Origin of the sequence: Dyadobacter fermentans DSM 18053 (assembly GCF_000023125.1) — a bacterium.
GTDB classification, from domain to species: Bacteria; Bacteroidota; Bacteroidia; order Cytophagales; family Spirosomataceae; genus Dyadobacter; species Dyadobacter fermentans.
The window spans coordinates 3,460,293-3,517,963 of sequence record NC_013037.1; the positions used below are offsets into that span (position 1 = coordinate 3,460,293).

A 57,671-nucleotide genomic window follows, 5' to 3' on the forward strand; every position below is an offset into this window, starting at 1 on the left:
ACCGGGATCTTGTACTGTCCTGCGATGATCTCGGCCGTTTTGAATGCTCGCGATGCCGGGCTCGACACCAGAAGATCCGGCTTCACCCCTTCCTCAACCAGCCATTTCCCCATCGCGAGCGACTCCGACAAACCTTTGCTGTTGAGATTTCTGTCGAAATCCTTGATTCTGAAACTCTGGTCTTCGGCTGTCGCGTGGCGCACGAGAATGAGGGTCTTTTTCATCTGCTGATTTTTTCTTCAAAAGTAAATAATCTGCTTTTCTAAATCCGCTGGTAGGCGGCGAAAAATTGGAACGGTTATTTCAACCACTTAATGGCGGCAAACAACCTTTTGACATTATTTCGTCCACAAAAGGCGACATTAAATACGTAATTTTGTTCCTTGATCAACTTATAGAGAAGAATCCATTAGCAATAGATTATGTTACAGTTCCTTAAATATGTCCTGGCGACTTTCGTCGGCATTATACTCTTCCTCTTCCTCTCCTTTTTCATCCTCGCGGGCATCGGCTCGCTTTTTTCGTCTGAGGAAAAAGTGGTACTCGACGACAAATCCGTCCTCAAACTCGACCTCAACCAGCCCATTCAGGAAGTGGGCGTCGAAAATCCGCTCTCCGAATTCGGGATTCCTTTTAGCGGCGAAGACAATGTGGTAGGGCTAAAAGACATTCTGGACGCATTGAAAAGCGCCAAAGCAGATGATAAAATCAAGGGAATTTATCTGAAAACGGAAGGTCCAGAAGCGGGCTGGGCCACATTGGAAGAAATCCGCACGGCGCTGCTTGAATTCAAAAAATCGAAGAAATTCGTGGTTACTTATGGAGAGAGCTATTCCGAAAAAGGTTACTACATCGCCTCCGTGGCCGACAAAATTTACCTGAACCCGGCCGGCGGCATCGAATGGAACGGACTTTCGGCGGAATACAGCTTCTTCAAAGGCACATTCGATAAGCTGGAAATCAAACCATTGGTATTCCGCGTGGGCGAGTTTAAGAGTGCCATCGAAATGTTCTCCCGCCAGGATATGAGCGAAGCGAGCAAGAAGCAATCCGTTGAGCTCATCGGCGCGATCAATGATAATTTCCTTAAAAACATTTCGGCATCCCGCAGCATCCCCGTGGATGAGCTCAAAAACCTGGCGGATTCGCTGGCCGTCGAAAATCCGAAAGCTGCATTGAAATACAAATTCATCACGCACATGGGTTACCAGGACGAGCTTGAAGCCGCCATGAAAAAAGACCTGAAAGTGGCCGCCGACAAATCCATTTCCTACGTGGGCGTGAACAAGTACATCCAGGGCGCCAGCCCGGTTGAGAAAGGCGACTTTAACAAGCGCGTAGGCGTGCTGGTGGCCGAAGGTGAGATCACCGGCGGCGATGGCGGCGACGGCAATATCGGCTCCGAGAAATTTGTGAAGGAATTGAAGGAAATCCGTGAAAACGACAAAATAAAGGCCGTGGTCATCCGTATTAACTCTCCCGGCGGCAGTGCCCTCGCTTCGGACGTGATGTGGCGCGAAATCCAGCTTACGGCCAAGAAAAAGCCGGTAATCGCCTCGATGTCCGATGTAGCGGCCTCAGGTGGCTACTATATGGCCATGGGCTGCGATACGATCGTCGCCCAGCCGAACACGATCACCGGCTCGATCGGTATTTTCGGGCTAATTTTCAATGTGACCGATTTTATGAACAATAAACTGGGCATTACATTCGACGGCGTGGGAACAAGTCCGCATGCCGACTGGCCTACCGCAACGCGCGAAATGACCGAATTCGAAAAAGGAATGATCCAGAAGAGCGTGAATGAAGGCTACGAGACATTCACCCGCAAAGCCGCAGAAGGTCGCAAAATGCCGGTTGAAAAACTAAAAAGCCTCGCGCAGGGGCGTGTATGGTCGGGTGTGGAAGCCAAGCAAAATGGCCTCGTGGATGTGCTCGGCGGCGTGGATGATGCGATCAAACTAGCGGCCAAGGCGGCCAAACTGAATGAAGGCGATTACCGCATCCGCTACTACCCCGAAAAGAAACGCCCGCTTGACGAAATGTTCGAAAAACTGATGGGCAACAAAGAGGAAAAGGTAACAAACAAGGCGCTCGGCGACCTGGCTCCCTACGTGAAGATGTATAAAAAGCTTATGAATATGGGTGGAATGCAAACCAGGATGCCGTTCGAGCTGGTAATCCGCTAATTAGTTTGATTTGAAAAAAAGGCCTGCATCTCAAACATGCAGGCCTTTTTTTACTCCGTGATTTTAGCACCAGTTTTCTTATCGAGCTCTTGCCGCACAATCAGCACGGCGTGCTTGTTCGGAGCAATCGCGACGCCATCGAGCCGAGCGTAGACCTTCGTGAATTCAGCCCCGAAATACAGGATAATGGACGAATAATAGATCCAGGTGAGCAATATCACGATCGACGCCGATGCGCCGTATGCCGCACCGAGATCGGACTTCCCGAGGTAAAAACTGATGACAAATTTCCCGATCAGGAACAAAGTCGCGGTAAATGCAGCGCCTACAATACATTCCTTCCAGCGCAGGTCGCCGTCGGGAAGCACTTTAAAAATGACGGTAAACAATGCCGTGATGATCGTGAGGACCAATGCGAGGTTCACAATGTAAAACACCACTACCGATGCCTCCGAGAATAGCGCTTCCAGTCGCGCACTCAGCAAATCCACCAGCGCGCTCGCTCCCAGCGATACCACCAGCAGAAAGCCCAAAGTGAGGATTAATGAAAAGGAAATCAGCCTGTTTTTCAAATATTGCAGCCAGCCTTTCTTCGGTTTCGATTTAATGGCCCATATGAAATTGATGGAATCCTGCATTTCGGCAAAAACCCCGGTCGCCCCGATCAGCAAAGTACCGATCCCGATCCCTGCCGCCAATCCCGATTTGTCCGACAGCTCGGCATTTTTAAGGATATCCTGCAACTGCGACGCCGCACTCGCACCCACAAGCCCGCTGATTTGCCCAAACAACTCGCCCTGAATGGCTTCCCTACCAAAAAAAATGCTGAAAACCGAAATGATCACGAGCAGCATCGGAGCGAGCGAAAATATGGTATAGTAGGAAAGTGCGGCACTCAGCTTCATGCCATTGTCGTTCAGAAATTCATTGAAACTGTCTTGCAATAAAGACCAGAAGAGTTTGATACGTTTCATAGTATGCAGTGTTGATGCAGTTTTTTCCGGATGTTCGTCATCGGTTACCTGTAAACATTTATGCCAATCGGGCGGGCCCGGCAGCAAAACGCAAGCCCTTAAACGACAAAGAGGGCAACGCGTGTGCCCTCTTCATTCATTACAAATAGCGGTTTCGCACTTGTTTACAGCAGCAAACCGGCAAGTGTGGCCGACATGTACGATGCCAGCGTACCCGAGATCAGCGCCTTGAACCCCAGCCGCGCAAGGTCGGCGCGTCGCGACGGTGCCAATTCGCCAATCCCGCCCACCTGAATGGCGATGGAGCTGAAATTAGCAAAGCCACACAACGCGAAGCTGGTAATGACGATCGTCTTATGATCGAGCGTATCCCGGAGCTTCACCATATCGAGATAGGCGACGAACTCGTTGATCACCATTTTGGTGCCCATCAGCGAACCGGCCGCCTCAATGTCCTTTGCGGGCACGCCCATGGCCCATGCGAAGACGGAGAACACTTTTCCTAGAATAAAATTGAAGCTCAGCTGCGGAAACGCGAAGATGCCCCCGATGTAACCGAGCAGGTAATCTAGCAATGCCACGAGCGCGATGAAGCCGATCAGCATCGCAATCACATTGAACCCCACTTTAAGGCCTTCGCCTGCACCGGCGGCGATGGCATCGAGCAAATTGGCGTGCGTCTTCTGGATTTCGAGCTTCACCATTCCCTTGGTATCCGACTTGTCGGTCTCCGGAAACACGATTTTGGAAATCACCAATGCGCCCGGCGCGGCCATCAGGCTCGCCGCGATCAGGTATGGTGCCGGCACGCCCAATGAGATATAAACGGCCATTACACCGCCCGCAATGCAGGCGAAACTACCGGTCATGGACGCCATCAGCTCCGAATTCGTCATGTTTTTCAGATAAGGCTTGATCATAATCTGCGCCTCTACCTGCCCCACAAACGTGCTCGCCACATTGGAAAGCGCTTCTGCACCGCTCACGCCCATCAGCCAGTACACACCGCGCGCGATGAGCGACACCACGCGCTGCATAATGCCCAAATGGTAGAGCATATTCACCAGCACGGCTACAAAAATGATGGTTGGAATGACCTTGAAGAAGAAAACGAAGTCGTTGCCCGGCCCGAATGCGCGTTGCATAAGCTCGGGCCTCACCAATGTGCCGAATACGAAATCGGCACCTTTGTCGGAAAATGAAAGTAGTTTTTGGACTTTTTCCCCCAGCCACTGAAAAACCCGCTGCCCAATGTCCGTTCGGAGGATAAACACTGCAAGACCGAATTGAAGTCCCAGGCCCACGACCACCGTTCGATAATTGATGGCCTTTCTATTATTCGACATCGCAAAGGCAATGCCCAGGATCAAGACGATACCCAGCAGTCCTGTAAATCTCTCCATGCTTAGTTTGTTGTCACTTTTTAACCAAAGGTGCAAAATAACAACAAATTAGTTGGATGGGCGCTACCGCCTTAAAATATCAGGAAGAGAGGCAATTATTTAGAAGTTTTGTCTGATTTTGCCTCCGTCGCGATCGGATTGGCGTGCCGGTGGGCGATTTTCCAGACGTTGTTTTCCTTCCGGTAAAGGATGGTAACATGCAAATCGGCCTTGCGGCCGTCGGCAAAGCGGTAGTGTTCTTTTTGAATGAGGTAACCTTGTGCTGCGCCTTCCTCGCTGGCTACTTTTTCATAGGTGTAGGTAACATCCCTGCCCGTTGCGAGTCCTTCGTTGTTCAGGCTGGCTTCCACGGCTTTCCACCCTTTAGAATCTGCATTTGCGGCCCCGCCGAAGATCGTCACATCATCCTGATGTGACCACAGCGATTTGAAAAGTGCCGGATTTCCCTTCGCCATTTCCAGATTGGCCTTTTGAAGATCTGCAATGGCTGCGTCCATGGAAGTTTTGGTAATCCCCTTAGCTGGACTTTTGGTGCTGAAACCCGCTGTGACGGGCGGTTGTGCTGTTTCTCTGGTCTTTGTCCTGTATTTAAAGGACGACGCCAGCAGGATCAAGAGGATAAAGACTGAGATATTTCTTTTCATGGCTAATAAACTATTAAGTTCTTCACTTAAGTAATGCAAATATCCGCCGTTAATCCATCAAATAATAGCGTATAAATACCCGATTAAGCTGCGGCATACCACCTAATTACGCCTTTTCGTAAAAAAAATTATGTTTTGGGCACAAAAAAAGGAGAATAGTAACAAACTACCCTCCTTTTGTATTTTTTAAATAATACAACCTTAATAAGCGAGCACTGGCGAGAGCCACTTCTCAATCTCCTCCACCGGCATGTTTTTCCGGCGTGCGTAGTCCTCCACCTGGTCCTTGTAAATTTTTCCAACCGGGAAATATCGGCTGTCCGGATGTGAAAAATACCAGCCTGAAACGCTGCTAGCCGGATACATCGCAAAGCTTTCCGTCAATGTAATGCCCAGCTCTTCTGCATTCAGTAGGTCGAACAAATGGCGCTTTTCGGTGTGGTCGGGGCAGGCCGGGTAGCCGGGTGCCGGACGAATGCCTTTGTATTCTTCTTTGATGAGCTCTTCGTTGGAGAAGCTCTCCTCTTTGGCATAACCCCAAAGCTCCTTCCGCACCTTTTCGTGCATTAATTCCGCCAATGCTTCCACCAAACGGTCGGCAAGGGCTTTGATCATAATGCTGTTGTAATCGTCGTGGTCCTTCTCGTATTTTTCGAGCAGCGCCTCTATTCCTACACCTGCCGTCACCGCAAAACCACCCACATAATCGGTATGGCCCGATTCGAGCGGTGCTACGAAGTCGGACAAGCAGTAATTGGGCAGGTTGGCAGCTTTCTGGCTTTGCTGGCGCAGATGGTGCAATACCGCAGCGGTATCGGCCACAAGCTCGCCTGCATTCAGGTTTTCGACGCCTTGCTGACTGATTTTATATTCAATATGCTGATGCGACCCGTGACGTTCGCAAAGCACCTCCCTCGTTTCTTCGTTGAAATGGTGCAGCACAATGTCGTCACCGATCGAGTTGGCGGGCCAGAAACCCACTACGGCGCGGGCTTTCAGTGTTTTATCGCGAATAATCTCACCGAGCAGCACGGCTGCATCTTCGAATAACCGCTGTGCTTCCTTCCCAACCACGGCATCATCGAAAATCTTAGGATATTTTCCGTGCAGCTGCCAGGTCTGGAAGAATGGCGTCCAGTCAATGTATTTCGAAATTTCGGCCAGATCGTAATCGTCGTACACCCGCGTACCCAGGAACTGCGGTTTCACTGCCTGGAAGTTTGTCCAATCGATTTTGGCCTTGTTGTCCCTCGCTTTGCCGATGGCCACATGCGCTTTTTCACCGCCGCGTTTTGAGTGGTCGTCGCGCAGCTTGGCGTATTCGGCTTTGATATCCGCCAGCACTTCGGCCTGGCTTTGCTCGCTCTGGATGAGCTTACCGGCCACCGGCACCGAACGGGAGGCATCGAGCACGTGGATCACCGGTCCCGAGTAATTCGGGTCGATTTTCACCGCCGTATGAATGCGGGATGTAGTAGCACCGCCGATGAGCAACGGCATTTTCATGCTGCGGCGCTCCATTTCTTTGGCCACACCCACCATTTCGTCCAGCGATGGCGTGATCAGCCCCGACAGACCGATGATATCCACATTATGTTCCTGCGCAGCGGCCAGGATCTTGTCGGTCGGCACCATTACGCCCAGGTCGATGATCTCGTAATTGTTACAGCCAAGCACCACGCCCACAATGTTTTTACCAATGTCGTGAACATCGCCTTTAACGGTAGCAAGCAGAATCTTACCGGCCGATGAACCGCCGTCCTGTTTCTCCGCCTCGATAAATGGCTGCAAATAAGCCACAGCCTTTTTCATCACACGCGCCGATTTCACAACCTGCGGCAGGAACATTTTCCCTTCGCCGAACAAGTCGCCGACGATGCTCATGCCATCCATCAATGGGCCTTCGATCACTTCCAGCGGACGATCGAACAGCAAGCGGCATTCCTCGGTGTCTTCATCCACATAATCAGCAATGCCTTTCACCAATGCGTGAGAAATTCGCTCTTTCACAGGAAGTTGTCTCCAAGAAAGATCCGGACCACTTTGCGATTTGCCCTTGTCTTTTACGGTTTCCGCATAAGTTACCAAACGTTCCGTGGCATCCGCGCGGCGGTTAAGCAGCACATCCTCCACCAGTTCCAGCACGTCTTTCGGAATTTCATCATAAATGCCGATCTGGCCTGCGTTCACGATGCCCATATCCATTCCCGCCTTGATCGCGTGGTACAGGAACGCCGTGTGGATTGCCTCACGCACCGGCTCGTTCCCGCGGAAACTGAACGACACGTTGGAAACACCACCCGATACTTTCGCATGCGGCAGGTTTTCCTTGATCCATCTCACACTGTTGATAAAGTCAACCGCGTAATTGTTATGTTCTTCCATTCCCGTCGCGACGGTCAGGATGTTGGGGTCAAAAATGATGTCCTCGGCCGGGAAACCTACTTCGTCCACCAAAATGCGGTAGGCACGTTCGCAGATTTCAATGCGGCGCTCGTAGTTGTCGGCCTGGCCTTTTTCGTCAAAAGCCATCACCACCGTAGCGGCGCCGTAGCGAAGCACGGTCCGGGCCGATTCCTTGAATTTCTCTTCTCCTTCTTTGAGAGAAATCGAGTTCACGATAGATTTCCCCTGCACGCATTTTAGCCCTGATTCGATCACCTCCCATTTCGAGGAGTCGATCATCAGCGGTACTTTGGAAATGTCGGGCTCGGATGCGATCAGGTTCACAAATGTCTTCATCGCCTCCACACCGTCGATCATCCCTTCGTCGAGGTTAACGTCTATCACCTGCGCGCCGCTTTCTACCTGCTCGCGCGCAATGCTCAGCGCTTCGTCGTATTTGCTCTCGCGGATCAGGCGGGCGAATTTCTTCGAACCCGTCACGTTACAGCGCTCACCGATGTTCACGAAGTTGGTCAATGCATTGATTTTGACCGGTTCGAGACCCGAAAGCTTCATCACCGTTTCGGAAGCCGGCAGCGGTCGCGGGCTGTGTTTTCCGGCGATTTCCGCAATCACACGAATGTGATCAGGCGTGGTACCGCAGCAGCCGCCGATGATATTGACCAGGTTATCCCTCAAAAACCCGTCGATCACCTCCCCCATTTGCTCCGGCGTCTCGTCGTATTCGCCCATTTCGTTCGGCAAGCCCGCATTCGGGTGCGCCGAGGTGTAAAAAGGCGATTCTTTGGCCATAATCTGCACGTAAGGACGCATCAAATCTGCTCCCAATGCACAGTTGAGGCCTACTGATAATAATGGCAAATGCGATACCGAGGTCAGGAATGCCTCGGTGGTTTGTCCTGAAAGCGTCCGCCCCGAAGCATCGGTAATCGTGCCCGAGATCATGATCGGCAACGCCTGCCCCGGCTCGATCCGCCAGGATTCCAGGTGTTCCACTTTCCCGGCTTTCGCATCGGCAAAGAACTGGTCGATCGCGAACAGCGCGGCTTTGGCATTGAGTGTATCAAATATGGTTTCCACCAAAAGCAGGTCGCAGCCGCCGTCGGTGAGGCCTTTTACCTGTTCGTAATAGGCTTCCACGAGCTGGTCGAAGCTGATGGCGCGGAAGCCGGGGTTGTTCACGTCCGGCGAAAGCGACGCGGTGCGGTTGGTTGGGCCGATCGAACCTGCTACGAAACGCGGCTTGTGCGGCTCGCGTTCGGTAAATTCGTCGGCGACTTCGCGTGCCAGCCGCGCGGATTCATAGTTGAGTTCGTACACGATTTCCTCCATGCCGTAATCGGCCATGGCGATGGTGGTGCCCGAAAATGTATTGGTTTCGGCAATATCTGCCCCTGCCGCGAAATAGGCGGCGTGAATTTCTTTGATAATGTCGGGACGTGTGAGTGAAAGCAAATCATTGTTCCCTTTCACATCATGCGGCCAGTCCGCGAACCGTTCTCCCCGGTAGTCGTGATCCTGCAATTTATACCGCTGGATCATCGTACCCATAGCGCCATCCAGTACCAGAATACGGTTTTTGAGAATTTCGCGGATATCTGCTTTTTGAGTTGCTACCATAAGTGTTTTAATGTATGATGATCATTTCGCCGGAAAAGCATATAGCTTCTGAACTGACAAATTTAAGTCAATAGATGTTTTGTTCAATAAAATCAAAAAATTCAGACTAAAAGTCTGGAAGTTTTACCTAACCTAAATTATTTATCTATATTCGAACCCATCTCGGAGTGAATAAAGATATTCTATCTATGCATAATCTGGACGATATTGACGCCAAAATCCTGCATTTGCTGCAACAGGACGCTACTTTGAAAACACGTGAACTGTCGGAAAAGTTGAACCTCTCCTACACGCCCGTGTACGAACGCGTGCGACGGTTGGAAAAGGAAGGGATTATCAAAAAATACGTTGCGCTGGTGGACCGCGAGAAGGTAGGCAAAAAGCTCATGGCCTTCTGCAACATTGCCTTGAAGGAGCATTCGAAGGTGATGGGCGAAAAGTTTGTGAAGGCGGTGTCGGCAATGAGTGAGGTGATGGAATGCTTTAATATCTCCGGCGATTACGATTTTTTGCTGAAAGTGGTGGTCGATGATATGTCGCAATACCAGCAGTTTTTAATGCAAAAGCTGGGTTCGCTGGAAAACATCGGTAGCACGCACAGCCTGTTTGTCATGGGCGAGATCAAAAACTCGTCGGCCCTGGAAATGCTGCCTTCAAAAAAATAAATACGGCCCCGGAAAATCCAGCACCGTATTCCAACTCACCCCTAACAAAATATCCTGACGATCGCTTCGATCGGTAAATTTCGCTTGCCGTTTGATAGTCCGCATTGATGGGATATCAAACCATTATCTGCCTTTACGCCCCCTCCAAGGCCTGCGTTGCATAGCCGACGCATTTTTTTGCTTTTTTTCGCCGCCAGCCTCATTCCGAAGCATCAAAACTTTTCGTATTTTTTTGCAACAGAATGCAAGTCCGGGACGTATTCGAAAATGAGTAATTCTATCCCTGACAATTTGATACCCTGACTTTGCTTTTTAAAAGAAAAATATCTTTTAACCAAAACGACTTTGAGTCGGTGGTAACGGCATGTATTGCCGGAGATAACCAGGCACAGAGGCATTTGTACAAACAATTCTTCGGCTATTCGAAAAGCATCTGCCTGCGGTACACATCATCGGCGGAAGAGGCGGAGGAAGTTTTGAATGAAGGATTTTTAAAAGTATTCAACAACCTGGGAAAGTACGACGTAAACCATCCCTTCAAGGCATGGTTGCGGACGATTATGGTGAACACGGCTATCAGCTATTACCGCAAGCACAAAAAGCACACGGAAGATGTGATCGCCCTGGAAGACGCACCTTATCCCAAATTTGATGAAGACGTAATAAGTCAGATCACTGCTGAGGAAATACTGGAACTGATCCAGCGGATCAAACCGGTTTACAAGAATGTATTTTTGTTATACGTGGTGGATGGCTACAATCATCGTGAGATAGCAGACCTGCTGCAAATTAACGAGGCGACGGTACGATCGCATTATGTGCGCGCCCGGGCTCGTTTGCAGCATTTGATCAAACAATATTACCCACATCTCTTCCCAAGTGATTGGGCTGTTAAGTCGTTCAGAGGCAATGAAAACTAGTAAATTTGAGAATACTTTACGCCGAAAATTAGAGAGTATTGAGCCAGACTTCCAAGAGCAGGACTGGGCCCGTATGCAAAATTATATGCAGACGCACACCCCGCCCTCGTTTCTGCAACAATATGGCTCCTGGATCGGGTACGCCGCCGCCGCGTCGGTAACGTCCGTGATGGCTTATATGTACGTCGGCCAGCTCTCACAAAACGATCACCTCGTGCGGGACGTAAAAAATCTCCAGAGCCAGATCGAGCTGATCAAAAACCAGCCCTCGCAGGCGGATACCGTTTACGTGCTGCAAACCGCGCCGGATGGGCAAAGCCTCCAAGCATCCTTGCAGCCGCGCGATTACAGGCGCATTGCTTCGCCAGGCACGTTGCAGCCGCATGTGAGCAGAAATGGGCAGGCCGCGCAGCAATCGTTCGCAACAGAACATGAATCGGAAAGCAACCGTGAGGCAAGTTCCAGTAATGCAAATGCGGATCAGCACAATGCATCCGAAGAAATGCTTGCAGCCGACCCGGCTTCGCGTGAAGCGGCTTCCGTGGACCAGGGAATGAGCAGCGGTGCAAATGCAATGGCTCAAAACCAGCAGCCGCAAGCTCCGGCTAATCCGGCAGATTCCAAAACATTCGGCAGCGGATTGCCTGTTGCCGAGATCAACGCCCCGGTTGAAATGCAAACCGGCATTTCTCTGCAACGCAAAATGCATTATGAACTGGCGAGCAAACTTTCAACCCGGCAGGTGCAGCGTGCTTTGCTTGCCCATAACTTTAAGCCTGCGGCCAAATCGCCGGTGAGCGGGAAAAAGGCCGAGCAACTGGCCCAAGCCGAAACCGTAATCCCGAAATTGCCTTTGAAAACGCCTTACCGCTTCGGCGCGGCCTATCAGGTGGAAGGAAACGGTCAGGGGAAAACGGTGATGGGTGAAGTCATTATCAAGAAAAAATTCTCCATTGCGGCCGGCATTACGTGGCTGAAAGTGAAACCGGCCGAGTTCTTTACCGAAACCATCTTCCGCGAGAAGGCCCGCAAGGATTTCAAGGAGACGCATCCCGGACAAGTGCCGCAGATTTTCCAGCTTTATAATATTAAAATCGACCAGAGTGTGGTCCAAATGCCGCTTACGCTGGCTTTCCGGAACACAGTCAAAGACGATTGGGCCTATTACGCAAGTATGGGCACGAACATCCGGCTTTCAACCCGGGAAACTGTTTCTTATGATTGCCGGGGGCCCAAAGATGAGTTTTTCAACCAAAGCTTTTCCAAAAAAGGAGATATCTCGCCGATCACGTCGATGAACTTCGCTGTGGGGATCGAAAAGAGCTGGCACCCGATCGTGGTGCAGGCCGAAGGGTATTGGGTCAACTACTTCAAACCGATTACGCCGTTCAGGCACAGCGCCGGTCCGGGCTTGAGAGTTAAGCTTTTGTACCAGATAGGCCGTCAATTGTAGCTTTTACATATGAAGTTTCGCGGGCAGGTTATTGAAACTTGTCCGCGAAATTTTATTTTTGGCCTTTATTTATCCCCTATTGACGAGCTTTTGAAATTCGCTGCCATAGATATCGGTTCCAATGGTGCCCGCATGCAGATCTCATCCGTGTTGCATGACGACGGCATTTCCCGCTTCAAGAAGGTCGAATATGTGCGGTTTCCGCTTCGCCTCGGACATGATGTTTTCACCCAGGGACGCATTACGCCCCAAAGCGAAGACCGCATGATGAAACTGATGCTGGCCTACCAGCTGCTGATGGAACTCCACGAAGTAGATGACTACATGGCCTGCTCCACGTCCGCCATGCGCGAAGCCGCTAACGGCCAGGAGGTGCGCGACCACATCGAGCAGCGCACCGGCATCCACATTCAAATCATCGACGGGCAAAAAGAAGCCGAACTGGTGAACAATGTGGTGGTGAAGTCGCTGAGCGACGGCCAGTACATCCACATCGACGTGGGTGGCGGCAGTACCGAGCTGAACCTTTATCAGGACCGGCAGAAAATCACGGCCAAATCTTTCAAACTGGGCTCCGTGCGGCTTCTGGAAGGGAAAGAGTCCAAAAATGCGTGGCTGAAAATAAAGGAATGGATTAACCAGAACGTGGATTACAGCCGGCCGATCCAGGCAGTTGGCACGGGCGGTAACATCAACAAGCTGTTCGATCTGTCTTCCAAACTCACCGAAAGCTCCACGAGCCTCGAAGAAATTCAGCGAATGCGCGATTACATTGATCAGTTTTCGCTAGCCGACCGGATTAATAAGCTGCAACTCAACCCCGATCGAGCGGACGTAATTGTGCCCGCCGGTGATATCTATACTTCCGCCATGCGCTGGGCCGGTGCGGACGTCATTCACGTGCCTGACGTGGGCTTGAAAGACGGAATGCTACAACTGCTCTACGAACGTGCATGCCGCAAAAAAAAGGCCTGAAACCAGGCCTTTTACATTAATCTTAATTTCCGGCGATTACCACACCTGTTCCAGGTCCTTGGCCGAATATTTATGGTTACGCTCCGTAAAAACGGTGTCTGTGTCTTCCTTTTTCAGGTGAAGCGGGTTCTTTTTAGTCAACCGGGCGATTGCCGCTACCGGGAACAAAACGATAAAGAACACTGCCGAAAGGAGAATCTTCCCGTTGATCGCACCCAGCACTTCTGCGAGCTTATACCAAAGCTTCACTATCAAATCGCCGAAAACCGGGATTGCGATGCTTAAAACGCCGATTACCGCCGCGGCGATCAGGAAATATTCGGATTTGAAGATAAAATACAGCACTACCAGCCCTGTGACGATCACAAGCTGCGCTTTGACTTTGTCGGATTCACTCATCTTGATATAGTAATATTTTACCGGCGGCAGGGGGTTCCCTGCCGCCGAGCGAAGGTTTCAGTATTGAATTGGATAGATCTGCGTTGTGCTGAAAAAAATCAGAACAATGTGTAAATGAAAGGCGCCACAGCCGAACCTCCACCGATCACAATCAACACACCAATCAGGAGCAGAACGATGATCACAGGAGCAAGCCACCACTTTTTGCGCTCCTTCATAAATGCAAATAAATCTGTTAAAAAATCCATTCGTGATAGTGTTTAGAAAACCAAATGTAAAAACTTAATTGCTTTTAATATACAATCGGTACATTAATAATGAGTTATCGTTGCTTCATCGCCTCGTAGAGCCTGTCGGCGATCAGCTGGTTGAGGGCGGCGCTTCCGTGGCCGTCATTTTTACCCACAATCCGCTCTTTTTCAGGAATTTTCACAACTCCGTCGTTGATCCCCACGACTGTTACGTTATTTGAACGCAAATATTGCTCGACGGGCTTGGTATATCCCGCACTTTTGTCCACCTGGAAAAGGAACGGGATGAATACCGCGTACATTTCGGCCTGGGTGCTGTCGCGGTAGGCGAGCATGCCGGAAAGGTCTCTCAGGTGCGCATTCAGGACCGTAGTATCGGTGTAGGCGGTTTGTACAAATTTCTCGAACGTGCTGAACCCGGTATGCGGCAACTGCCAGTAGATGAAGTTGGGCAGGTAAAAACGCTTTACGATGGTGGCCATCGGTCCGTTCAGGTCGGCGTAGGGTTCTGCGCCTGTCAGCGTCAAACCTTTTTCGCGGCCTACTTTCTCGATGTCGTTGGGAAAGTATTCCAGAATGATAATGTCCGGCTTAACTGGAAAATCCTTCAATCGGCGAACCTCGTCACGGGTGTCCGCGCCCGACATTCCCAGGTTGTAGATCGTGTATTTGTCTGCTCCGAGCTTCGCTTCCAGGATGTTGGAGAAACGTTCGTTGATATCTTCCAGGCCGTGTCCGGCGGCAAACGAATCACCGATTACCAGCACCTTCTTTTTGCCCGGCTCGTTCTGGATTTCCTTGTCGTGATACCCGAGCGCATTCACCGGCTTCCAGTACTTTTCCCACCAGATCTGCGACGCTTTAGATAGCACGCCTTCGTGGCTTTGCGGCACGTACATGAAAATAATTTCTATTAAAATCAGCACGACCACCAGCGGGGTAATGACAGTCACAATATTGGCTACCAGCCCTTTGGCTTTACTCTTAACCACACCATAATAGAAGATGCGGAGAATTTCGATCACAAACAGCAGCCAGAATGCCAGCTTGGCCAGGCGAACGTGCCAGCTATCGGCCTGCGGATAGCCTGGGTATTCAAATTTAATATGAAACTTATCCGGGTAAAACAAAAACACAAACAGCAGTCCCAGAAACAGGATGCGGATTATGCTTGTAACAATTTTAGATGCCATTACTTTGAGTGCTCAATGAATAGAGAGGGGTTAATCGAGAACGAATTCTTCCTTCCAGTTATCTTTTTCCAGCCATTCCGGCTGCTGTTTTTTGTCAAAAATATAGTTACCAACCACGAGGTAATCCATTTCGGTGCGCATGAAGCAACGATAGGCGTCGTTTGGCGTACAAACTATCGGTTCCCCACGTACGTTGAAGCTCGTATTAACGATCACCGCGTAGCCCGTCATCGATTTAAAGGTATCGATCAGCTCATAATAGCGTGGATTGGTTTCCTTGTGGACCGTTTGGATACGCGCCGAATAGTCAATGTGCGTGATCGAAGGCAGGTCGGAGCGCTCGAAATAGAGTTTTTCGCGCAAATCCAGCGAGCCGTAGTTCGCAGGGACCGGCTTTCTGCGGCCTTCCGCCACCGGGTGAACGAGCAGCATGTAAGGAGAAATACCCTCATAATCAAAGTAATCGGAGCAATCCTCGGCTAGTACCGACGGTGCAAACGGCCGGAACGACTCGCGGTATTTGATCTTAAGGTTCAGCTTTTTCTGCATTTCGGCATTCCGAGGATCGCCCAAAATGCTTCGTCCGCCCAATGCGCGCGGCCCGAATTCCATCCGGCCTTGCACCCAGCCTACCACATTGCCTTCGGAAAGAAGCCTTGCCGCTTCCTGCGTGAGGTCTTTGAAGTTTTCGTAATGGGTGTAAACGGCCTTATATTTCTTAGCAGTCAATGCCACATCGAGGTCGGAGAACGTCGGTCCGAGATAGGAACCGCGCATGGCATCGGCCTTCCAGGTGACTGTTCTTTCCTGCCCGTAATAGATGTGATAGGCAGCCTGCGCGGCACCTAGCGCCCCACCGGCATCACCGGCAGCAGGCTGAATGAAAATGTCTTTGAAAATGTTCGCTTTTTGCAGCTTACCGTTTGATACACAGTTCAATGCAACACCACCTGCCATACACAGGTAATCGGCGCCGGTGAGTCGTTTCGCTTCTTTCGCCATTCTCACAACCGCTTCTTCGGTAATGTTCTGGATGGCGAGGCCGAGGTTACAATGCACGGCTTCGAGCGCATCTTCCGGCCTCCGGGTTTTGAATCCGAACAATGCTTCCCACTTGTGCTCGTTGACCATTTTCAGACCTGTAGCATAATCGAAATAATCCTGGTTGAGCCAAACCGATCCGTCTTCTTTCAGATCGATGAGCTCTTTGAGAATAATATCTTCGTAACGTTTAATATCCGGTGATGTTGGGTTACCATACGGTGCAAGCCCCATCAGTTTGTATTCGCCTGAGTTCACACGGAAGCCCAGGAAGTAGGTAAATGCGGAATAAAGCAACCCGAGTGAATGCGGGAAGCGAAGTTCTTTGAGAATGCTGATATCTTTTCCTTCACCGAGGCAGATCGAAGCCGTGGCCCATTCGCCCACGCCGTCGATGGTAAGGATCGCCGATTTTTCGTACGGGGACGGGTAGTAGGCGCTGGCTGCGTGCGAAAGGTGGTGCTCAGGAAAGAGCATCTTCACTTTTTTCTTCTTTTTGTCGTAGCCCAGCTTTTCCAGCTCTTCGTTAATGAGCCTTTTGAGGAACATTTTTTCTTTGATCCAGACCGGCATCGCGGTGAGGAACGACCGCACACCCTTAGGTGCGAAGGCATAGTAAGTCTCTAATAATCTTTCAAATTTCAGGAGCGGTTTGTCGTAGAAGACGATCGCATCAAGCTCATTGATAGACAGCCCGCCATATTCTAGGCAAAAGGCAACTGCATTGGAGGGAAACCCTGGGTCGTGCTTTTTTCGTGTAAAGCGCTCCTCTTGTGCTGCGGCGACAATTTCGCCATTATCGATTAGAGCCGCAGCCGAGTCGTGATAGAAAGCCGAGATGCCTAAAATTTTCATTAAAACCTGATTAGAATAATACGTACAGTTTCAACCTACACCGTTCAAAAGGCGTGCAAGATAAGCATTTTGGGTAACCCCGCAATCCCGCAACCCGGCCAATTTGCCTTTACAATTTTATTAAACGGTTCGAAATCAACCCAATAAACGCGCAGGATAATAAAATCTTAATAGCTCAGCTGCAAATGCCTGCCCTAACCCACTTATTATGAAGAACTTCGAAAGCGGGAGTATTTCGCTACACAATATTCGTACCGCAAGATAAATTGTACAATTTCATGCGCAGGTCTTGCGAATCCACGCTCACTCTCCGGCCATACGCAATCTCGTTTCAGACGATTTTAGTAGGCTTGTGATGCTCATCCAGAGCCACAAACGTGAAAATCCCGGTCACTGCCTTTTCACGGCTTTCCTCATACATTTTCTCCACAAAAATGTCCACACGGACCTTCATACTGGTATTTCCGACGGTTTCTACACGCCCTACCAGCTCAATGATCGTCCCTGCCGGAATGGGGTGTGTAAAATCGATACGGTCTGATGAAACAGTTACACATCTCAATCTTGAAAAGCGGGTCGCAGCGATGAAAGCGACTTCGTCCATCATCGACAACGCGGTGCCGCCGAAAAGCGTATCGTAATGGTTGGTGTTATTGGGGAAAACAGTTTTAAAAACGTGGGTTTCCGAAGCGGAGATTCTTTCTTCTAATGTCAAAATGAAACGTGTTAGTTGTATTGTTATCGGTTGGCTTGGTCAGGTGCGGTCAGGTGCGGTCAAGAGTGGTCGGTATTGTCAGGTATAGTCAGGTAGCTCATGACTTTCCTGACCACGCTTGACCACACCTGACCATTCCTTGTCGCTACCCGGCCACTGCGACCGATTCACGCAGCAAGTTAGCCGCAGAAATCATGTTACGCAAAGCGGCTTCGGTTTCGGGCCATTTGCGGGTTTTCAGGCCGCAATCGGGATTCACCCACAGGTTGCGAGCCGGGATTACCTTCAAGGCCTTTTCGAGCAGCACCAGCATTTCGTCCACCGACGGCACGCGCGGGGAGTGAATGTCGTACACGCCAGGGCCTATTTCGTTCGGGTAGTTGAACTGCGCGAAGGCATCGAGCAGCTCCATTTGCGAGCGTGATGTTTCGATCGTGATCACATCCGCGTCCATGGCGGCGATGGACTCGATGATGTCGTTAAACTCCGAGTAGCACATATGCGTGTGGATCTGCGTCTGGTCGGCCACGCCTGCGGCACTCAGGCGGAATGCGTCCACGGCCCATTTCAAGTAGGATTTCCAGGCATGTTTCCGCAGCGGCAGGCCTTCACGGATGGCCGGTTCGTCGATCTGGATCACCTTAATGCCCGCCTTTTCCAGGTCCACCACCTCGTCGCGAATGGCCAGGGCAATCTGAAATGTCGTGTCTTTTCGCGGCTGGTCGTCCCGCACAAACGACCATTGCAGGATCGTTACCGGGCCCGTGAGCATGCCTTTTACAAGCTTTTGGGAATTGGCCTGCGCGAATGCCGACCATTGCACCGTCATCGGTTCGGTGCGCGCCACGTCGCCGTAAATGACGGGCGGCTTCACGCAGCGACTGCCATAGCTTTGCACCCATCCATTTTGGGTAAATACAAATCCCGAAAGCTGCTCGCCGAAATATTCCACCATATCATTCCGTTCGAACTCGCCGTGTACCAGCACATCAATACCCAGCTCTTCCTGCCACCGCAGCGAGTCCACGATCTCCTCACGAATGCGGGTTTCGTATTCTTCCAATGTCAGCGCACCTTTTTTGAATTGCGCCCGGAGTTGCCTCACTTCGTCCGTTTGCGGAAACGAGCCGATGGTCGTGGATGGAAATAGCGGCAGTTTCAGTTTTTCCAGTTGAACGGATTGCCGGATGTTGAATGCATTCTGCCGGTCGAAATCACTTTCGTGCACTTCGCTTACCCTCGCTTTTACCACCGGCTTGTGGATCAATGCAGACTTGCGACGGCTTTCGATCGCTTTTTGGTTGTCGGTAAATGCACTATCATGCGCATAATCTGTCGTCGAGAGCCTTGCTAAGGTGGTGACTTCCGCCAGCTTCTGTTTGGCAAATGCCATCCAGTTCTTGATTTCCGGCGTGAGCACCGCTTCATTCTTTTCCAAATCGAGGTCATAAGGGCAATGCAGCAGCGACGACGACGGCGCAACCCACACCCGCTCTTCGCCCAGCACATTTACCGCAGCCCCAATCCATTCGAGCGACTTTCGGTAATCGTTTTTCCAGATATTCCGGCCGTCGATCACGCCCAGCGAAAGTTTTTTAGTGGAAGAAACGAATGATTCATCGGCCAGGATTTGAGGTAACGTTTCGGCACCGCGCGTCAGGTCGAGGTGCAAGGCGTCCACCGGCAATGCGGCTGCAATGGCCAGGTTATCTTCCAGCGGCCCAAAATAGGTCGTTACCAGAATGCGCAGCTTTGGCAGTGCTTCCCGGATCTGGCTATATGCGCTCAGGAAGGCAAGCTTTTCTTTTTCATTTAAATCCAGAACAAGCCCCGGCTCGTCGAGCTGCACCCATTCGGCACCTCGTGCGGAAAGCTCTTTCAGGATAGATATATAAACAGGTAAAAGACTATCAATCAAATCAATCCGATCGAAACCAGCTTCCTTTTCTTTACCCAAAATCAAATAGGTAACCGGCCCCAGCAGCACGGGTTTAGTCACGATGCCTTTATGCAATGCATCTTCAAATTCGAGCAAAACCTTCTCCGAATACCGCTTGAACCGCTGGCCTTTCACGAACTCCGGCACGAGGTAATGGTAATTGGTATCGAACCATTTGGTCATTTCCAGGGCATTGATATCCAGCCCGTTCTTCTGATAACCGCGCGCCATGGCGAAGTAAAGGTCGAGCTCCTTGTTCGATTTGCCGTCGAGCAACTGATGATAACGCTCGGGAATGGCACCCACCATGAGCGACGTGTCGAGCACATGGTCGTAGAGCGAAAAATCGTTGGAAGGGATCAGGCCAAGGCCTGCATTCTGCTGCGTTTCCCAGTTCTGGTGGCGAAGCTTACGGGCGACTTTCTGCAATGCATCGCGGTCGATAGTGCCGACCCAGAACTGTTCGCTGGCCTTTTTGAGTTCGCGGTGGCTGCCCACGCGCGGGTAGCCGAGGTTGTGTGACAACATACTTTTTTGTGTTTAAAGAGTTAATAAAAACCCTGTGAAAACACCCCCCATCCCGACAAAAACGCCTGTTGCGGACGCTGGCCGGTACTTCATTCCATGGCGGCAACACGCAGCTTTCCTGCGAAAACGAACCGATACAGTCCCCCCGAACCAGCCGGAAGCCTGTGGTACTGCCAAAAAATGGGGTAAATCAATACTTGACTGCTCCCCATCCGTGAGGGAAAAGCCATTGAGGATGATGGCAAGTCTCCTGGCTTGTATCATTTTCACCGCCCTTCTCGCCGCGCCGGGGCGCTGCAATGGGTCGCGAGGGTAAAAACAGGCCCTGAATGCTCAGAGCGGATACTTACAGTAGCACGACTGCCCGTGAATTGCACACGGTTCCTTTTTGTTTTGCTCGATTTTGGCTGAGGGCACCAAAGGCAAAAACCACCATCCCGATTGACGGGCGTTCACAAAGAACTGCGTCAAATTTAGGCGCAACCGTCATTCAGCGGTAAAAGGGCCTGCGAATTCAGTGAAGTAGGAAGAAATTAAAGGTTTCGGCTGGATAAAATATCTGAATTGGGATCGAAAAAGCGGTCTGAAAAGTGATTTCACTATTACTAAATCAACTCCGCCGCATCGGCATCCAGTATGAACTCTGCATTCAGGTGATTCTGCAAAACCGTTGCCGGGAAGTCCTTTGAAACCGGGAATGCGAGCGCCCGTTGGATAACCGATGCCTTCGCTTTGCCGGAGGCCAGCAGGATAGCGGCGCTGGCGTCGAGAATGTGACGAATGCCGACGGTAATGCCCCGGGTAAGGGCGGTGGGCTGCTGGAAATACTTTTGCCCTACTTCGACCGTAACCGGATCGAGCTCGGAAATGTGGGCGTAACTGTCCCACGACGTGCCGGGCTCGTTGAGCGCGAGGTGGCCGTTCATGCCTACGCCGAGGACGATCAGGTCGAGGCCGCCGAGGCTTTCGACGATCTTGTTCACGCGGTCGCATTCGGCCTGGGGGTCGAAGGCTTTGCCGTCGAAGAACACGATCTGGTCCTCGCGGAGGCCGATGGGTTTCAGGAAATCGCGGTCGAGCAGGTCGCGGCAGCTGCCGTCGTCGCCGGCGCCGAGGCCAATCCATTCGTCGAGGCCTACGAAAATGCATTTAGAAAAATCGACTCGACCGTTCTGGTTGGCGGTCACCAGGGAATCGAACATGCCTTTCGGCGAACTGCCCGACGGGAAGCATATCACCGAATCGGGTTTATGGTTAATCAGGTCGATCACGCGCCCTGCGGCGGCGGAACTCATGTATGCGTAATCCGGGTAAATATTGATTTTTGGAGTCATGAAAAGCAGGATTTAGGGTGTTGATCCGCCAATCTAACCATTCTTTTTACGCGGCTGAACATTTATCCAAAAAAAACGCCGGAAACTCCAAAGCCGATCCTAACTTTACCGCGCATTGTTCATTTACATTATCATTCTACTTCAAAAATGGAATACCGTATAGAAAAAGACACGATGGGTGAAGTGCAGGTGCCTGCCCATGTATACTGGGGCGCCCAGACGCAACGCTCGATCCAGAACTTTCCTATCGCACAGGATATCAATAAAATGCCGAAGGAAATCATCAAAGCCTTCGCATACCTGAAAAAAGCCGCCGCTATTACCAACTTCGAGGCGGGCATTCTCCCACAAGAAAAAAGCGACCTGATCGGCAAAGTTTGCGACGAAATCCTCACCGACCAGCTCGACGACCAGTTTCCGCTGGTAGTGTGGCAAACCGGCTCGGGAACGCAGTCGAACATGAACTGCAACGAGGTGATCGCCTACCGCGGGCACGTGCTGCAAGGCGGCGATCTGGCCGACAAAACCAAGTTTTTGCACCCGAACGACGATGTAAACAAGTCGCAATCGTCCAACGACACCTACCCTACCGCAATGCACATTGCGGCTTACAAAATCCTGGTGGATGTGACGATCCCCAGCATCACGAAGCTGCGCGATACATTGAAAGCGAAAGCCGAAGCATTTAAGAATGTGGTAAAAATCGGCCGTACGCACTTCATGGACGCTACGCCGCTCACGCTTGGACAAGAGTTTTCCGGCTACGTTTCGCAGTTGGATCACGGTTTGAGGGCCATTCACAATTCATTAGCGCACCTTTCGGAGCTGGCATTAGGTGGTACCGCCGTGGGAACCGGCATTAACACGCCGGCGGGCTATTCCGAAAATGTAGCGCGCCACATTGCGTTGCTCACCGGTCTGCCGTTTGTAACAGCAGAAAACAAATTCGAAGCGCTAGCTGCGCACGACGCGATCGTGGAAGCACATGGCGCATTGAAAACCGTTGCGGTGAGCCTGATGAAAATCGGTAACGACATCCGGATGCTTTCTTCGGGCCCGCGCTCGGGTATCGGAGAGATCCATATCCCTGATAATGAGCCCGGAAGCTCTATTATGCCGGGAAAAGTGAACCCTACCCAATGCGAAGCCATGACCATGGTAGCGGCACAGGTGATGGGGAACGACGTGGCGATCAGCATCGGTGGTTCCAACGGCCACTTCGAACTGAACGTTTTCAAACCTCTGATGGCCTACAACTTCCTGCATTCGGCCCGTTTGATCGGCGATGTGTGCGTTTCGTTCAACGATAACTGCGCGGTGGGAATCGAGCCGCTGCATGAGAATATCAAGAAGCACGTGAACAACTCGCTCATGCTTGTGACTGCTTTGAATACCAAAATCGGTTACTACAAAGCTGCCGAAATCGCGCAAACTGCTCACAAAAACGGCTCTACGCTTAAAGAAACGGCTGTGGCGCTGGGTTACCTCACGCCGGAAGAGTTTGATGCATGGGTGAAGCCGGAAGGCATGGTGGGCGAGATCAAAATATAGGTTAGTCCGAAAAAGAATGCTGCGAATGCCCTGCCGAAATGTGGGGCATTTGCATTTAAACATCTGATAATCATGAATATCAGAAACGAACTACTGGCGGATGTTTATCAATCCAAACAGAAGGCGACGCAGGTAGCCATGTACGCCTGCACTTCCGAAGAGGCATTCAGGCAACTCATGCATTGCTTCGAATCGGACGAGTACCGCCTCGCGCAGCGTGCCGCCTACGCGCTGAGCATTGCCACGGAAGAGCGGCCCGAGCTGATTCGCCCGTATATCGGCGTGCTCGTGAGCCAGCTGAAACGCACCGGTATTCATGATGCCGTGGTCCGCAACAGCGCCCGCATTTTGCAGGAAACCGAGATTCCGGACGAGTTTCACGGCGAACTGATGAATGCCGCATTCGAGATTATCGCCAACCGCCAGATAGCCATCGCCATCCGTACATTTTGCCTGACTATCCTTTTTAACCTTTCCAAAATTTACCCGGAAATCCGGAAAGAGCTGCGGGTATTCCTGGAAGAATCGGTCGAATACGAACAAGCGGCCTTCCAATCGAGGGCCAGGAAGATCCTGAAACGCATTTGATTACAGTTAAATCAATTTACCTTGCTTCTTTAAAACAAAAACAATAGATGATCATATACTGCCATTCCTTACTCGACGATCCCCTTAATGCCAAGCTTCGCGACGCACTTTCGCCGCAGCATCAGGTCCATTTCCGCACAGAATCGGCCAGTAACGAAACGCTGAAATCGTGGTTTGCCAGCGCCGACTACATCCTCGGCAACCCGCCGGTAGCGTGGTTCGAAACCGTTCCTACCAATCTGAAATTCTGGCAGCTGGATTCGGCAGGGTTCGATCAGTATGCATCCATTGCCATTCCCGAGGATATCAAAACGGCCAATATGGGCGACTGGTTTGCGCGCCCGTGCGCGGAATCGATCGTGGGCGGCGTGCTGGCGTTATACCGCGGCATCGACCGGCTGACGCTTTTGAAACAGAAAACAGAGTGGATCGGAACGCCATTGCGCGCCGAATTGAAGCTTTTGTACAAACAAAATGTGGTAATTCTTGGCGCAGGGACGATCGGGCAGTCGGTCAATGCAATCTTAAAAGGGTTGGGCTGCACCACCCATCTGATGGCACGCACCTCACCCGATGCCGATATCCGTAGCAAGGAGGATTTATTTAATGAATTACCCCATACCGATCTCGTAATCAATACACTACCTGGCACAGCACAGCATTTTGTAAACGCTGAGTTCATATTAAAAATGAAAGACCAGAGCGTTTACGCGAGCGTGGGACGGGGCAGTACTACCGACGAAGATGCGTTGATTGATGCATTAAGGTCCGGAAAACTGGATGGCGCGGTGCTGGATGTGACCGAGATTGAGCCCCTACCGGCAGATAGCCCGCTATGGCAAATGGATAACGTGATCCTCACACAACATACGGGCGGCGGCCACAAAAATGAGCATATGGGGAAAGTAGATTTATTTCTCAACAATATTTTGGCAATAGAAAACGGCGCCGCCATCGCCAATGAAGTGAACCTTGTAAAAGGCTATTAAACCGACCGAAACTGAAATGTTAACCACAGAAACCGATATCGCAGAGGGTATCCAGGACAAGTATTTTTTGAAATTCGGCACCGCCACGCGCGAAACTGTGCGCGTGTTCCGCTCCCCCGGCCGCATTAACCTCATCGGCGAGCATACCGACTACAACAATGGCTTCGTGCTGCCCGCGAGCGTGGACAAAGCCGTGTATTTTGTGATCGCCCCGCGCGAGGACGACCAGGTGATCCTCTACGCCGCCGACCTCGACCAAACCTATGCATTCTCACTCGACGACCTTTCGAAGCCCGAAAAGTCGTGGCCGCATTACCAGATCGGTATTGTGGAGCAAATCCAAAAGAAGGGTTTGAAAATCGGCGGTTTTCAGGCGGCATTCGGCGGTAATGTGCCGGTAGGCGCCGGGCTGTCGTCGTCGGCGGCACTGGAATGCTGCCTGCTGTTTGCCTTGAACGAAATTTACGGATTGAACCTCGACCGTTTCAGCATTGTGAAAATGTCGCAAAAATCTGAAAATGAATATGTAGGCGTACAATGCGGCATTATGGACCAGTTTGCTTCGGCATTTGGCAAGGAAGAATCGGTGATCCGCCTGGACTGCCGCTCGCTCGAATACGAGTACTTCCCGTTCCCGATGGACGACTACCTGATCGTGCTTTGCGATACGATGGTGAAGCATTCACTCGCCAGCTCCGAATACAACACCCGTCGGCAGGAATGCGAAAAAGGCACTGCCATACTGCAACAATACGACGCCAATGTGCTGAGCCTCCGCGACGCGACGCCCGCATTGGTGGAAGAACATCAGGATGAAATGGGCGATGTCGTGTACCGCCGCTGCAAATTTATCACCGAAGAAATCCAGCGGGTGCAGGATGCCTGCGACCTGCTCGTGCAAGGTAATCTGCCCGATTTTGGTAAAAAAATGTATGATACGCACTTCGGATTGCAAGACGAATACGAGGTAAGCTGCCCGGAACTCGACTTCCTCGTGGCGCAGACATTGGACGACGACTCGGTGCTTGGCGCGCGGATGATGGGCGGCGGCTTCGGCGGTTGTACCATTAATCTGGTGAAAAAAGAGGGTGTGGATGCTTTTGAAGCTAAAATGAAGCAGGCCTATCTTGAAAAATACCAAATCGACCTGCCTTGCTACCGCGTGAAAATCACGGACGGCACGGAGGAAGTCGCGCTCGCATAATCTGACCATTTACAAATACTCTTAACCTTTGACTATGAGAAGAATCCCTTTTTTACTCACCGCGCTGGTTGGCCTCGCCATTTTCAGTTGCTCAAAAACCAAGAATGAAGAAAAAATGATCAGTACTATTTCCAAAGAGGCTTTCGGCCAGCTCCCCGACGGCCAGCAGGCTGACCTTTACACGCTGACCAACGCCAACGGCATGACCGTGAACATTACCAACTACGGCGGGATCATCACCAAACTCACCGCACCGGACAAAAACGGCGAATGGGCAGACGTAGTGCTGGGTTTCGACTCGCTTCCTCCCTACCTGAGCGGACACCCGTTTTTCGGCGCGCTGGTGGGCCGCTACGGCAACCGCATTGCGAAGGGCAAGTTCAAATTGAATGGCCAGGAATACTCGCTGGCGATCAACAACGGCCCGAATGCGCTGCACGGCGGCACGAAAGGCTTCGATAAAGTGCTTTGGAAAGCAACCGAAATCAAACAGGATTCGGTGGTAGGCCTGCAACTGGAGTACACCAGCAAGGATATGGAAGAAGGCTATCCCGGCAACCTGACGGTGAAAGTAGTGTACACGCTCGATAACGACAATGCGCTCAGCATCGACTACACGGCAACCACCGACAAACCGACCGTGGTGAACCTGACCAACCACTCGTACTTCAACCTCACCGGGCTGAAACGCGATGTTCTCGATCACGAAGTAACCCTCGAATCGGACAGCATTGTGCCTGTGGACACTACATTGATCCCAACCGGCAAACTCCGCGCCGTGGAAGGAACGCCATTCGACTTCCGCAAAGCAACTAAAATCGGTGCGGGCATTAACAAAACCGAAGACGAGCAAATCGCTGCCGGCGGCGGTTACGACCACTGCTGGGTGCTGAAACGCAACGGCGACGGCCTCGTGAAATTCGCCACCGTACGCGAGCCCGAAAGCGGCCGTGTGATGGAAGTGTTCACCACCGAACCTGCCGTGCAATTCTACACCGGCAACTTCCTCGATGGCACATTAAAAGGCAAAGGTGCCACCTACGTAAAGCGCTTCGGCTTCTGCCTCGAAACCGAACACTACCCCGATTCCCCGAACCAGCCGCAGTTCCCAACCACGACGCTGAACCCGGGTGAAACTTATAAGACGACTACGAAGTATCAGTTTTCGGCTAAATAAGTAGCAGACTCAACATTCTTTCATTGCATAACCTCAGGCGAAGAACAGGCCGCGCAAGCGACCGTTCTTCGCCTTTGTTCGTTTCTGCCACTTTTTAGCTAATTTTGATATGCCAACAGTGTTATACGTTAATGGTTACCGCTTCTTTTTCTGGATGAATGAGCACGAACCTATTCATATTCACGTTGAAAAAGGCAAATGTCATGCGAGGATAGTGCTGGTGCCGGATATAGTGGTTTCCTATAACCATGGCTTCAAAAGGAATGAAATGAGGACCATCATGGATATAATCATTTGCAACTATGAAAAAATCATTCAAAGCTGGCACAACGCCTTCAATAAGTAAAGAACTTCAAATTCTTCTTACCGAGGCGGGTGATGATGATGTGATTGATATCGCCGATGATCTTGACCGCATGATATTAGATAGCGGACTGCAAATCCGCCATTTCGGCTTTGCCAGAGATCTCGACCTGGCACTTTTTATTTTAACCAACAAAAGGGTGATTACCAGGTCATTATCATCATTTCCCGATCTAAAAAAAGCGGAGGATTATGATCTGGATCAATATAGAATTTCAGAAATGGGCATTCACTGGCCCGAACTTGACGTAGACATCAGCCTTCGCGGATTACTTCAAGAAGAGAAGGTTTTAACCAAATAGTTGACATACATAGTACCGATTTCAATGCTTACTAAAACCGTAAAAATCAGCAATGTTACCAACCTTTCCGATGCGCGTTATTGTGCGGGAATGGGTGTGGAAATGCTTGGTTTTTCCATCGACGAAGATTCTCCCAATTATATTTCTCCAAAAAAATTCGAGGACATTTGCTCCTGGCTCGCGGGCGTGACGCTCGTGGCCGAAACCGGCAAAACCGATCCCGATGCCATTTTAGCCGCCTTGGCTGAGTACCCCGTGCACGCCGTCCAGGTGAATGACCCCGGATTGCTCAATTACCTGCGCGCCGAGCTGGGCCTGCCGCTGCTGCTGCGGATCAGCGTCGATATTTACGATGCCGAAGAAATTGTCCCGATTTTAAGCCGCTATGAAGGCGAAGTGACGCATTTCCTGCTCGAAAGCGACAACGACGCTGAACTTTCCGAAGTGTGGATGCAGGTGCTTGGTACGATCGAAGCCGAATATCCGGTCCTCGTGGGCTTCGGGCTGGACAATGAATTTACCGTGAGCGCGCTCACAGAACTGCTGCCCAACATCGGCATCGCGTTGCGCGGCAGCGAGGAAATCCGTCCCGGCTACAAGGATTTTGGCTCGATGATGGATATTCTCGAAGCACTCGAAGAGCAATAACACCGCATTTCACGCATTAAAACACATTCTCACTGAAAATATCCGCTTAACACGCCCTCCCGCCGATAATAATTTTCCGGTTTACAGTATCTTGCATTACATACTACCTTTGATTACAAATAAACACCAGACTAATCATGGAAAAGAAATTGCATCGCATACCTGACCAGGCAGTTTTCGGGGGAGTTTGCGCGGGAATCGCTCAGTATCTGCAAATTGACGTCGTTATCGTGCGCGTCCTGTTTGTAGTAATGGCCCTACCGATATTGCCTCCCGGCTTCGGAATGACGGGATTGATATACATTATCCTGTGGGCAGTGTTGCCGACCGGCCCGGCCGGTGAAGTTTACACCGCGCATACCACATTCGGCTCCGAGCCATCCAAACCGGCCGAGCCGCTGTTCGACAAGAAGCGGTCCGATCAAACGATGATGATCCTGGGCGGCGTGCTGATTTTCTTCGGAGCATTAATGCTCGTGGACGACTTCCCGATCTGGTACCAATTCAAAAAATATTTCTGGCCCATCGTGCTGATCGGCATTGGTGCGTTCCTGATCCTTCGCCAGCGTGACAAGGAGCAGGAGAACAAAGGAACGGTATATCCCACCACGCCTCCGCCAACGGAACCCGTAGATCCGGGACCCGATCCGCAGCCGTACACCCCATTTTCGCCCGGCTCTACGGCGCAACCGCATTTCCCGGAAGATCCCGAGCTGAAAAAGCCCGGCACCGATGACGACGACGTCATCAAGGTCAACTGACCATACCCCGAATCTTACCATAAACCATAAAGCCATGAACTTCAAGAACATTTTTTGGGGCGTGATGCTGATTGTTATCGGCGCGCTCTTCCTGGTCGAAGAACTGACCGCATTCGATTTCGGACGTTTCTTCTGGCCCATTATGCTGATCGTAACCGGCGGGCTGCTGCTGTTGCGCAACTTCCTGAATTCCGACAGTGCTAACCGATCAAACATCTAAGACATGAGAAACTCAAGAGGCATCGTTTGGGGTGGCATGCTGATCATCTTAGGGGTGATATGGCTGCTCCGGAGCATGGATCTGCTGAATATCGACTGGGACGCCGTGCTGCCCTACTGGCCCGTGCTCCTCATTCTCGCCGGCGCCATCCTGATGGCCGCAGGCCGTGAACGCGGCTCGGGCGGAATTGTCGCGCTGCTGATCACCCTGGCGGTTTTTGGAGGGATCGTCAACAAAACGCACCAGGCTATCGACGACCGCGACAACTGGCATTTCGGCTGGGACGACGACCGCGACTACGGCCATGACCGCGACGATGATGACTACGACAACGACGACAGCGACCGCCGCAGAGACGAAGATTATGAGCGCGACCGCCGTGGCGGACGGCCTATCAACGGCTCCTACAATTATGAAATGCAGGATTTTATTCAAAAGGCCAATTTCAACCTGGAAGGCGGCGCGGGCTCGTTCTCGCTGGACGGAAACACGCCCAAGCTTTTTGAAGCGGCCACCAAAAGCAATGTGGTAGGTTTCAAATCCACTACCTCGGTGAACAAACTCAACAATTCCGCCTCCGTTTCCCTGAAAATGGAAGAGGGTAATGTAAAAATCAAAAACGGGGAAATCTCGAACCAGGCGAAAATCCACCTGAACGACCGCCCTATCTGGAACATCGATCTCGGCATCGGCGCCGGTAAGGGTAATTTCGATTTCAGCAATTACAAAGTCGAGAAACTGAAAGTGAGCACGGGCGTTGCAGATATGGACATTCGTTTGAGCGATAAACTGCCTGTGGCCGTAGTCGAAATTGAGGCGGGAGTAGCCTCTGTTACGCTCGAAGTGCCCGAGTCGGTAGGCTGCGAAATGCGGATGGACGGCGCACTGAATGCAAAAAATATGGAAGGCCTCGAACGCGTGGGCAACGGCCATTACCGCAGCTCCAACTACGACACGGCTCCGAAAAAAGTGATTGTGCATTACGAAGGCGGATTGACCAGCATTAATATCAAACGTTACTAGGCTGCCGCTCCGGTCTCAGCAAAAAGAATATCTTTGCAGCCTTTGCAAGGATATTTTTTTATGCTTAAAACTGCCATTTACCTCCTGCTTGCCGGGTTCACCGCACTGCCCGCCGCAGCCCAGTCGCCGAAACCGCTTCCTGCCATCGAGCAAAAGATGATCGACCGCGGCCTTGTGGATATTCAAAAGGTCGACGCCGGTATTCTGGTGGAATTGAAATACTCCACAACAGACAATTTCATCGGCCGCGACGTGTACGGCGAACTCACGCGCGCATACCTGCAACCGGAAATGGCAAAGCGGCTGGCGAAAGCGAATGCATTGTTACAAAAAGAAAAGCCAGGTTATAAGCTGCTCGTGTACGACGCGGCACGCCCCAATTCGGTGCAATACGACTTGTGGAATGCACTGGATAATCTCAAAATTCCGGCAGGCAGCAAAACGATGTATGTAGCCGATCCGAAAATAGGTTCAAACCACAATTTTGGCTGCGCGATCGACCTTACCGTGGCCGATGCAAACGGCAAACCGCTGGACATGGGCACTAAATTCGATTTCTTCGGCCCGCTGGCTTACCCGCGGTCCGAGCAGGAAATGCTGAAAAAAGGAAAGCTGACGGCCCGACAAGTCGAGAACCGCCAGCTTTTACGAAATGTAATGACGCAGGCCGGGTTCAAGGTGAACACGACGGAATGGTGGCATTTCGATGGAATGTCGAAAGCGCAGGCACGCGCCCGGTACGGGATAATTCCCTAGTCGGCACGCACGCTACTGCCACCAGTAACTTCCTTTTCTACTTTCGGATTGCCACGGTAGCGGACATTGCTCGCGCCGCTTGCCTTCACATCCAGCAAGCGCGTCACCCAGACTTTGGCATTACTGGCGCCCGAAACCTCCATATCCGACTCCTCCGTTTCGAGCGAGAATGCATTGAGCTGCGATGCGCCGGAAGCGTCACCGTCCAGGAACTTCACCTTCCCGAATGCATTGAGCTGCGACGCACCGTTGATATCGAACTTCAAAGTAGTGCCGGTGCCCTCAAAATCGCATTGCGACGCGCCCGACAGCTCGATCTCGATGCTCGGCAGGTTCACGAAATCTTCGATCCGGGCATTCACCGCACCGGAAAAATCAACGCCTTCGAGATCCGGCATCGTAATGTCGATATCCATTCGCTGGCGTTTTTTCCAGGAATTTTTGTAACGCGCCGTCAGCTTGCCATCCTGCACAAAAATGTTCAGATCGTCGAGATCGTTGCGCTCGCCCGTGGCCGACACTTCAAATGCAGAACCTGATACCACGTGAACGCGGATCGCGTCGCTGACTTCCAGTTCATCGAAATTCCGAAAATCGAACGTACGCGTGGTTTCGCCCCTCGGCGGAATGTCTTCGTCCTTATTGACATACACACAGGATTGAAAGAGCGAAGCAACTGTAAATGCAATTGAAAGTGTAAGAAATCTTTGTTTCATAGCTAAAAGATGATGTTTTAAGCTAGGACAACTGCCCCCTTTAATCCCCCTATTCAAAAAAATAAAATTTCTTGTGGGGGTAGCCGGTCAGTGAGTTGTCTCATTCCAAAGGACATCCAAAATGACCGCTCTTCTATATCAGGAACCGCTAATCGAAAGAGATTATCTATTTTTGACCGAAAATCAAAAACAGATAACGGTGCACTCTTCCGACCCAGAAATAGTCAGCGCGATAAGGCGGGGCGATGAACAGGCTTTTGAGCAAACCTTCCGTACCTATTATCAACGGCTGTGCAACTACGCCTGCACGATGCTCAAAGATGAAGAAGAATCGGAAGAGGTCGTGCAAACGGTTTTCCTGACCATCTGGGAAAAGCGCGAGGACCTCGAAATTACCCTTTCACTGAAGTCGTATTTGTACCGTGCCGTGCATAATCACTGCCTCAACCGGTTCAAGCACGCTACCGTGCGGGAGGCGCACAAGGATTACACCATGTACTTTTCGAGCGGCTCATACGATTCGGTTACGGAGGTGATCCACGCCGGTGAGCTGGAAGAGCGCATTGAACGCGCCGTGAGCACATTGCCCGAGCAATGCCAGAAAGCATTCAGGCTGAGCCGTTTTGAAGAATTGAAGTATCAGGAAATTGCAGATCAGTTGGGAATATCCATTAAAACGGTGGAAAATCAGATAGGGAAAGCATTGAAAATTCTGCGCGCGGAACTGGCGGATTACCTGCCGGTTACGCTTTGGTTGTTTGGTAGCATTGTTGAACAGTTAATCGGATCGTAACCATGAACTCATCTCATGCAAACATATCGGAGGAACTGTTGGCACGTTACCTGGCCGATACTGCCTCCGAAGCGGAAAGAAATGATGTGGAAGCATGGCTCGCCGAATCGGAAGCCAATGCACGCGAGCTCGCCACCTACCGGCTGATCTGGGACCACACGGCTGCCATGAAGAAAAGCAGCGTGAAAGTTGATACCGACGCTGCCTGGAACAAAATGAAGGGCAAAATGGCGGCCAGCCAACCGTCGGCGGTTACGTCGGAAGCTCCCATTCGTGAGCCGAAAACCATCGAGTTCAGGCCCGAGGTTCAGAAACGCCGGCTGCCGGTGACCGTCTGGGCAGCAGCCTTGGTCGCAATTCTCGTGATGGCATTCGGATGGTTTTTCCTCATCGCCGACAAAACGCCCAAGGCAATGGAAGTAGCGACGGCCGACAACACAACCGAACAAATCCTGCCCGACGGCACCAAGGTTTTCCTTAATTATAATTCCAAACTCACTTATCCTGAAAACTTTGCGGGCGATCTCCGGACGGTTTCATTGCAGGGCGAGGCGTTTTTCGATGTGAAACCCGATGCTGCCCACCCGTTTGTAATCCAGGCGAATGGCACCGAGATCCGGGTATTGGGCACGTCGTTCAATGTGAAGGCATATAACGAAGCTCCTGTGCGTGTGGATGTTGCAACGGGCAAAGTGCGGGTAACCAAAGACGCGCACCGTGTGGACCTCGTGAAAGGAGAAAGCGCCGAAGTGCTGAAAGACTCCATCCGCAGCCTGCAAGCGAATATGAACCTGATGGGTTACCGCACGCAGGTGTACGAATTCAATGCGGCCGATCTGCAAGACGTCGTGAAGTCGATCCGCGACGGTTATCATGTGGATGTCCGGCTCGCGAACGATAAAATTGCGCAATGCAGGCTCACGATCCGGTTTGAAAAAGAACCGGTGGACGCCACGCTGTCCGTGATCGCCGAAACCCTCGACCTAAACCTGCGCAAAGAAGGAAAGGTTTACTGGCTCGACGGCGACCCCTGCCAATAGAAACTACAAGTTATCCTGCTTTGAAACAACTTTACAGAATTGCTTTCTGGTGTATCTGCGTTTGTCTGCTCCCGGGCCATATTATTGCCCAGGAGCTGCTGGAAAAGCGCATTAATCTGAAAGTAACCAACCAGCCGCTCGACGAAACCTTACAAAAAATCGGGAACACCGGTGGTTTCAGCTTTTCGTACAGTCCGGATATGATCGACGTGAAAAGCCGGGTATCGATCCAGGCTGAAAACCGGACTATCCGCGAAATACTGGTGGCGATTTTCAAAGACAAGGTCACATTCAAGGAGCGGCGCCGGTATATTATCCTGCAAAAGAAACCGGAAACCGAAAAGCCGCAGGAAATCGAAAACTTTGACCTGAACGGCTACATTATCGACAACAAAACCGGTAAGAAACTCGCCAACGCCAGTATTTACGAGCCGGTGACGCTGGCTTCCGCGGTGAGTAACCAGTTTGGGTATTACAAAATCCGCCTTCCGGCGGCGAAGTCTTCACTGCGGCTGGAAGTCCGGCGGGAAGATTACATCGGCAAATCCATTGCTATTCCCACGCGGAAGGACACGTATTTGCAGATTTTGCTCAACCCCGACACATTGAAACCCATTTCGGGCAAAATGGCTACGCACACACCCGTGCAGGTAGACTCGCTGCATACGCGCGTGATGATCCCGCAATTCGAGGTGGCGAAAGTAGATTTGCCGCGCGACACGATGTTTATCGACAGTTCCGCCAGCGGCAGGGCCATAACCTGGGCCGATTACCAGTCGCTGCGCCAGAAATACCGACGCGTACAGAACAAATTCGTGAGCGCATTCGCCTCCGCGAAGCAAGCCGTGCACACCCGAAATATCGAAGACACGCTCTACGCGCCATTTCAGGCGTCGGTTTTGCCGTTTTTGGGCACCAATCATGGGTTGAGCGGGAACATTGTCAATGAATACTCGGTCAACCTCATCGCCGGATATTCGTTGGGTGTTTCCAAATTTGAAGTAGGAAGCCTCATTAACGTCGTGCGCGGCAATGTAACGGGTTTCCAGCTGGCCGGCGTGAGCAACGTGGTGGGAAACAATGTAACCGGCTTTCAGTATGCCAACGTCCTGAATATGACTTTGGGTAATTTCAAAGGCTTCCAGGGCACACACCTGCTCAACTACATCGGCCGTAACCTGACGGGCTTCCAGGTGGCGGGTGTGGGCAATGTGGTTGTGGGCGAACTGCATGGCTACCAGTTCTCGGCGGGGTATAACTATGCTCACACGGTCCGCAGCGGCCACCAGATCGGGACGGTAAACTATGCCGACTCCACCGCGACGATCCCGTTCGGACTTTTCAGCTGGGTGCGCAGCAATGGCTACCGCCGCTACGAGTTTTCTACCGACGAGTTCAATTATTTCAACACGGCATTCAAAACGGGCGTCAGCCGGTTTTACAATATCTTCAATCTCGGCTTCAACGGCCTTGCCAAAGACAAACCGATCGTGACCATTGGCTATGGCTTCGGTACGGCCCAGGCATTGGGTAAAGGCTGGACTGCCAATGCGGACTTCACCGGAAGCCTCGTGATCCTTGAACACAACAGTCCGGGCGACATCGGTCAGGGGCTTGTGAAATTCGCATTAGGTATGGAGAAAAAAATCGGCTCGCGCTTCGCCCTGTTCGCCGGCCCGTCGCTGACCACATTCTTCGCCAACGACTCCGGCCTGATCAACCCGGAAGGTAAAAAGGGCATCGCGCCCGTGTGGGTAGGAAAAAAGCCCGACGGTACCACCACCGTCTACGGCTGGATCGGCTTCCAGGCAGGGATACGGTTTTTGAATAGGATTTAGATCAAAACCCAATCCGCTTTCTGCCGTTTTGCACCGCTGCGCCGTTTACGTAGGCGCGTAGTTCAGCCAGTTCTTTTTCGAAACCGCCTGAGAGGATCGGGAAGCGGCACCAGGAGCGCGGGTCGAGGTTGCGGTCGTCGAGGTGGAAAGAGGGTGCGTAGCGTTCGCGTTTCCATTGATTGCGGCTCCACAGCTTGAAGAACCGCTCCGTCCAGCCCAGCAATTGTTCGGTACTATAAATGTCTTTGTAGCGAACATACAGGTTCCGGTACGATTCGAGCGGGGATTTTTTATCGCGGATCGCCAATCCTTCCAGATCGTTCAGGAACTCGTAAGGCATTAGATCGGCCTCGTCGGTTTGGGTTTGTGCCAAAGGCCGCAACTCGGCTGTCGGCTGCAAGCTGTTCACCTTTTTCAAACCTTCGATGCGGATATGCCGGCCTTTCACTTCGCAGCCCACGGTTTCGAGCCAGCGGAGCCATTGGCGCAGGTAATGCTTGTCGATCCCCGCAAGCGGACTGATGCTCCCCGAAGTATCGCCGTCCATCGTAGCGTAGCCCACTGCGGCCTCGGAGCGGTTGGACGTTGCGAGCAGGAGGTGGTTCGACAAATTTGTGAGCAGCCACACGCCCGGGGCACGGACCCGCGCCTGGATGTTCTGCAATGCGATATCATCCTGCTCCCAGGTCAGTTTGCGGCCGATCTGATCTTCAATGAGCCCTTTGTAAGTTTCAACCAACCCATTGATATTTACATTATAAAATGTAGAACCGATCGATTCAGCCAGCGACTGCGCCGATTCGAGCGTATCGGAAGAGCTGTTTTCCGTGCCCTGGTAAATATTGTGTATCAATACTTTGGCCAAATCTTCTTCCGTTTTGGCATCCTGAATGTCCTTTATGTAAGACAGTTTCTGCTTGAAGCGCTCCATGCCGATGCTTTCGTCCGCCAGCCGGATCATCAGCCCGCACAATGCCGTGCAGGCACAGGAATCCGCTCCGCCCGACAGCGAAATGGTGAACCCATTCGAACGGCTTTTCCGCAGGTAATCAAACAATGCGAGACATTCTGCGCGAGCGAACTCTTCCTCCTTCAATGCACCGCCTTTTTCAAACGGCTCGATATCCGGTACCTGCGGCAGCACGGGCTCTATTTCCGGGAAGTCGTACCGCGCCGGCACACGCCACGTCCGCTCCTTCGGCGGCACGGTGATCTTGCTTTGTATCTGACTCAAACGCGTGTACTCGGTATCGATCACCGCCGTCGTAATCAGGAAATCTTCATAGCTGAACCGCGGACTGGAAGCGAGCAGGTCGCCATTGGACGCGATCATCGCATCGCCGTCGTAAACAGCCCTTCCAGCCTCATTACCAAGCAGATTGGTATAAATATAGCTGCATGAAAACGACCGGGACGCGTCCACGACCAATTTTTCGCGCACCATAAACTTATTGAATGCAAAATGGCTGGCGCTTGGATTCAATATAATGTCCACGCCGCGCTCGTAATGCCTGCGCGCGGGGCGATTGGCCACCCAGCCGTCCTCGCAAATTTCGAATGCGATCTTCACGCCATGCGAGCCCCCGAGTATCGGTCCCGCGGCTACATCAAAAATCACATCGCCGATCGGGTAAAACATCTGGTTCACCTCGATGCTCTCCACCACTCCCGGCTGCCAGGGCTTAAACCACCTCGCCTCGTAGTGGATACCATTGTTCGCGAGGTTCTGTTTGCAGTAAAAACCCGCGATTTGCTTGTTGGAAATCAGGCAGGCGGCATTGTATAAACTTCCGTTATGCCTCAGCGGCAGACCTACCGCTACGATCATTCCGGCGGTTTCGTCAACGATTTCGAGGAAGCAGCGCTGCGCTTGTTCCACCATGTCGGGAGCGAAAAAGTAATCGTCGCAGCCGTAGCCCGAAATGCACAATTCGGGCAGGCAGAGCAGGCTAACCTGCTGCTTTCTGGCTTCTCTGATCGCTTCGGTGATATTTCGGGTGTTGGCCTCCCAGGCCATGGGTGTCTGATTTACAACTCCGGAAGCTACTTTGATCAATGGCATGGATAGTGGTATTATTTTTCGGATTCGGTAATGTGTTGGAATAAATCCAGAGAGGCAACTTAATAAAAAAAAGCCTTTTTCGAACCGGTAAGGTTTTTTCCTATTTTTGTCAACAACTTATTTAAAGAACAGATTCCTCTTGCAGTTCCCCTCATTTATCGCCAAACGCATTCGTCATAACGAAGCTGGATCTTTCTCCGCTACGGTTTCACGGATCGGCGTGGCCAGTATCGCGATCAGCGTGGCAGTGGGGATCATCGCATTTGCCGTACTGCTGGGTTTCAAGCAGACCATACAGCAAAAAATATTCCTTTTCGGCGCGCACATCAATGTAAATGCATTTTCGCAGGGAAATACCTACGAGGAAGGTCCACTGCCATTGAAGAATCCCGTGTCCGACATCCTGCCCGCTCTCCCGGAGGTGAAGCGCTGGCAGGCAGTTGCCCACAAATCGGGCATTTTGAAAACGCCGGAGGAGATTAAAGGCGTGATCCTGAAAGGTGTAGGCAAGGATTACGACTGGGATACTTTCAAACAAAACCTCGTGGAAGGCAAGCTCATCACGCGATCCGATTCGTCTTCCATTAAATACGGCTATTCATCGCAGATTCTGATCAGTCGCAAAATCGCTTCGCAAATGCGCCTGAAAACCGGCGACGATGTGATCATGTATTCGCTCCAAAATCCTCCCAGACCAAGAAAACTGACCATCGCAGGGATTTACGAAACCGAAATGGAGGAGTTTGACAACAACCTCATCCTTGGCGACATCGGGCTCGTTCAGCGGCTAAATGGCTGGGGCGCCGATTCGGTGGGCACTTACGAAATTTATCTCAAAGACTTCCGAGACCTCGACGCGGTCACCGGTAAGCTCCGCCGCGAACTGCCGCCGGGGTTGTATTTGCAAAAAGTGACGAGCCTTTTCCCCCAGATTTTCGACTGGCTCATTCTTCTCGACCGCAATACGGCGGTATTCCTCACGCTCATTCTTTTCGTGGCTTGCTTCAATATGATCTCAATTCTGCTCGTGATGATCATGGAAAGAACGCCGCTGATCGGCTTGCTAAAAACGCTGGGAAGTCCTAACCGGCAGATTCGGATGGTTTTCTTCCAGGTCGGTCTGGACCTGGTACGTCGCGGGCTGGTGATCGGCAACGTGGGCGGATTGCTGCTTTGCTGGCTGCAATATCAGTTCAAGCTCATCCCGCTCGACCCGGTTAACTATTACATGGATACCGTTCCGATCGTGTTCGACTGGGGAATTTTCGCGATGGTGAACCTCGTCACAGTGGTCATAACGGCACTAATCCTGCTTATCCCAACGCTCATCATCACACGGATACAGCCGATCAAGGCATTGCTATTTAAAAAGTAGTCCTTCCAAAGTATATCAATCAGTTACCACACCGCCTTGTTCAACAATCCTGCGGCTTTCAGCAGCGTATCGTCGTTTTTCGCAAAGCAGAACCGCAGCGTTTTGTAGTCGGTTTCCCGGGCATAGAAGGCAGAAACGGGAATGGTAGCGACGCCTGCTTCTCTCGTCAGCCGTTCGGCAAGGGCTACATCCGCTTCTTCCGAAAGATTTGCGTAGGAGACATTCTGGAAAAAGCTGCCTTCCGAAGGTTTCATGATAAAACCAATGTCACGAATTGCGTCGTTGAACAAGTCGCGCTTCCGCTCGTAGAATGCCGACAGCGCCAGGTAATGCTCCGGCTCGGCCAGAAATTCGGCCACGGCAAACTGGAATGGAGTAACCACGCTGAAAACCAGGAATTGGTGGATTTTGCGAAATTCGGCCGTGAGCTCGGCAGGCGCAAGGCAGTAGCCGAGTTTCCAGCCGGTTGTATGGAATGTCTTGCCAAACGAACCGCACACAAAACTGCGCTCGGCCAATGCGGGCACAGAAGATACCGAAATGTGCGCTAGTCCATCAAAAACAATGTATTCGTAAACCTCGTCGCTGATCACAACCAGGTCGTGCGCCTCTGCGAGTGCGGCAAGCGCATGTAAGTCGGCAGCCGTCCAGACCTTGCCGGTGGGGTTATGCGGTGTGTTGACGATAATCGCGCGTGTTTTCTCCGTAACCCTTGCCGCCACGGCCTCCCAGTCGATGTAATCATATTGCGGGTCGAGCGTGACAAACACCGGAATGCCCCCGCTGAGCTCGATCGCCGGCACGTAGCTGTCGTAGGCCGGTTCGAAAACGATCACTTCATCGCCCGGATACACCACCGTGCTGATTGCCACGAACAATGCCTCGGTGGCGCCGCTGGTGACGGTAATTTCTGAAACGGGGTGGTATTCCCTGCCCGAAGCCTCGAACGTCTTCCGCGCGATTGCCTCGCGCAGCGGCAGCGCACCGGGCATTGGCGCATACTGGTTTTTGCCCGATCGCACATATTTATCGACCAGCCGCTGCAAGTCGGGAGAACAATCGAATTCCGGAAAACCCTGGGCCAGGTTCAGCGCCTTATGCTCTTCGGCCAGGGCCGACATTTTGGTAAAAATGGTAGTCCCGACGTTGGGAAGCTTCGATTGCAACCTCTTTTTCAATAACATATCCTGAAATCGTATCAAACAAAAAACCGTGTCTGCGGCAGAACCAAAGATAATGCATGGCTGCCAAGCGGACACGGTGTTAATGCCAAAGTATGAAAATTCCGTTACCGGCCGTCGTAAATGGCTTTCAGAATCGCTTTCAGGTCGGGCGCATTATCGAAATTTTCATCTACAAACGCATAACCAATCCGACGGTCGCGGCCGAGGACGAACAGTGAGGGCGTAAAAACCTCGTCTGAAATGCCGGCAATGCGGTCCCAGATTGGCGACGTTTCCGAAAACACGCCGTAGGAGCGCGCAACATTGTAATTTTTATCGTGATAAATCGGCACTTCGGCGTCCAGTTTCCTGGCAATGCGCCCGATTTCCTTTTGAGATTCGTTCGTGAGGATCAGCAGCTGCCCGCCCAGCGCCTCCACCCGCGGCGCGAGTTCTTTCATGGCTTCCAGGTGTTTGGGCGCATAACTTCCCCAGCAGTTGCAGTAAAAGCTGAGAACCAGCGGTTTGAAACGGACCAAGTCAAGGACCGACCGCGAATCGCCATCGGACGAGCCGATCGTGAGCGAAGTAACCGGGAGCCCTTCCTCATTCCGGAGGTAAAACAGCGGTGCCGGTTCGCCAGCTTGGGGCGGTTCGATCTGTTCCTCGGTTAGCCGCTGTTTAAGCTGTAAAGTGGATACGTTGCCGAGTTCGTCTTCAATTTCGTAGTACATAATGCCAGGGGTCTTCTGATTTCGAAGTCCAAATTTATCTTTAATCTATTTATCCTACAAATTTAATAGACTTATTTTTGCCAATTTTGGGCACCTTATCACCAACAACCTCTGCTACCCGGCGTCGAGGTCGCGGAATTCGGCGCTGAAATGTCCCTTTTCGAGTGGATTTTGGGTGAGCGCATCCGCGAGGAATTCGGGATAAACGCGGATCGAATGCAAATCGGCGACGTCGTGCCAATGAAACAACAGCTCATCCTGCCCTTCTGCACCCAAAAAGTCGTCCTGGTGGGGCAGGTCGCGGATCTGCATTTCAAAATAGAAGCCTATTTCATGGTATTTGTCGCCGTTGTACAGGAAGAAATTTTCCGAAACCCACAGCATTTCGCCGGCTTCGGCAGCGAGGCCGGTTTCTTCCTGCATTTCACGCTGCAAAGTATCTTTCGAGAACTCGAACAGCTCGCAGCGCCCGCCAGGGAGCGTCCAGAAGTTGTCGGAAGGGGTTTTGTGCAGGAGCACCTTGTCGTTCAGCACCGCCACGCCGGCGACCCTGTAATTGAACAATGCTCCATCAATGCGCAGGCTGATCATCCGTAATGCGGTTTTTCCCGCTAAACTACGGTTTTTCCCACAGACGACGCCCGGATCGTCAATGCAGTTTTAAGCGAGCGCGTTTCGAAACGGTCGGTTTTCTGCGGGTGTTCGATCAGGCGGATGAGGAGTTCCACAGCCTGCTGGCCCATTTCCATGGCCGGCTGCATCACGGTCGTAAGCGGCGGGTTCAGCAGCTCAGCAACGCTGATGTTCGTAAAACCGACGATTGCGATCTCCTCCGGCACCCGGATACCCTTTCTTTGAAATACCGACATGCAACCGGTCGTAAGCCGGTCGCTGGCCGTGAATATCGCGTCCGGCGGCTCGGGCAGGTTGAGCATTTCCTCGATCGCCGCCTCGTTCTCAGCCTCGATTTTGCCTCCGTAAAGGCAGTATTTCACATAAGATTCATCGAATGGAATGCCATAATCTTCCAATGCTTTTTTATAACCCGCCAGCCGTTCCGTGGTGATAGACAGGTAGATAGGGCTCGTCAAATGCGCAATGCGCTTTCGGCCCGAGAGGATCAGGTGCTCGGTAGCCTCGTAACTGCCCGTGAAATTGTCGGCAACGACTTTGTGCGTTTCGATATCGTTCGGTACGCGGTCGAGGAACACGATCGGCAGTCCTTTCTCCATCAATTCCTGAAAATGCACCAGGTTAGTAGTAAGGCTTGCCAGCGAAACCAACAACCCATCCACGCGCCTGGAAACCAGATAGTTGGTATTCGCCACTTCGCGTTCGTAGGAATCGTGGCTCTGAAAAATCACGACATGGTAACCCAGGTTGTAAGCAATGGATTCGATGCCGTTGATGAGTTGTGAGAAAAAATGGTTGGCGATCTCGGGAATGATCACGCCGATCGACTTGCTTTTACTATCCTTCAAACTCAGTGCAATGGGATTCGGGCGGTAATTCATCCGCTCGGCGTATTCCATTACAAGTTTCTTGGTCTCAGGGTTAATCTCGTAGCTATTTCTCAATGCACGTGAAACCGTCGAAGTCGACAGGTTCAGTGCCTTTGCAATATCCTTGATGGTGATGGTTTCCAATGGAAAAATTGGTTTATTCCAACTTATTATTTGTTTCAAAATATCCGGAACGCCTCTGCTACGCTGCTCCCGACTGCGATTTCATCTCAAAATTTACATCTATCCGGGCCAACTGACAACGTTCCCGATAACGATTGCACAAAAAAAGACAATTCGTTATTTGATTTTTCTGATTATTCAGTCTAACATCGTTCGGTTGGGGTCTATTAATAAGCGACGCTAAAATTATCCGATACCCCGAAAAAGACAAATCATATCCCATTAATGAATATCGTTAATTTATTCGATCTTACCGGAAAGACCGCATTGGTAACCGGCTGCAATCGCGGCATCGGGAAGGCCATGGCTGAGGCACTTGCCGAAGCGGGGGCCGATATCATCGGTGTAGCGTCGTCGGAGTTTAAGGAAGGTAACGAAACAGAACGCGCAATCCTGCAAACGGGAAGGAAATTTTATCCCTACCAGGCCGACCTGGGCGACCGGGAGAAGCTCTATCTTTTTATCAACCAGGTCAAAAAAGACCATCCGGTAATTGACATCCTGATTAACAATGCTGGAATTATCCTTCGGCAACCTGCTGCGGAACACGCGGATGATTATTGGGATAAAGTTTTGAATATCAACCTCGACGCACCTTACATTCTCGCACGCGAGCTGGGAAGAGAGATGATCGCCCGGGGATCGGGCAAGATCATATTCACGGCATCGCTGCTCACTTTCCAGGGAGGCATTAATGTGCCGGGCTACACGGCGTCCAAAAGCGCCATTGGAGGTCTGGTAAAAGCATTGGCGAACGAATGGGCCGGCAAAGGCGTGAATGTGAATGCCATAGCGCCGGGCTATATCAATACCGACAACACCGAAGCATTGCGCAACGATCCGGTCCGCAGCAAATCCATCCTCGACCGCATTCCGGCCGGGCGCTGGGGATTGCCGGAAGATTTTAAAGGCCCGACGCTATTCCTGGCCTCGGGCGCAGCCAGTTATGTACACGGAACCATCCTTACCGTCGACGGCGGCTGGATGGGCCGCTGATCAAACCTCTCAATTCAAAAATAGCAGCCGCACCACATGCAAATCAGATTTGAAAGCAGTCGCCGGGAAGTTTCCCAAATGGATACCCAGGCATTACGGGACAATTTCCTGGTCAAAGATATTTTCAGGAATGGCGAAATCCATTTCGTATACAGCCATTACGATCGCGTGATTATTGGCGGGGCCATACCGCTCGCCACCCCGCTGGCCATTCCGGTTTTCGACGCATTGAAAGCCTCCTATTTCCTCGAAAGACGCGAAATAGGCATTATCAACATCGGCGGCGAGGGCGAGGTGATTGCCGATGGCGAACATTTCGCGATCAGCAAGCTGGGCTGCGTGTATGTAGGCAAAGGCACCAAAGAAGTGCTGCTTACCAGCAAAAATCCCGCCGAACCTGCCGCATATTACCTGCTGTCCTCGCCTGCGCACCAGACTTATCCTACGAGGCTGTTCACCAAGGAGGACGCCACGCCGGCCACGGTCGGCAGCATGGAAACCTCCAACCACCGGACCATTTACAAATACATCCACATGGACGGCATCCAGAGCTGCCAGCTCGTCATGGGCCTCACGGTACTGCAAACGGGCAGCGTTTGGAACACCATGCCCTCGCACGTGCACGACCGGCGTATGGAAGCATATTGCTATTTCGATGTGCCTGATAACCAGCGGGTACTGCATTTAATGGGCGAACCATCGGAAACGCGGCATTTGTGGGTCGGTAACCGCCAGGCGGTGATTTCGCCGCCGTGGTCTATCCACTCGGGCTGCGGCACGTCCAATTACTCGTTCATTTGGGGAATGGCCGGCGAAAACAAGGATTATACAGACATGGACCCGGTACTGATCGGCGATCTCAGATAATGGAATCATTGAAAGGAAAAGAATACATCGCGGACAGCGAAATCGCCTGGGAAGACCTCGGCGGCGGCCTGAAACGGAAGATCATGGCCTACGACGACAACCTGATGATGGTTAAGGTCGCGTTTGAAAAGGGCGGCATCGGCACGCTGCACAGCCATTTCCATACCCAGATGAGCTACGTGGAGAGCGGCGAGTTCGAAATCACGATCGGGGAACGGAAGCAGGTGCTGCGGCAGGGCGATGTGTATTACATTCCGCCTCATGCGGTGCACGGCGCGCTGTGCCTTTCGGCAGGCATGCTGGTGGACATTTTCACTCCTATGCGGGAGGATTTTGTGAGTATTTCAAAGACATAACCTCTTCCCGATGGCGCTATCTATACCTCTTTTCCGTCAGTTTCCCCTTTGGATCGCCTCTTTGGCAACAACCTGTGCATTCGCGCAGGAACTGCCGATATCGCGCCAAATGGCTGATTCGTTCATGGCGACGCACAAAGATTCGATTTTGGTGGGCAAAAACACGGCCACCAAATGGGACTACGAGCAGGGATTAATGCTGAAAGCCATCGAAAAAGTGTGGTATAGAACCGGTGAAGGCAAATATTTCGAATACATCCGCAAGGACATCGACCAGTACGTGCGCCCGGACGGCAGCATCCGCACCTATCGCGCCGACGATTTCAATATCGATAATATTCCGCCCGGACGCGCATTGCTGACCTTGTATCAGCAATCGCTTCCAGATAAGGAAAAATACAAAAAAGCCGCCGACCTGCTCTGGAAGCAGCTCGAAACGCAGCCCCGCACGAAAGAAGGCGGTTACTGGCACAAAAAGCGTTATCCCTACCAGATGTGGCTCGACGGCCTGTTTATGGGCGAGCCGTTCGCGGCGGAATACAGTGCCATTTTCCACCATCCCGACCATTTCGACGACATTGTAAAGCAATTCGCATTGATCGAAAAATATGCGGTGGATGAAAAGACGGGCCTGGTTTACCATGCGTACGACGAAAGCCGTGAACAGAAATGGGCCGATAAATCGACCGGTCGCTCACCGAGCTTCTGGGCACGGGCCATTGGCTGGTATGCCATTGCGCTGGTGGATGTGCTGGATTATCTTCCGGCACAGCATGCGGGAAGAGCGCAGCTGATCGGCTATTTGCAACGGCTGGCCCCCGTGCTGGCAAAATACCAGGATCCCGCCTCCGGCGCCTGGTACCAGGTGATCGACCAGGGCAACCGGGCCGGAAATTACCTCGAAGCATCAGCCTCGTGCATGTTCGTATATGCGCTCGCGAAAGGCGCGCGGCTCGGGTACATTCCTGAGGCATTTGCGGCGAATGCTAAGAAAGGCTACGAGGGAATCCTTCAAAATTTTGTAGAAAAAGAAGCCAACGGCTCTTTAAGCCTCAATAAAACCGTAAGCGTGGGCGGCCTCGGCGGCACGCCTTACCGCGACGGCACCTACGAATATTACCTAAGCGAGCCCATTCGTAAGAACGATCTGAAAGGCATCGGCCCATTCATTTTTGCCAGCATTGAAATGGAGATAGCCGCCGAAAATGCAGCCGGGAAAGGCAAAACGGTGGGTTTGGATTACTATTTCAACCATGAAACCCGCAAAGACCTGACTGGCGCGCCGGAACAATTCCACTATACCTGGGAAGACCGGATGCATTCGGGGTTCTGGCTTTGGGGCAATACATTCCGCGAGTTGGGAGCCAAAACCGTTTCGCTTCCGGCAGCACCCACCGCGGCCGGGTTAAAAGACGTCGATGTGTACATCATCGTCGATCCCGACACGAAAAAAGAAACGCCCGAGCCGCATTTCATCGACGACCAGTCCATTTCCGAGATCGAAAAATGGGTCAAAGCGGGTGGCGTGCTGGTATTGATGGCTAACGACACGGCCAACTGTGAAATCCCGCATTTCAACAAGCTGGCCGCGAAATTCGGGATTCAGTTTACGAACAAAAACCGCAATATGGTGCAAGGCACGCAGTTCGAGCAGGGGACGCTGATGATCACCGGCGAAGCCAAAGCCGTTTTTCCCAATACACAAAAAATCTATATCAAAGAACTCTCGCCCCTCGCGCTCACACCGCCTGCCAAAGCACTTCTGACCGACCAGGGTGATGTGATTCTGGGTATTTCAAAATATGGAAAAGGCACGGTGTTCGCCGTCGGCGATCCGTGGCTTTACAATGAATATGTAGACGGTCGCAGGATCGATACCAGCTTCCAGAATTTTGAAGCCGGTAAAGACCTCGCCGGTTGGTTGTTGAAACAGGTCGTTAAAAAGTAAATCTCAACGCTATGGGCAATCTCTTCCGGGAAAACCTCCGCCAGCTCAGGAACCAGCCCGCTGTGGTCGTGGCCGATGATTCGGTGTTCCAGCTGCCTGAAAAAGTTTTGCAGTTCGGCACCGGCGCATTCCTCCGCGGCCTGGCCGATTATTTCATAGACAAAGCCAACCGGCAAGGCGTTTTCAACGGCCGGATCGTGGTCGTCAAATCGACCGACCAGGGCGATACCAAGGCATTTGAAAGGCAGGATAACCTGTACACGATCTGTTCCCGCGGCATTCAGGATGGCGAGGCGAAGGAAGAAAACATCATTTCGTCGGCCATTAGCCGCGTGCTTTCGGCCAAAACACAATGGTCGCTCGTGCTGGACCTCGCTAAAAACCCAGCCGTCGGCATCGTGATCTCGAACACGACCGAAACCGGCATCCAGCTCGTACAGGACGACATTTACCAATGGCCGCCCGTGTCGTTTCCCGGCAAGCTGCTCGCGTTTTTGTATGCACGTTACGTCGCATTCAACGGCAGCGCGGACAGCGGTGTGGTCATTATCCCAACCGAACTCATCGCCGAAAACGGCAAAAAACTCGAATCTATTATCCTCGAACTCGCGCACCGGAACGGGTTGGAAGTTGCGTTTATCGATTGGATCGAGCAATGCAACTTCTTCTGCAACTCGCTCGTCGACCGCATCGTGCCCGGCAAACCCGACGAAACACGATTGAAAGAGCTGGAAGAAGAGCTGGGCTACCGCGACGAGCTGCTGATTACCACCGAGCATTACCACTTGTGGGCGATCGAAGGCGACGAGCAAATCCGGCAAAAAATCGGCTTTTACGGCATCGACGAGGGGCTTATCATCGAACCGGACATTGAGCAATACCGCGAACTAAAACTCCGCCTGCTGAACGGCGCGCACACATTAGGCGGCGGCCTGGCCCATTTGTGCGGTTTCAAAACCGTGGTAGAAGCGATGAGCGATCCGTTTTTTTCCGCTTTTATCACCCATCTGATGGAAAGCGAAATTGCGACGGCCATTCCCTACGACGTCCGCCCCGCCGTGGCGCTGGCATTCAGCCGCCAGGTAGCCGACCGCTTCCGCAATCCGCACATATTGCATAAGTGGTTCAATATCAATCAGAATTATTCTGCCAAGATTCTTTCACGGGTTATCCCTACTTACCTGAACTACGAGGCCCGGAACGGCTACCTGCCCGAATACATGACATTTGGCCTGGCCGTATTCATCCATTATATGAAAGTGGTAAAGAAAGAAGGCGACAACTATTACGGTCGCCTGGAAGGAGTTCCTTACCTGATCCAGGACCCGAAAGCGCCTTTCTTTTATCAAAAATGGCAAATGGCATCGCTGCCCGATATGGTGCAGGCTATTCTCAAAGACGCGTCGATCTGGGGGCGCGACCTCAACAAAGTTGAATCTGTCCACAGTTCCATTGTAAAATATCTTCAATCCATCGCTCAGAACGGCGTTGCGGAAACACTTAAAACGCTTCTTGAAAGAACAGAATATGCTTAATCCTGCACCAGATCAACTCCGGATGGAGACCCAGAAGACCAGCTACCGCTGGCGCGTTGTAGCCCTGTTATTCTGCGCTACCACCATCAATTACCTCGACCGCCAGGTGCTCGGCCTGCTCAAACCGACGCTGGAAGCAGATTTCGGCTGGTCGGAGTCGGATTTCAGCCACATTGTAATGGCCTTTCAAACGGCCTACGCGGTGTCGCTGATCGGTTTCGGAGCTATTATCGATAAAATCGGCACGAAATTGGGCTATGTCATTTCGGTAGTCGTGTGGAGTATTGCCGCCATGCTGCACGCCGTGGCGACAGGCACATTCAGTTTCGCGCTCATGCGTGCCATCCTCGGACTCGGCGAAGCCGGCAACTTTCCCGTGGCGATTAAGGCGACGGCCGAGTGGTTTCCCAAAAAAGAACGCGCCCTCGCAACCGGCATATTCAACTCCGGCGCGAACATCGGGGCGGTGGTGGCCCCAATCATGGTCCCTTGGATTTTGGGCGTGTATGGCTGGCAGGAAGCATTTTTGATCACCGGCGCCATCGGCTTCGTGTGGCTCATTTTCTGGTGGCGCTATTACGAACTTCCCGAAAAGCAAAGCCGCATCAACCAGGCCGAATACGACTACATTCACAGCGACAACGAGGCCGATACGAGCAAGGAAGCGCCGGTTAAATGGCTGCAACTGTTCAAAATCCGGCAGACCTGGGCATTTGTTTTCGGTAAAATGCTCACCGACCCTATCTGGTGGTTTTTCCTGTACTGGCTGCCTTCCTACTTCGCAGAGGCATTCAAACTGAACCTTTCGAAACCGAGCCCCGAACTCGTGATCGTGTACACTGCCACGACCGTTGGCAGCATTGGCGGCGGATATTTGTCGGGTTATTTTATCAAAAAAGGCTGGCCGGTATTCCGGGCGAGAAAGACTTCCATGCTCATTTTCGCATTCCTCGTCATGCCCATTATGGCTGCGCAATACACGACGAACATCTGGCAGGCGGTGGTGCTTATCAGCCTTGCCGCAGCTGCGCACCAGGCTTGGAGCGCAAATATTTTCACAACGGCCTCGGATATGTTTCCCAAAAAGGCCGTAAGTTCGGTCGTCGGCATAGGTGGAATGGCCGGATCAGTAGGAGGCATCCTGTTTCCTCTTTTGGTAGGGATCATTCTGGACAACTACAAAGCTGCCGGGAACATCGGAGGCGGATACAACCTCATTTTCATCATCTGCGGGTGCGCCTACCTGCTTGCATGGGGAGTAATGCACTTGTTTTCGCCGAAAATGGAGCGGGTGGATATATAGCACTTCGGCTTTCGGCCGTCGGCTTTCATACCTGACCGTGATGTTCGATACATTAAGCCGATAGCCGATAGCCGACAGCCGAAGTCAACTAAATTCCTTATCAATCAATGAAAAAAACATTTTTGCTTCTTGCGTTCCTGCTGATAGGCAATGCATTCGTTTTCGCGCAAAGCGCGGATGAAAAGGCTGTTGCCTCAACCGTCGAAAAACTCAAAACGGCCATTATCAGCGCCAACGAGGCCGAGCTGAAAAAGCTCACCTCGCCTTCTCTCTCCTACGGCCACTCCAACGGCCTGCTGGAAGATCAGAAGGAATTTATCCGTGCACTGGTGAGCGAGGAATCTAAATTCACCAAAATCGACCTGAGCGAACAAACGATCTCCATTTCGGGAGATGTTGCGATGGTTCGTCACAAGCTGTACGGCGACACCCACAACAAAGGCAAAGATCCTGCTCAGGTAAAACTGGGTGTGTTAATGGTATTCCAGAAAGTGAAAGGAAACTGGGTCCTGCTCGGCCGCCAGGCATTCAAGCTGGTTTAATAGCCATTACGAGTTCTTGAAACGGGTCTGCTAATCACTTGGCAGGCCCGTTTTGGTATTGGTGTATTCCCGCTGCTCCATCTTGTGCCGCGCGATCTCGACTGCCTTATGCAGTTTCTCCTGCAAAACCTGTTGTGAAGGCAGCGCCGTCAGGTAATCGGCGACGCGAATGTTGCTTTTGCCCAGCTGCATTAATTCGATGTGTTCGCTGCTTTTGCCTGAGCACAAAATCAAACCGATCGGGTCATTTTCACCTTGTATCTTTTCGTACTTCTCCAAAAACCGAAGGTAAAGCTCCATTTGGCCTTTAAAACCCGCTTCAAATTCACCCATTTTCAAATCGACAACGACAAGGCATTTCAGCCGTCGGTGATAAAAGAGCAAATCGATGAAATAATCCCGGTGGTCGATAGTAATGCGCTTCTGCCGGGCCATGAATGCGAAATCGGTGCCTATCTCGATGATGAAACGCTGCAATTCCACGATAATCGAAGCTTCGAGATCTTTCTCCGAATAGGCGTCCTTCAAGCCGAGGAAATCAAGAAAGTAAGGGTCTTTGAAAACGAGGTCAGGATTGAGCTTTTGTTCGCTTTTGAGCAGATGCAGGTCATTGATGATCACGTCCTCGGGCTTTTTGCTAATGGCCGTTCGCTCGTAGAGCATGGATTGAATCCGCTCCCGGAATGTGCGCACGCTCCACTTCTCGTGGATGCACATTTGAATGTAGAATTCGCGTTTGATGGGGTCTTGAAATGGGAGAATTTCCATAAAATGAGACCAACTCAATTGTCGTATCAGTGACACGACAATTTGTTCCTCAGGAAAAAGCTCTGCAAACTGGATCATTCTCCTCAGACTTTTTTCTGAAAATGACTGTCCATACACATCTTCCAATTGTCGCGACAGTGTCGCGACAATTTGCTTTCCGTATTCTGCCCTCTCCTGTTTCAGGATTTCCTGCCGGATTACCGTGCCAATTTTCCAGTAGAGCATACTCATTTCTGCATTCACAGAAATGGCAATCTGTTGCTTACTGGCCTGTATAAGGTCTTTTACCGTGTTGAAAAGCGAGGCGTTTATGATGTTGTCCATAGTGAATGTGGTTACGTTCACCTGTTTAGACGTCCGCTTTTCACTTTGGTAACGCGCTTCTACAAAAAGATTTTGGCTAAATTATCTCGCTGTCAATGCGCCGGGAACGAAAAGTAGCCGCTAATGCGCCGGCTTCTTCGGAACCGGGGCAGAAGCGTGGTATTTCTTCTGGATAATGGCAGCGTATTTATCCATGATTTCCAGCACCTTATCGCGTGATTTTGAGCGTATCACCAGTCCCACGTGATGCGGCTCGTTCATGCGCCACACCACTTCCGGGTCATTGAATACCGATAGGTCGGGCCATTCCTGGCGGGCGAGCGAGATGAGGATACCGGCATATTCTTTCCGAACGGCGGGCAGCTTGTAGTTTTCACCCTTTGCCTCGGCCGTTTCCATTCGCGCCCATTCCTTCCAGAGGTTAATTCCCGACGAGGCTTCGACCATTTCCGAAAGGTGTGCACCTCCTACGCGCGACGATGTTTCCAGGAAATAGTATTTACCATCGTCGTGGCAACGGATCACCTCGGTGTGTGAAGCGCTGTGTTTCAACCCAAAAGCTTTGAGCAAATCCACCGCGAGCGTCTGCAATGCGTGTTCCTCGGAAGAATCGAACGGGACGGTTACCGAGCGGAATATGCCTCCGCCATGAGCCACGTCGAATGGCGGCGCGAGGTATTTGCTGTTCCAGGAGAATATAACGATTCCATTGTAAGATATAGAATCGACGTGGTAGACGTCGCCGGCTTTGTATTGTTCCACGAGATAAGCATGCCGCTTATCCCCGAGGTCGTGAATGGTGTTCCAAAGTTCTTCCGCCGTGCTGAGCTTTTGAATGCCCAGCGCCGATGCTTCCGAGCGCGGTTTGATCATCCACGGACCGGGATGTTTTTCAATAAAACGGTTGATCTGATCATCATTGAAAAGCGCCGAAAAACCCGGAACGAGAATGCCCGATTCGAGCGCCTTCGTGCGCATGGCCAGCTTGTCGCGGAAATAGCGGCCGGTGGTCTGTCCCATCCCAGGAATGCGGAAATATTCGCGGATATGCGCCGCTTTTTCAACATCGTAATCGTCGAGCGCCACCACGCGGTCGATCGGGCGGGTGCGCATCACGTACGCGAGACCGGTGATGATCTCGTTCATGTTATACGTCCCATCCTCTTCCTCCTCCACATAGAAAAATTCGTCGACAGCTTCCCTGACCCACGGCTTATGTTCCAGTTTTTTCGCGGTGATCAGAAAAACCTTGTTGCCGGCATCTTTAAGAGCCTTCAAAAAGTCGTTGCCTTTGAAATAGGTAGAAATGCAGAGAAAAGTCAGAGTTTGGGTCATAAAATGTCATTTGGTGGACGGTAGCGGCATCTGCGGACGTGCGATGCCGCAACTCATATATTCTCAAATCTAGCAAAAAGAACCATTTTGGCAAGAAAAGCGCCGGTTAATTTTCCGTTACAAAGCGCTCTTGCCGCCGGTTAGGACAGCTTCGAGAGATAGGCGATCAGCAGGCGTATGCCATATGCGGTCCCCGCGCGGCCGGGAGCAAATTCGGTATCGCCGAAGGCGGTTCCTGCGATGTCGAGGTGGGCCCAGGCGGTGTGCCCGCCGGTAAAAACTTCCAAGAATTTCGCCGCCACGATGGCGCCGGCGAGCGGTTTGCCGTGGTAGTTTTTCACATCGGCAATGTCCGAGCTGATCTCTTCTTTGTATTCATCCCAAACGGGCAGGCGCCACAGCCGCTCGCCTGTGTGCTCCGCGGCGTTAATAAGGTCGGCCGCGAGCTCATCGTTGGGTGTAAAAAGGCCTGCAGCTTCGTAGCCGAGGGTTTGGATGATGCTGCCCGTGAGCGTTGCGAGGTCTATGAGCACGTCGGGCTGGTAATGCTTGACGGCATAATGCAGTCCGTCGGCGAGGATCAGCCTTCCTTCTGCGTCGGTATCAATCACCTCGATCGTCTTCCCGGCATAGGAACCGATCACATCGCCGGGTTTCATCGCCGAGCCGTCGACGGAATTTTCCGTAGAAGGTATCACACCGATCACCCGCACCGGCAATTTCAGCTGCGCGGCGAGCTCCACTGCGCCCAGCACCGCAGCCGCACCGCCCATATCGCTCTTCATCAAATGCATGTTCGCGGAGGGTTTAATGGAAATCCCGCCGGTATCGAACGTAACCCCTTTGCCCACGAGCGCCACGGTTTGGGTGTAATGCTCCGGCTTGTATTCCGAAACGATCATTACCGGAGGTTCCGCGCTTCCCTGGCTCACGGCCAGCAATGCATGCATGCCTTTTTCTTCCAGCTGAGCTTTGTCGAGGATTTCGACCGCATAACCATTCGCCGCGCCCGAAGCACGCGCCCATTCGGCCAGCGTTGCCGGTTTTTTGTAGTTAGAAGGTGCATTCGTCAAATCCATAATGCGGATCTGGGTCAATGCCGTTTTCAGCGCGTCGTTGGCCGCTCCCGCCACTTCTTCGGGCGATTCGGTTAAAATGAGCAACCTCCCCGACTTAAAAAATTCGCTCACTGGTTTCGGTTCCGTCTTGTACAGTTGCAGGTTGTAGCCTCCCAATGCAATCCCGTTCACCGCGTTGCCCACCCATTCGGCGCTGCGGCCGCGCGCGTCCAGCGTAATGTGTTCGGGCCAGCGGTCCTTCCGTTTGGAAAAAAGGGACCTGAAAATGCGGATAATGCCGGGCATTTTCGGGGCATTTCCCAAGCCAATCCAAAGTTCTTTGGACGAATACCACCAGGTTTCGCCTTTTTCGGCTTTGAACATTTGCTGGTTTTCCGGCTCACTGCCTTGCTCGAAGGAGCGGACGACCAGCAGGTCTTCGGTAAGCTCCTCAATGATCTCTATTTGCATGGTTATGTTATCTGTTTAATCCAGTCCTCCGCGACGGATAGGTTTGCGTGGCTCCGGCCAGGCGGCGGGCACTCCTTTCGAATCTGCGGGGAGAATGCTTTTCTCGCGTGAAGTTTTTGCGGGGTCTTCGCTTGCCTGATAGGCCAAAATCGCAGCCAGGATGGCGTTACTGCGCACGTCGTCGAACACGATTTTGTCGTATGTGTCGCGGTTGGTATGCCAGGTATAGGTGCCGTAGGACCAGCTCAGCGAGCTCAGCGAAAACGCCGGCGCACCCGCCGCTACGAACGAAGCAAAATCGGAACCGCCTGCACCCGGCGCTCCGGGAAACGTGGTTTCGATCGGCGTGCGGATCGGTTCGGGCACTTTCGAAAGCCAGCGCGTCAGGTATTCATAGGAGTTCAGAAAGCCCTGGCCCGTGAGGTTCACGACCCGCCCCGTTCCATTATCCTGATTAAACACTGCCTGAATGTTCTGCACGATCTCGGGATGGTCCTCCACGAATGCGCGTGAGCCGTTCAGCCCCTGTTCTTCGCTTCCCCAGTGGCCGACGAGGATCGTGCGTTTGGGATTGGGATACACTTTTTTGAGGATGCGCATTGCTTCCATCATCACCAGCGTGCCGGTGCCATTGTCGGTGGCGCCGCTGCCGCCGTCCCACGAATCGAAATGGGCGGACAGGATCACGTATTCATTGGGTTTCTCCGTACCCCTGATTTCCCCGATCGTATTGAATGTCGGGCTTACGCCGGTTTCTTTCGCATCCGCTTTCACACTGATCCGCGGCGTGTGGCCGGATTCGGCCAGGCGGTACAGCAAGCCGTAATCTTCGAGCGAAATATCGATCGTCGGGATGCTTTTGGTGTAAGCCCCGAAGATCTTGTTGGCCCCAAAACCTTTTGACCAATACGACATCACCACGCCTGCCGCGCCCGCTTTCTCCAACGCCAGCGGCAGCCCGCGGGCATTGTAACCCGTTTTGCGCAGCCGGTTAGCCCAGGCCTCGGTCTGCGCGTCGCGGTCCTTTTTCATCTTTTCAAACGACTCTTTCGTGCCGAACTCCTGCCAATTATAATCCGGCCGGCCGGTGGGCTGGTTCATGCTGATGAGCACGAACTTTCCTTTCGCCGAGGGCAGCCACTTCCTGAATGCGGCCGAATCGGCTACCTCGGGCAGGATCACCACGTCGGCGGTAACCGTTTTGCCATTGGTGCCCGGGCTCCATGCGAGCTGCATGCCTTCCAGTGATTTTACGCGCGGCGCCACCATATCGATATGCGAAACGCCCCGTTCCCAGCCGCGCCATTCGCCCCATTTCTCATTCCTGGCGGTGATATTCCAGCCTTTATAAGTCGCAACGGCCCAATCATGCGCCTGCTGCATTTGCGGCGAGCCGACGAGCCGCGGGCCAATGACGTCCATCAGTTCGTGGCCCAGCTTTTCCAATTGCGAGTTTTCAGTAGCCTCCTTGATGATACTTTCCACTACCGCGTCCTTCGGGACCGGGTTGGTACCTTGCGCGAAAACGAGCGCGGTAGGCAAACATGCGGCCTGGCATGTAACCCAAAGGGTCAGGAGTAAATAGATTCTTTTCATTTGATAATTGGTTAAAAAAATATCGTTTTTCGCACGCAGTAAATCGCGGCAGGGCTTACTGCACGCCCTCAAAAATCCTAAATTGACACTTTAATTATATTATTCCAACCTCACCCTGCGTAGAGGACTGGCCCGGAGGCAGATATGTTAAACAGGATTATCGCATTTGTATTTTTTGCCAACTACTTCGTCGGACTGCTGGCTGTTGCGCTGTCCGTTGAAACTGGCTTCCAGCTGAATCTGCCGCTCAACTCGCCGGTTTACTACGTTCTTGTTTTCTGCGCCACCGTTTTTTATTACACGATCGCCTATTCCGGGCCTGTGGCGCCCAAAGTGTCGGCCAACCCGCGAACCGAATGGTACCGTCTCCATCACCGTTTTACGAGGATTAGCCAGGTGGTGCTGTTCAGCATTTGCGCGGTCGCCGGCGGCTGGTACCTGATCGACAATTTTCACGCGGTGCTGCATTTGCCGCTGCATTACTCGCTGATATTGTCGGTTGTGCCGCTTGCCGCCGTGCTGTACTACGGGTTGCTCCCGAAATCGATCATTTCGCTGAACCTCCGCCGGACAGGGTGGCTGAAAGCATTTGTGATCGGCTTTGTGTGGGCGGGGTGTGTTAATCTGTTCCCGATGGCGGCGCTGCGGATCGAGCAGGGCATTACCGTTGGCGAGCCTTTGCTGATGCTATGGCTTTTTACCAAAAACTGGATGTTTTGCACGGTGAATGCGATTATGTTCGATATGAAGGACTATGAGGACGATGCGAATATCGAATTGAAGACTTTTGCCGTGCGAATGGGCCTGCGCAATACGATTTACTATGTGCTGGTGCCGCTCCTGCTCGTCGGGCTACTTTCGTTCCTCACTTTCGCGATTTTCCGCGGCTTCGGCTGGCCCACGGTGCTGTTCAATATCGTGCCGTTTGTGTGCCTGCTCATCGTCGCATTCTCGCTGCAAAAGCGGCAGAGTATTTTGTTCTATCTCATCGTGATCGACGGCTTGCTGCTCGTGAAGGCACTTTGTGGGATAGCCGGCAGCTTCTTTGCGCACCAGAACCTTTCTTGAAATGCTGAATAATTACGACCGTATCGCCACGAATTACGACAGGCTCAGCAGGCTGGTGTTCGGAAAATCCATTGTCCGTGCACAGCGGTCGTTGCTGCCGGCCATTGCACCGCGCTCGCGGATACTGATCGTGGGCGGCGGCACCGGCTGGATTCTGGAAGAGATATCCCGCCTGCATGCTTCCGGCCTGGTGATCGATTACGTCGAAATTTCATCCAATATGCTCGACCTCGCCCGCGAAAGAGACTGCAAGGCGAACCGGGTCGCATTTATTCACATGGCCATTGAAAATTATGCCGCGCCTGCACCGTATGACGTGATTATGACGCCGTTCCTGTTCGACAATTTCAGTCGCCCGCGTGCGCAGGAGGTTTTTGATAAACTAAATTATTACCTCAAACCGGGCGGACAATGGCTCTTCACCGATTTTCATATCGACAAAGGCACTAACCGACTGTGGCAAAAGGCATTGCTGCGATCGATGTACATTTTCTTCCGGAACATCAGCCGCGTAGAAGCGGACCAGCTGCCAGATATGCAGGCGCATTTTGTTCAAAACGGCTACCAACTCACTTTTGAAAGTTATCATTTCGGCCGTTTCATCCGCTCGGCGGCTTACCGGAAATCAGGCGACGGCGGTTCGGCGGCGCCCGAAAATAAACCGTTCGTTAAAAATCACGATTGAAAGGAGAATGATGGAATAGGCCGTGATCTGCGTTGCGTTAATGGGCTCGTGAAAGTAGAACAATGCGATTGCAAAGTTCATCAATGGATTGATATACAACAAAATACCCATCGTGGACGAAGTCACGCCCTGTAATGCATAAAGGTTCATAAACAGCGGAACGATCGTAAAAACCACGGCGATCAGCGTGATCAATATGTAAAACGATGCCTCCGTAGGCAGGGCTGCACTGTATTTTGGATAAAATGGCAAGAGCAGTAATGCGGAGAATATGATCTGGATCGTGAGTACCAGAAATTTGTCGATACCGGTGTTTTTGCGCTGGCT

At 51.9% G+C, this 57,671-nt stretch carries 53 protein-coding genes and 1 riboswitch (2 of these 54 cut by a window edge); of the genes, 30 read left to right on the forward strand and 23 right to left on the reverse strand.

The annotated features are described in order from the left end of the window. Positions 1–224 carry the start of a SixA phosphatase family protein gene (locus tag DFER_RS13840; protein ID WP_015812264.1) on the reverse strand. 283 nt of this gene lie to the left of the window's left edge, so only the first 224 of its 507 coding nucleotides appear in the window; its start codon is at positions 222–224; its stop codon lies beyond the left edge, outside the window. Between the two features lie 198 nt (positions 225–422). Here DFER_RS13840 and sppA point away from each other — a divergent pair, with 198 nt between their 5' ends. After that, the gene (gene sppA / locus DFER_RS13845; RefSeq protein WP_015812265.1) at positions 423–2,189 is read left to right on the forward strand and encodes a signal peptide peptidase SppA; all 1,767 of its coding nucleotides are present in this window, start codon (positions 423–425) and stop codon (positions 2,187–2,189) included. A 50-nt stretch (positions 2,190–2,239) separates the two neighbouring features. Here sppA and DFER_RS13850 read toward each other — a convergent pair whose 3' ends face one another. The 4 genes from DFER_RS13850 to metH all read right to left on the reverse strand — a co-directional run bounded on the left by DFER_RS13850 (position 2,240) and on the right by metH (position 9,236). After that, positions 2,240–3,163 (reverse strand): YihY/virulence factor BrkB family protein, encoded by a 924-nt coding sequence (locus DFER_RS13850; protein WP_015812266.1) that lies wholly within the window; start codon positions 3,161–3,163, stop codon positions 2,240–2,242. 164 nt (positions 3,164–3,327) lie between these two features. Next, on the reverse strand, positions 3,328–4,566 hold the full coding sequence (locus tag DFER_RS13855) for a NupC/NupG family nucleoside CNT transporter (protein ID WP_015812267.1): 1,239 nt from the start codon (positions 4,564–4,566) through the stop codon (positions 3,328–3,330). A gap of 95 nt (positions 4,567–4,661) precedes the next feature. Further along, positions 4,662–5,210 carry a YybH family protein gene (locus DFER_RS13860; RefSeq protein ID WP_015812268.1) on the reverse strand — a complete coding sequence of 183 codons (549 nt, stop codon included), beginning with the start codon at positions 5,208–5,210 and terminating at the stop codon, positions 4,662–4,664. Between the two features lie 201 nt (positions 5,211–5,411). Continuing rightward, positions 5,412–9,236 (reverse strand): methionine synthase, encoded by a 3,825-nt coding sequence (gene metH / locus DFER_RS13865; RefSeq protein WP_015812269.1) that lies wholly within the window; start codon positions 9,234–9,236, stop codon positions 5,412–5,414. Between the two features lie 188 nt (positions 9,237–9,424). Here metH and DFER_RS13870 point away from each other — a divergent pair, with 188 nt between their 5' ends. The 4 genes from DFER_RS13870 to DFER_RS13885 all read left to right on the forward strand — a co-directional run bounded on the left by DFER_RS13870 (position 9,425) and on the right by DFER_RS13885 (position 13,249). Next, entirely contained in the window at positions 9,425–9,901 is a 477-nt protein-coding gene (locus tag DFER_RS13870; RefSeq protein ID WP_015812270.1) for an Lrp/AsnC family transcriptional regulator, read from the forward strand. A 305-nt stretch (positions 9,902–10,206) separates the two neighbouring features. Continuing rightward, the gene (locus DFER_RS13875; RefSeq protein ID WP_015812271.1) at positions 10,207–10,821 is read left to right on the forward strand and encodes an RNA polymerase sigma factor; all 615 of its coding nucleotides are present in this window, start codon (positions 10,207–10,209) and stop codon (positions 10,819–10,821) included. An 85-nt stretch (positions 10,822–10,906) separates the two neighbouring features. Continuing rightward, positions 10,907–12,274 (forward strand): hypothetical protein, encoded by a 1,368-nt coding sequence (locus DFER_RS13880; protein WP_229206250.1) that lies wholly within the window; start codon positions 10,907–10,909, stop codon positions 12,272–12,274. 90 nt (positions 12,275–12,364) lie between these two features. Next, positions 12,365–13,249 carry a Ppx/GppA phosphatase family protein gene (locus DFER_RS13885; RefSeq protein WP_015812273.1) on the forward strand — a complete coding sequence of 295 codons (885 nt, stop codon included), beginning with the start codon at positions 12,365–12,367 and terminating at the stop codon, positions 13,247–13,249. A gap of 36 nt (positions 13,250–13,285) precedes the next feature. Here DFER_RS13885 and DFER_RS13890 read toward each other — a convergent pair whose 3' ends face one another. From DFER_RS13890 to DFER_RS13915, 7 genes are all read right to left on the reverse strand, one after another. Continuing rightward, positions 13,286–13,648 (reverse strand): SxtJ family membrane protein, encoded by a 363-nt coding sequence (locus DFER_RS13890; protein ID WP_015812274.1) that lies wholly within the window; start codon positions 13,646–13,648, stop codon positions 13,286–13,288. Positions 13,649–13,746: 98 nt separating this feature from the next. Then, positions 13,747–13,896: a DUF5989 family protein gene (locus tag DFER_RS30130; RefSeq protein ID WP_015812275.1), complete on the reverse strand. Its 150-nt coding sequence runs from the start codon at positions 13,894–13,896 to the stop codon at positions 13,747–13,749. Positions 13,897–13,970: 74 nt separating this feature from the next. Further along, positions 13,971–15,092 carry an SGNH/GDSL hydrolase family protein gene (locus DFER_RS13895; RefSeq protein ID WP_015812276.1) on the reverse strand — a complete coding sequence of 374 codons (1,122 nt, stop codon included), beginning with the start codon at positions 15,090–15,092 and terminating at the stop codon, positions 13,971–13,973. 30 nt (positions 15,093–15,122) lie between these two features. Continuing rightward, complete coding sequence (locus DFER_RS13900; protein WP_015812277.1) at positions 15,123–16,988, reverse strand: carbamoyltransferase family protein; 1,866 nt, start codon at positions 16,986–16,988, stop codon at positions 15,123–15,125. A 331-nt stretch (positions 16,989–17,319) separates the two neighbouring features. Continuing rightward, the gene (locus DFER_RS13905; RefSeq protein WP_015812278.1) at positions 17,320–17,703 is read right to left on the reverse strand and encodes an acyl-CoA thioesterase; all 384 of its coding nucleotides are present in this window, start codon (positions 17,701–17,703) and stop codon (positions 17,320–17,322) included. Positions 17,704–17,848: 145 nt separating this feature from the next. Then, the gene (metE, locus tag DFER_RS13910) at positions 17,849–20,170 is read right to left on the reverse strand and encodes a 5-methyltetrahydropteroyltriglutamate--homocysteine S-methyltransferase (protein WP_015812279.1); all 2,322 of its coding nucleotides are present in this window, start codon (positions 20,168–20,170) and stop codon (positions 17,849–17,851) included. 223 nt (positions 20,171–20,393) lie between these two features. Next, positions 20,394–20,614, reverse strand: a riboswitch (cobalamin riboswitch). A gap of 161 nt (positions 20,615–20,775) precedes the next feature. After that, a complete protein-coding gene (locus DFER_RS13915) occupies positions 20,776–21,504 on the reverse strand; it encodes a glucosamine-6-phosphate deaminase (protein ID WP_015812280.1) in 729 nt (242 codons plus the stop codon). A gap of 147 nt (positions 21,505–21,651) precedes the next feature. On the opposite strand from DFER_RS13915, the gene fumC reads away from it, so the two are divergent. The 12 genes from fumC (at position 21,652) to DFER_RS13970 (ending at position 31,086) form a co-directional block, all read left to right on the forward strand. Beyond that, positions 21,652–23,055, forward strand: a complete 1,404-nt coding sequence (fumC, locus tag DFER_RS13920; RefSeq protein ID WP_015812281.1) for a class II fumarate hydratase — start codon at positions 21,652–21,654, stop codon at positions 23,053–23,055. A 72-nt stretch (positions 23,056–23,127) separates the two neighbouring features. Next, positions 23,128–23,643, forward strand: coding sequence for a HEAT-like fold family protein (locus DFER_RS13925; protein ID WP_015812282.1), 516 nt, complete (start codon positions 23,128–23,130; stop codon positions 23,641–23,643). Between the two features lie 47 nt (positions 23,644–23,690). After that, positions 23,691–24,632: a D-2-hydroxyacid dehydrogenase gene (locus DFER_RS13930; RefSeq protein WP_015812283.1), complete on the forward strand. Its 942-nt coding sequence runs from the start codon at positions 23,691–23,693 to the stop codon at positions 24,630–24,632. A 16-nt stretch (positions 24,633–24,648) separates the two neighbouring features. Beyond that, on the forward strand, positions 24,649–25,836 hold the full coding sequence (gene galK, locus DFER_RS13935) for a galactokinase (protein WP_015812284.1): 1,188 nt from the start codon (positions 24,649–24,651) through the stop codon (positions 25,834–25,836). Between the two features lie 34 nt (positions 25,837–25,870). After that, a complete protein-coding gene (locus tag DFER_RS13940) occupies positions 25,871–27,013 on the forward strand; it encodes an aldose epimerase family protein (RefSeq protein WP_015812285.1) in 1,143 nt (380 codons plus the stop codon). Positions 27,014–27,167: 154 nt separating this feature from the next. After that, positions 27,168–27,359, forward strand: a complete 192-nt coding sequence (locus DFER_RS29610; RefSeq protein WP_229206266.1) for a DUF4160 domain-containing protein — start codon at positions 27,168–27,170, stop codon at positions 27,357–27,359. Further along, positions 27,316–27,678: a DUF2442 domain-containing protein gene (locus tag DFER_RS13945; protein WP_143828734.1), complete on the forward strand. Its 363-nt coding sequence runs from the start codon at positions 27,316–27,318 to the stop codon at positions 27,676–27,678. Before DFER_RS29610 ends, DFER_RS13945 begins: the two co-directional genes overlap by 44 nt. A gap of 24 nt (positions 27,679–27,702) precedes the next feature. Then, positions 27,703–28,326 carry a hypothetical protein gene (locus DFER_RS13950; RefSeq protein WP_015812288.1) on the forward strand — a complete coding sequence of 208 codons (624 nt, stop codon included), beginning with the start codon at positions 27,703–27,705 and terminating at the stop codon, positions 28,324–28,326. A gap of 137 nt (positions 28,327–28,463) precedes the next feature. After that, positions 28,464–29,087, forward strand: a complete 624-nt coding sequence (locus DFER_RS13955; protein ID WP_015812289.1) for a PspC domain-containing protein — start codon at positions 28,464–28,466, stop codon at positions 29,085–29,087. Between the two features lie 34 nt (positions 29,088–29,121). Then, entirely contained in the window at positions 29,122–29,307 is a 186-nt protein-coding gene (locus tag DFER_RS13960) for a LiaI-LiaF-like domain-containing protein (protein WP_015812290.1), read from the forward strand. Positions 29,308–29,310: 3 nt separating this feature from the next. Next, positions 29,311–30,330, forward strand: a complete 1,020-nt coding sequence (locus tag DFER_RS13965) for a toast rack family protein (protein ID WP_015812291.1) — start codon at positions 29,311–29,313, stop codon at positions 30,328–30,330. A gap of 60 nt (positions 30,331–30,390) precedes the next feature. Continuing rightward, positions 30,391–31,086, forward strand: coding sequence for a M15 family metallopeptidase (locus DFER_RS13970; protein WP_015812292.1), 696 nt, complete (start codon positions 30,391–30,393; stop codon positions 31,084–31,086). On the opposite strand, the gene DFER_RS13975 is transcribed toward DFER_RS13970, so the two are convergent. After that, positions 31,083–31,802, reverse strand: a complete 720-nt coding sequence (locus tag DFER_RS13975; protein ID WP_015812293.1) for a head GIN domain-containing protein — start codon at positions 31,800–31,802, stop codon at positions 31,083–31,085. The two genes, DFER_RS13970 and DFER_RS13975, sit on opposite strands and share 4 nt — an antisense overlap. Before the next feature lie 172 nt (positions 31,803–31,974). On the opposite strand from DFER_RS13975, the gene DFER_RS13980 reads away from it, so the two are divergent. From DFER_RS13980 to DFER_RS13990, 3 genes are read left to right on the forward strand one after another with little or no spacing between them, the layout of a single operon-like run. Next, on the forward strand, positions 31,975–32,595 hold the full coding sequence (locus tag DFER_RS13980; RefSeq protein WP_015812294.1) for an RNA polymerase sigma-70 factor: 621 nt from the start codon (positions 31,975–31,977) through the stop codon (positions 32,593–32,595). A 2-nt stretch (positions 32,596–32,597) separates the two neighbouring features. After that, positions 32,598–33,635 carry a FecR domain-containing protein gene (locus DFER_RS13985; RefSeq protein WP_015812295.1) on the forward strand — a complete coding sequence of 346 codons (1,038 nt, stop codon included), beginning with the start codon at positions 32,598–32,600 and terminating at the stop codon, positions 33,633–33,635. Positions 33,636–33,655: 20 nt separating this feature from the next. Continuing rightward, positions 33,656–35,473: a peptidase associated/transthyretin-like domain-containing protein gene (locus DFER_RS13990; protein ID WP_015812296.1), complete on the forward strand. Its 1,818-nt coding sequence runs from the start codon at positions 33,656–33,658 to the stop codon at positions 35,471–35,473. A gap of 1 nt (position 35,474) precedes the next feature. Here the strand turns inward: DFER_RS13990 and nadE are convergent, their stop codons facing one another. After that, positions 35,475–37,535, reverse strand: a complete 2,061-nt coding sequence (nadE, locus tag DFER_RS13995) for an NAD(+) synthase (RefSeq protein ID WP_015812297.1) — start codon at positions 37,533–37,535, stop codon at positions 35,475–35,477. Positions 37,536–37,674: 139 nt separating this feature from the next. Here nadE and DFER_RS14000 point away from each other — a divergent pair, with 139 nt between their 5' ends. Beyond that, positions 37,675–38,910, forward strand: a complete 1,236-nt coding sequence (locus tag DFER_RS14000) for an ABC transporter permease (RefSeq protein WP_041735103.1) — start codon at positions 37,675–37,677, stop codon at positions 38,908–38,910. Between the two features lie 23 nt (positions 38,911–38,933). On the opposite strand, the gene DFER_RS14005 is transcribed toward DFER_RS14000, so the two are convergent. The 4 genes from DFER_RS14005 to DFER_RS14020 form a co-directional block, all read right to left on the reverse strand. After that, positions 38,934–40,094, reverse strand: a complete 1,161-nt coding sequence (locus DFER_RS14005; RefSeq protein ID WP_015812299.1) for a methionine aminotransferase — start codon at positions 40,092–40,094, stop codon at positions 38,934–38,936. Between the two features lie 104 nt (positions 40,095–40,198). After that, positions 40,199–40,807, reverse strand: coding sequence for a peroxiredoxin family protein (locus DFER_RS14010; protein ID WP_015812300.1), 609 nt, complete (start codon positions 40,805–40,807; stop codon positions 40,199–40,201). A gap of 114 nt (positions 40,808–40,921) precedes the next feature. Continuing rightward, positions 40,922–41,398: an NUDIX hydrolase gene (locus tag DFER_RS14015; protein WP_015812301.1), complete on the reverse strand. Its 477-nt coding sequence runs from the start codon at positions 41,396–41,398 to the stop codon at positions 40,922–40,924. A gap of 20 nt (positions 41,399–41,418) precedes the next feature. Continuing rightward, positions 41,419–42,453, reverse strand: a complete 1,035-nt coding sequence (locus tag DFER_RS14020; RefSeq protein ID WP_015812302.1) for a LacI family DNA-binding transcriptional regulator — start codon at positions 42,451–42,453, stop codon at positions 41,419–41,421. A 264-nt stretch (positions 42,454–42,717) separates the two neighbouring features. Between DFER_RS14020 and DFER_RS14025 the strand changes: the two genes are divergently transcribed. From DFER_RS14025 to DFER_RS14055, 7 genes are all read left to right on the forward strand, one after another. Then, positions 42,718–43,488 carry an SDR family NAD(P)-dependent oxidoreductase gene (locus DFER_RS14025; protein ID WP_015812303.1) on the forward strand — a complete coding sequence of 257 codons (771 nt, stop codon included), beginning with the start codon at positions 42,718–42,720 and terminating at the stop codon, positions 43,486–43,488. Between the two features lie 36 nt (positions 43,489–43,524). Continuing rightward, complete coding sequence (kduI, locus tag DFER_RS14030) at positions 43,525–44,355, forward strand: 5-dehydro-4-deoxy-D-glucuronate isomerase (protein WP_015812304.1); 831 nt, start codon at positions 43,525–43,527, stop codon at positions 44,353–44,355. After that, positions 44,355–44,711 (forward strand): cupin domain-containing protein, encoded by a 357-nt coding sequence (locus DFER_RS14035; RefSeq protein ID WP_015812305.1) that lies wholly within the window; start codon positions 44,355–44,357, stop codon positions 44,709–44,711. The genes kduI and DFER_RS14035 overlap by 1 nt, the downstream gene beginning before the upstream one ends. A gap of 109 nt (positions 44,712–44,820) precedes the next feature. Further along, a complete protein-coding gene (locus tag DFER_RS14040) occupies positions 44,821–46,659 on the forward strand; it encodes a glycoside hydrolase family 88/105 protein (protein ID WP_015812306.1) in 1,839 nt (612 codons plus the stop codon). Between the two features lie 11 nt (positions 46,660–46,670). Further along, the gene (locus tag DFER_RS14045; protein ID WP_015812307.1) at positions 46,671–48,194 is read left to right on the forward strand and encodes a tagaturonate reductase; all 1,524 of its coding nucleotides are present in this window, start codon (positions 46,671–46,673) and stop codon (positions 48,192–48,194) included. A 22-nt stretch (positions 48,195–48,216) separates the two neighbouring features. Further along, entirely contained in the window at positions 48,217–49,497 is a 1,281-nt protein-coding gene (locus DFER_RS14050) for an MFS transporter (protein ID WP_015812308.1), read from the forward strand. Positions 49,498–49,604: 107 nt separating this feature from the next. Next, entirely contained in the window at positions 49,605–50,039 is a 435-nt protein-coding gene (locus DFER_RS14055; protein WP_015812309.1) for a nuclear transport factor 2 family protein, read from the forward strand. A gap of 30 nt (positions 50,040–50,069) precedes the next feature. Here DFER_RS14055 and DFER_RS14060 read toward each other — a convergent pair whose 3' ends face one another. From DFER_RS14060 to DFER_RS14075, 4 genes are all read right to left on the reverse strand, one after another. After that, complete coding sequence (locus tag DFER_RS14060) at positions 50,070–51,131, reverse strand: PDDEXK nuclease domain-containing protein (protein ID WP_015812310.1); 1,062 nt, start codon at positions 51,129–51,131, stop codon at positions 50,070–50,072. 120 nt (positions 51,132–51,251) lie between these two features. Further along, positions 51,252–52,466 (reverse strand): ATP-grasp domain-containing protein, encoded by a 1,215-nt coding sequence (locus tag DFER_RS14065; RefSeq protein WP_015812311.1) that lies wholly within the window; start codon positions 52,464–52,466, stop codon positions 51,252–51,254. Positions 52,467–52,606: 140 nt separating this feature from the next. Further along, positions 52,607–53,995 (reverse strand): leucyl aminopeptidase family protein, encoded by a 1,389-nt coding sequence (locus DFER_RS14070; protein ID WP_015812312.1) that lies wholly within the window; start codon positions 53,993–53,995, stop codon positions 52,607–52,609. A gap of 15 nt (positions 53,996–54,010) precedes the next feature. Then, complete coding sequence (locus tag DFER_RS14075; RefSeq protein WP_015812313.1) at positions 54,011–55,591, reverse strand: M20/M25/M40 family metallo-hydrolase; 1,581 nt, start codon at positions 55,589–55,591, stop codon at positions 54,011–54,013. A gap of 144 nt (positions 55,592–55,735) precedes the next feature. On the opposite strand from DFER_RS14075, the gene DFER_RS14080 reads away from it, so the two are divergent. Together DFER_RS14080 and DFER_RS14085 are read left to right on the forward strand one after the other, a co-directional pair. Further along, positions 55,736–56,659, forward strand: coding sequence for a UbiA family prenyltransferase (locus DFER_RS14080; RefSeq protein ID WP_015812314.1), 924 nt, complete (start codon positions 55,736–55,738; stop codon positions 56,657–56,659). Position 56,660: 1 nt separating this feature from the next. Then, complete coding sequence (locus DFER_RS14085) at positions 56,661–57,344, forward strand: class I SAM-dependent methyltransferase (protein ID WP_015812315.1); 684 nt, start codon at positions 56,661–56,663, stop codon at positions 57,342–57,344. Here DFER_RS14085 and DFER_RS14090 read toward each other — a convergent pair. Beyond that, on the reverse strand, positions 57,285–57,671 hold the end of the coding sequence (locus tag DFER_RS14090; RefSeq protein WP_015812316.1) for an EamA family transporter. 513 nt of this gene lie beyond the right edge of the window; only the last 387 of its 900 coding nucleotides appear in the window; the start codon falls outside the window, past its right edge; it ends in the stop codon at positions 57,285–57,287. The genes DFER_RS14085 and DFER_RS14090 overlap by 60 nt on opposite strands.

Excerpts from the sequence above, each read along its gene's own strand:
- DFER_RS13945 (WP_143828734.1), top strand. The coding sequence starts at position 27,316 with ATGAAAAAATCATTCAAAGCTGGCACAACGCCTTCAATAAGTAAAGAA.
- DFER_RS13965 (WP_015812291.1), top strand. The coding sequence starts at position 29,311 with ATGAGAAACTCAAGAGGCATCGTTTGGGGTGGCATGCTGATCATCTTA.
- DFER_RS13850 (WP_015812266.1), bottom strand. The coding sequence starts at position 3,163 with ATGAAACGTATCAAACTCTTCTGGTCTTTATTGCAAGACAGTTTCAAT.
- DFER_RS14075 (WP_015812313.1), bottom strand. The coding sequence starts at position 55,591 with ATGAAAAGAATCTATTTACTCCTGACCCTTTGGGTTACATGCCAGGCC.
- DFER_RS14085 (WP_015812315.1), top strand. The coding sequence starts at position 56,661 with ATGCTGAATAATTACGACCGTATCGCCACGAATTACGACAGGCTCAGC.
- DFER_RS13960 (WP_015812290.1), top strand. The coding sequence starts at position 29,122 with ATGAACTTCAAGAACATTTTTTGGGGCGTGATGCTGATTGTTATCGGC.
- DFER_RS14070 (WP_015812312.1), bottom strand. The coding sequence starts at position 53,995 with ATGCAAATAGAGATCATTGAGGAGCTTACCGAAGACCTGCTGGTCGTC.
- DFER_RS13985 (WP_015812295.1), top strand. The coding sequence starts at position 32,598 with ATGAACTCATCTCATGCAAACATATCGGAGGAACTGTTGGCACGTTAC.
- galK (WP_015812284.1), top strand. The coding sequence starts at position 24,649 with ATGTTAACCACAGAAACCGATATCGCAGAGGGTATCCAGGACAAGTAT.
- DFER_RS13955 (WP_015812289.1), top strand. The coding sequence starts at position 28,464 with ATGGAAAAGAAATTGCATCGCATACCTGACCAGGCAGTTTTCGGGGGA.
- DFER_RS14025 (WP_015812303.1), top strand. The coding sequence starts at position 42,718 with ATGAATATCGTTAATTTATTCGATCTTACCGGAAAGACCGCATTGGTA.
- DFER_RS13950 (WP_015812288.1), top strand. The coding sequence starts at position 27,703 with ATGCTTACTAAAACCGTAAAAATCAGCAATGTTACCAACCTTTCCGAT.
- DFER_RS14010 (WP_015812300.1), bottom strand. The coding sequence starts at position 40,807 with ATGTACTACGAAATTGAAGACGAACTCGGCAACGTATCCACTTTACAG.
- DFER_RS14040 (WP_015812306.1), top strand. The coding sequence starts at position 44,821 with ATGGCTGATTCGTTCATGGCGACGCACAAAGATTCGATTTTGGTGGGC.
- DFER_RS13860 (WP_015812268.1), bottom strand. The coding sequence starts at position 5,210 with ATGAAAAGAAATATCTCAGTCTTTATCCTCTTGATCCTGCTGGCGTCG.
- DFER_RS13855 (WP_015812267.1), bottom strand. The coding sequence starts at position 4,566 with ATGGAGAGATTTACAGGACTGCTGGGTATCGTCTTGATCCTGGGCATT.
- DFER_RS13890 (WP_015812274.1), bottom strand. The coding sequence starts at position 13,648 with ATGAGTGAATCCGACAAAGTCAAAGCGCAGCTTGTGATCGTCACAGGG.
- DFER_RS13940 (WP_015812285.1), top strand. The coding sequence starts at position 25,871 with ATGAGAAGAATCCCTTTTTTACTCACCGCGCTGGTTGGCCTCGCCATT.
- kduI (WP_015812304.1), top strand. The coding sequence starts at position 43,525 with ATGCAAATCAGATTTGAAAGCAGTCGCCGGGAAGTTTCCCAAATGGAT.
- DFER_RS14055 (WP_015812309.1), top strand. The coding sequence starts at position 49,605 with ATGAAAAAAACATTTTTGCTTCTTGCGTTCCTGCTGATAGGCAATGCA.
- DFER_RS13925 (WP_015812282.1), top strand. The coding sequence starts at position 23,128 with ATGAATATCAGAAACGAACTACTGGCGGATGTTTATCAATCCAAACAG.
- DFER_RS29610 (WP_229206266.1), top strand. The coding sequence starts at position 27,168 with ATGAATGAGCACGAACCTATTCATATTCACGTTGAAAAAGGCAAATGT.
- DFER_RS14050 (WP_015812308.1), top strand. The coding sequence starts at position 48,217 with ATGGAGACCCAGAAGACCAGCTACCGCTGGCGCGTTGTAGCCCTGTTA.
- DFER_RS13915 (WP_015812280.1), bottom strand. The coding sequence starts at position 21,504 with ATGACTCCAAAAATCAATATTTACCCGGATTACGCATACATGAGTTCC.
- DFER_RS13970 (WP_015812292.1), top strand. The coding sequence starts at position 30,391 with ATGCTTAAAACTGCCATTTACCTCCTGCTTGCCGGGTTCACCGCACTG.
- DFER_RS14080 (WP_015812314.1), top strand. The coding sequence starts at position 55,736 with ATGTTAAACAGGATTATCGCATTTGTATTTTTTGCCAACTACTTCGTC.
- DFER_RS13975 (WP_015812293.1), bottom strand. The coding sequence starts at position 31,802 with ATGAAACAAAGATTTCTTACACTTTCAATTGCATTTACAGTTGCTTCG.
- DFER_RS13895 (WP_015812276.1), bottom strand. The coding sequence starts at position 15,092 with ATGGCATCTAAAATTGTTACAAGCATAATCCGCATCCTGTTTCTGGGA.
- DFER_RS30130 (WP_015812275.1), bottom strand. The coding sequence starts at position 13,896 with ATGGATTTTTTAACAGATTTATTTGCATTTATGAAGGAGCGCAAAAAG.
- DFER_RS13870 (WP_015812270.1), top strand. The coding sequence starts at position 9,425 with ATGCATAATCTGGACGATATTGACGCCAAAATCCTGCATTTGCTGCAA.
- metH (WP_015812269.1), bottom strand. The coding sequence starts at position 9,236 with ATGGTAGCAACTCAAAAAGCAGATATCCGCGAAATTCTCAAAAACCGT.
- nadE (WP_015812297.1), bottom strand. The coding sequence starts at position 37,535 with ATGCCATTGATCAAAGTAGCTTCCGGAGTTGTAAATCAGACACCCATG.
- sppA (WP_015812265.1), top strand. The coding sequence starts at position 423 with ATGTTACAGTTCCTTAAATATGTCCTGGCGACTTTCGTCGGCATTATA.
- DFER_RS13880 (WP_229206250.1), top strand. The coding sequence starts at position 10,907 with ATGCAGACGCACACCCCGCCCTCGTTTCTGCAACAATATGGCTCCTGG.
- DFER_RS13900 (WP_015812277.1), bottom strand. The coding sequence starts at position 16,988 with ATGAAAATTTTAGGCATCTCGGCTTTCTATCACGACTCGGCTGCGGCT.
- DFER_RS14035 (WP_015812305.1), top strand. The coding sequence starts at position 44,355 with ATGGAATCATTGAAAGGAAAAGAATACATCGCGGACAGCGAAATCGCC.
- DFER_RS14065 (WP_015812311.1), bottom strand. The coding sequence starts at position 52,466 with ATGACCCAAACTCTGACTTTTCTCTGCATTTCTACCTATTTCAAAGGC.
- DFER_RS14015 (WP_015812301.1), bottom strand. The coding sequence starts at position 41,398 with ATGATCAGCCTGCGCATTGATGGAGCATTGTTCAATTACAGGGTCGCC.
- metE (WP_015812279.1), bottom strand. The coding sequence starts at position 20,170 with ATGTTGTCACACAACCTCGGCTACCCGCGCGTGGGCAGCCACCGCGAA.
- DFER_RS14045 (WP_015812307.1), top strand. The coding sequence starts at position 46,671 with ATGGGCAATCTCTTCCGGGAAAACCTCCGCCAGCTCAGGAACCAGCCC.
- DFER_RS13930 (WP_015812283.1), top strand. The coding sequence starts at position 23,691 with ATGATCATATACTGCCATTCCTTACTCGACGATCCCCTTAATGCCAAG.
- fumC (WP_015812281.1), top strand. The coding sequence starts at position 21,652 with ATGGAATACCGTATAGAAAAAGACACGATGGGTGAAGTGCAGGTGCCT.
- DFER_RS14005 (WP_015812299.1), bottom strand. The coding sequence starts at position 40,094 with ATGTTATTGAAAAAGAGGTTGCAATCGAAGCTTCCCAACGTCGGGACT.
- DFER_RS14060 (WP_015812310.1), bottom strand. The coding sequence starts at position 51,131 with ATGGACAACATCATAAACGCCTCGCTTTTCAACACGGTAAAAGACCTT.